This is a genomic window from Mycobacterium sp. ACS1612 (assembly GCF_001667505.1).
In the GTDB taxonomy this organism is placed as follows: Bacteria; Actinomycetota; Actinomycetes; order Mycobacteriales; family Mycobacteriaceae; genus Mycobacterium.
Genome location: NZ_LZHZ01000048.1, coordinates 1 through 55,499, shown reverse-complemented (window position 1 = coordinate 55,499; position 55,499 = coordinate 1). Strand labels below are relative to the sequence as shown.

Annotated in this window: 59 protein-coding genes and 1 riboswitch (1 of these 60 running past the window's edge); of the genes, 19 read left to right on the top strand and 40 right to left on the bottom strand. The window is 67.6% G+C overall.

The genetic code is table 11. From position 1 onward, the window contains the following. From A5724_RS18895 to thiO, 3 genes are all read right to left on the bottom strand, one after another. Positions 1-640, bottom strand: the 5' portion of a protein-coding gene (locus A5724_RS18895) for a thiazole synthase (RefSeq protein ID WP_067805278.1). 119 nt of this gene lie to the left of the window's left edge; the window shows 640 of its 759 coding nt (coding positions 1-640); the start codon lies at positions 638-640; its stop codon lies beyond the left edge, outside the window. Further along, positions 633-830, bottom strand: coding sequence for a sulfur carrier protein ThiS (thiS, locus tag A5724_RS18890; RefSeq protein ID WP_067805274.1), 198 nt, complete (start codon positions 828-830; stop codon positions 633-635). The genes A5724_RS18895 and thiS overlap by 8 nt, the downstream gene beginning before the upstream one ends. Then, entirely contained in the window at positions 827-1,858 is a 1,032-nt protein-coding gene (gene thiO, locus A5724_RS18885) for a glycine oxidase ThiO (RefSeq protein ID WP_067805628.1), read from the bottom strand. The genes thiS and thiO overlap by 4 nt, the downstream gene beginning before the upstream one ends. Next, positions 1,849-1,957: riboswitch (TPP riboswitch) on the bottom strand. (Overlaps the previous gene by 10 nt.) A 138-nt stretch (positions 1,958-2,095) precedes the next feature. Between thiO and thiE the strand changes: the two genes are divergently transcribed. Continuing rightward, positions 2,096-2,758, top strand: coding sequence for a thiamine phosphate synthase (thiE, locus tag A5724_RS18880; RefSeq protein WP_067805624.1), 663 nt, complete (start codon positions 2,096-2,098; stop codon positions 2,756-2,758). Here the strand turns inward: thiE and A5724_RS18875 are convergent. Continuing rightward, positions 2,730-3,224: an NUDIX domain-containing protein gene (locus tag A5724_RS18875; RefSeq protein WP_067805271.1), complete on the bottom strand. Its 495-nt coding sequence runs from the start codon at positions 3,222-3,224 to the stop codon at positions 2,730-2,732. The genes thiE and A5724_RS18875 overlap by 29 nt on opposite strands. Before the next feature lie 145 nt (positions 3,225-3,369). Here A5724_RS18875 and glnX point away from each other — a divergent pair, with 145 nt between their 5' ends. The 4 genes from glnX (at position 3,370) to A5724_RS18855 (ending at position 8,548) form a co-directional block, all read left to right on the top strand. Beyond that, positions 3,370-4,689: a protein kinase G-activating protein GlnX gene (gene glnX / locus A5724_RS18870; RefSeq protein WP_067805267.1), complete on the top strand. Its 1,320-nt coding sequence runs from the start codon at positions 3,370-3,372 to the stop codon at positions 4,687-4,689. Further along, positions 4,689-5,663 carry a glutamate ABC transporter substrate-binding protein gene (locus A5724_RS18865; RefSeq protein ID WP_067805620.1) on the top strand — a complete coding sequence of 325 codons (975 nt, stop codon included), beginning with the start codon at positions 4,689-4,691 and terminating at the stop codon, positions 5,661-5,663. Before glnX ends, A5724_RS18865 begins: the two co-directional genes overlap by 1 nt. Further along, a complete protein-coding gene (locus A5724_RS18860; RefSeq protein WP_067805262.1) occupies positions 5,663-7,918 on the top strand; it encodes a serine/threonine-protein kinase PknG in 2,256 nt (751 codons plus the stop codon). The genes A5724_RS18865 and A5724_RS18860 overlap by 1 nt, the downstream gene beginning before the upstream one ends. A 237-nt stretch (positions 7,919-8,155) precedes the next feature. Continuing rightward, positions 8,156-8,548, top strand: a complete 393-nt coding sequence (locus A5724_RS18855) for an STAS domain-containing protein (protein ID WP_067805259.1) — start codon at positions 8,156-8,158, stop codon at positions 8,546-8,548. Between the two features lie 77 nt (positions 8,549-8,625). Here the strand turns inward: A5724_RS18855 and A5724_RS18850 are convergent, their stop codons facing one another. The 4 genes from A5724_RS18850 to fgd are packed head-to-tail and all read right to left on the bottom strand — an operon-like array spanning position 8,626 to position 13,828. Next, positions 8,626-9,747 (bottom strand): acetate kinase, encoded by a 1,122-nt coding sequence (locus A5724_RS18850; protein ID WP_067805256.1) that lies wholly within the window; start codon positions 9,745-9,747, stop codon positions 8,626-8,628. Further along, on the bottom strand, positions 9,744-11,807 hold the full coding sequence (gene pta, locus A5724_RS18845; RefSeq protein ID WP_197518720.1) for a phosphate acetyltransferase: 2,064 nt from the start codon (positions 11,805-11,807) through the stop codon (positions 9,744-9,746). The genes A5724_RS18850 and pta overlap by 4 nt, the downstream gene beginning before the upstream one ends. A 21-nt stretch (positions 11,808-11,828) precedes the next feature. Further along, positions 11,829-12,779: an endonuclease/exonuclease/phosphatase family protein gene (locus A5724_RS18840; protein WP_082965146.1), complete on the bottom strand. Its 951-nt coding sequence runs from the start codon at positions 12,777-12,779 to the stop codon at positions 11,829-11,831. Positions 12,780-12,817: 38 nt separating this feature from the next. Next, complete coding sequence (fgd, locus tag A5724_RS18835; RefSeq protein WP_067805250.1) at positions 12,818-13,828, bottom strand: glucose-6-phosphate dehydrogenase (coenzyme-F420); 1,011 nt, start codon at positions 13,826-13,828, stop codon at positions 12,818-12,820. Positions 13,829-13,851: 23 nt separating this feature from the next. On the opposite strand from fgd, the gene A5724_RS18830 reads away from it, so the two are divergent. Next, positions 13,852-14,583 carry an MBL fold metallo-hydrolase gene (locus tag A5724_RS18830; RefSeq protein ID WP_067805247.1) on the top strand — a complete coding sequence of 244 codons (732 nt, stop codon included), beginning with the start codon at positions 13,852-13,854 and terminating at the stop codon, positions 14,581-14,583. Here A5724_RS18830 and A5724_RS18825 read toward each other — a convergent pair. Genes A5724_RS18825 through A5724_RS18805 form a run of 5 tightly spaced genes read right to left on the bottom strand, consistent with a single transcriptional unit; the run spans position 14,580 to position 18,913 of the window. Then, a complete protein-coding gene (locus A5724_RS18825; protein ID WP_067805244.1) occupies positions 14,580-14,870 on the bottom strand; it encodes a hypothetical protein in 291 nt (96 codons plus the stop codon). The two genes, A5724_RS18830 and A5724_RS18825, sit on opposite strands and share 4 nt — an antisense overlap. A 41-nt stretch (positions 14,871-14,911) precedes the next feature. Beyond that, on the bottom strand, positions 14,912-16,246 hold the full coding sequence (locus A5724_RS18820) for an NtaA/DmoA family FMN-dependent monooxygenase (protein WP_067805242.1): 1,335 nt from the start codon (positions 16,244-16,246) through the stop codon (positions 14,912-14,914). Next, complete coding sequence (locus tag A5724_RS18815; RefSeq protein WP_067805240.1) at positions 16,243-17,352, bottom strand: LLM class flavin-dependent oxidoreductase; 1,110 nt, start codon at positions 17,350-17,352, stop codon at positions 16,243-16,245. The genes A5724_RS18820 and A5724_RS18815 overlap by 4 nt, the downstream gene beginning before the upstream one ends. Continuing rightward, positions 17,349-18,413 carry an LLM class flavin-dependent oxidoreductase gene (locus A5724_RS18810; RefSeq protein WP_067805237.1) on the bottom strand — a complete coding sequence of 355 codons (1,065 nt, stop codon included), beginning with the start codon at positions 18,411-18,413 and terminating at the stop codon, positions 17,349-17,351. The genes A5724_RS18815 and A5724_RS18810 overlap by 4 nt, the downstream gene beginning before the upstream one ends. After that, on the bottom strand, positions 18,410-18,913 hold the full coding sequence (locus A5724_RS18805; RefSeq protein WP_067805234.1) for a GNAT family N-acetyltransferase: 504 nt from the start codon (positions 18,911-18,913) through the stop codon (positions 18,410-18,412). Before A5724_RS18805 ends, A5724_RS18810 begins: the two co-directional genes overlap by 4 nt. A gap of 116 nt (positions 18,914-19,029) precedes the next feature. Between A5724_RS18805 and A5724_RS18800 the strand changes: the two genes are divergently transcribed. After that, positions 19,030-19,893 (top strand): SDR family oxidoreductase, encoded by an 864-nt coding sequence (locus A5724_RS18800; RefSeq protein WP_067805231.1) that lies wholly within the window; start codon positions 19,030-19,032, stop codon positions 19,891-19,893. A 357-nt stretch (positions 19,894-20,250) separates the two neighbouring features. Here the strand turns inward: A5724_RS18800 and A5724_RS18795 are convergent, their stop codons facing one another. From A5724_RS18795 to A5724_RS33210, 6 genes are read right to left on the bottom strand one after another with little or no spacing between them, the layout of a single operon-like run. Further along, positions 20,251-20,667 (bottom strand): hypothetical protein, encoded by a 417-nt coding sequence (locus A5724_RS18795; protein ID WP_067805229.1) that lies wholly within the window; start codon positions 20,665-20,667, stop codon positions 20,251-20,253. A gap of 2 nt (positions 20,668-20,669) precedes the next feature. Continuing rightward, positions 20,670-21,884, bottom strand: a complete 1,215-nt coding sequence (locus A5724_RS18790) for an O-succinylhomoserine sulfhydrylase (RefSeq protein ID WP_067805226.1) — start codon at positions 21,882-21,884, stop codon at positions 20,670-20,672. Next, positions 21,881-22,294 carry a rhodanese-like domain-containing protein gene (locus A5724_RS18785; RefSeq protein ID WP_067805223.1) on the bottom strand — a complete coding sequence of 138 codons (414 nt, stop codon included), beginning with the start codon at positions 22,292-22,294 and terminating at the stop codon, positions 21,881-21,883. The genes A5724_RS18790 and A5724_RS18785 overlap by 4 nt, the downstream gene beginning before the upstream one ends. Positions 22,295-22,313: 19 nt before the next feature. Further along, complete coding sequence (locus A5724_RS18780; protein WP_067805613.1) at positions 22,314-22,721, bottom strand: lumazine-binding protein; 408 nt, start codon at positions 22,719-22,721, stop codon at positions 22,314-22,316. Between the two features lie 23 nt (positions 22,722-22,744). After that, positions 22,745-23,950 (bottom strand): formate-dependent phosphoribosylglycinamide formyltransferase, encoded by a 1,206-nt coding sequence (purT, locus tag A5724_RS18775; protein WP_156752358.1) that lies wholly within the window; start codon positions 23,948-23,950, stop codon positions 22,745-22,747. Positions 23,951-23,974: 24 nt separating this feature from the next. Next, positions 23,975-24,292 carry a UBP-type zinc finger domain-containing protein gene (locus A5724_RS33210; protein WP_082965145.1) on the bottom strand — a complete coding sequence of 106 codons (318 nt, stop codon included), beginning with the start codon at positions 24,290-24,292 and terminating at the stop codon, positions 23,975-23,977. A gap of 60 nt (positions 24,293-24,352) precedes the next feature. Here A5724_RS33210 and A5724_RS18770 point away from each other — a divergent pair, with 60 nt between their 5' ends. After that, entirely contained in the window at positions 24,353-25,942 is a 1,590-nt protein-coding gene (locus A5724_RS18770) for a Na+/H+ antiporter (protein WP_067805218.1), read from the top strand. On the opposite strand, the gene A5724_RS18765 is transcribed toward A5724_RS18770, so the two are convergent. Then, positions 25,929-26,411 (bottom strand): MarR family winged helix-turn-helix transcriptional regulator, encoded by a 483-nt coding sequence (locus A5724_RS18765; RefSeq protein ID WP_067805215.1) that lies wholly within the window; start codon positions 26,409-26,411, stop codon positions 25,929-25,931. The genes A5724_RS18770 and A5724_RS18765 overlap by 14 nt on opposite strands. Positions 26,412-26,480: 69 nt before the next feature. Here A5724_RS18765 and A5724_RS18760 point away from each other — a divergent pair, with 69 nt between their 5' ends. The 4 genes from A5724_RS18760 to A5724_RS18745 are packed head-to-tail and all read left to right on the top strand — an operon-like array spanning position 26,481 to position 30,704. After that, a complete protein-coding gene (locus A5724_RS18760) occupies positions 26,481-28,532 on the top strand; it encodes an MMPL family transporter (RefSeq protein WP_067805610.1) in 2,052 nt (683 codons plus the stop codon). After that, entirely contained in the window at positions 28,468-29,274 is an 807-nt protein-coding gene (locus A5724_RS18755; RefSeq protein WP_067805212.1) for an alpha/beta fold hydrolase, read from the top strand. Before A5724_RS18760 ends, A5724_RS18755 begins: the two co-directional genes overlap by 65 nt. 9 nt (positions 29,275-29,283) lie before the next feature. Then, entirely contained in the window at positions 29,284-30,516 is a 1,233-nt protein-coding gene (locus A5724_RS18750) for a cytochrome P450 (RefSeq protein WP_067805210.1), read from the top strand. Then, a complete protein-coding gene (locus tag A5724_RS18745) occupies positions 30,513-30,704 on the top strand; it encodes a ferredoxin (protein WP_067805607.1) in 192 nt (63 codons plus the stop codon). Before A5724_RS18750 ends, A5724_RS18745 begins: the two co-directional genes overlap by 4 nt. On the opposite strand, the gene A5724_RS18740 is transcribed toward A5724_RS18745, so the two are convergent. Genes A5724_RS18740 through A5724_RS18730 form a run of 3 tightly spaced genes read right to left on the bottom strand, consistent with a single transcriptional unit; the run spans position 30,701 to position 33,275 of the window. After that, positions 30,701-31,345, bottom strand: a complete 645-nt coding sequence (locus A5724_RS18740; protein ID WP_197518719.1) for a hypothetical protein — start codon at positions 31,343-31,345, stop codon at positions 30,701-30,703. The two genes, A5724_RS18745 and A5724_RS18740, sit on opposite strands and share 4 nt — an antisense overlap. Continuing rightward, positions 31,342-31,983, bottom strand: a complete 642-nt coding sequence (locus tag A5724_RS18735; RefSeq protein WP_067805207.1) for a PaaI family thioesterase — start codon at positions 31,981-31,983, stop codon at positions 31,342-31,344. The genes A5724_RS18740 and A5724_RS18735 overlap by 4 nt, the downstream gene beginning before the upstream one ends. After that, positions 31,980-33,275: an adenylosuccinate synthase gene (locus A5724_RS18730; protein ID WP_067805204.1), complete on the bottom strand. Its 1,296-nt coding sequence runs from the start codon at positions 33,273-33,275 to the stop codon at positions 31,980-31,982. Before A5724_RS18730 ends, A5724_RS18735 begins: the two co-directional genes overlap by 4 nt. Positions 33,276-33,356: 81 nt before the next feature. On the opposite strand from A5724_RS18730, the gene A5724_RS18725 reads away from it, so the two are divergent. The 4 genes from A5724_RS18725 to A5724_RS18710 are packed head-to-tail and all read left to right on the top strand — an operon-like array spanning position 33,357 to position 36,642. Continuing rightward, entirely contained in the window at positions 33,357-33,935 is a 579-nt protein-coding gene (locus tag A5724_RS18725; RefSeq protein WP_067805602.1) for a peptidase M50, read from the top strand. 58 nt (positions 33,936-33,993) lie between these two features. Further along, entirely contained in the window at positions 33,994-34,923 is a 930-nt protein-coding gene (locus A5724_RS18720) for an LLM class flavin-dependent oxidoreductase (protein ID WP_067805201.1), read from the top strand. Between the two features lies 1 nt (position 34,924). After that, complete coding sequence (locus A5724_RS18715) at positions 34,925-35,704, top strand: site-2 protease family protein (protein WP_067805198.1); 780 nt, start codon at positions 34,925-34,927, stop codon at positions 35,702-35,704. A 44-nt stretch (positions 35,705-35,748) separates the two neighbouring features. Further along, on the top strand, positions 35,749-36,642 hold the full coding sequence (locus tag A5724_RS18710) for a cation diffusion facilitator family transporter (RefSeq protein WP_067805195.1): 894 nt from the start codon (positions 35,749-35,751) through the stop codon (positions 36,640-36,642). Between the two features lie 52 nt (positions 36,643-36,694). Here A5724_RS18710 and A5724_RS18705 read toward each other — a convergent pair whose 3' ends face one another. Beyond that, complete coding sequence (locus A5724_RS18705) at positions 36,695-37,111, bottom strand: DUF3151 domain-containing protein (protein WP_067805193.1); 417 nt, start codon at positions 37,109-37,111, stop codon at positions 36,695-36,697. Positions 37,112-37,170: 59 nt separating this feature from the next. Here A5724_RS18705 and A5724_RS18700 point away from each other — a divergent pair, with 59 nt between their 5' ends. After that, the gene (locus A5724_RS18700; protein WP_067805190.1) at positions 37,171-37,962 is read left to right on the top strand and encodes a DUF4878 domain-containing protein; all 792 of its coding nucleotides are present in this window, start codon (positions 37,171-37,173) and stop codon (positions 37,960-37,962) included. Here the strand turns inward: A5724_RS18700 and A5724_RS18695 are convergent. The 3 genes from A5724_RS18695 to A5724_RS18685 are packed head-to-tail and all read right to left on the bottom strand — an operon-like array spanning position 37,959 to position 40,360. Then, positions 37,959-38,243 (bottom strand): hypothetical protein, encoded by a 285-nt coding sequence (locus A5724_RS18695; protein WP_232004894.1) that lies wholly within the window; start codon positions 38,241-38,243, stop codon positions 37,959-37,961. The two genes, A5724_RS18700 and A5724_RS18695, sit on opposite strands and share 4 nt — an antisense overlap. 9 nt (positions 38,244-38,252) lie before the next feature. After that, positions 38,253-39,290, bottom strand: a complete 1,038-nt coding sequence (gene fbaA, locus A5724_RS18690) for a class II fructose-bisphosphate aldolase (protein WP_067805187.1) — start codon at positions 39,288-39,290, stop codon at positions 38,253-38,255. Positions 39,291-39,346: 56 nt separating this feature from the next. Next, complete coding sequence (locus A5724_RS18685) at positions 39,347-40,360, bottom strand: alcohol dehydrogenase catalytic domain-containing protein (RefSeq protein ID WP_067805185.1); 1,014 nt, start codon at positions 40,358-40,360, stop codon at positions 39,347-39,349. A gap of 60 nt (positions 40,361-40,420) precedes the next feature. Here A5724_RS18685 and A5724_RS18680 point away from each other — a divergent pair, with 60 nt between their 5' ends. Next, positions 40,421-41,107: a VTT domain-containing protein gene (locus A5724_RS18680; RefSeq protein ID WP_067805182.1), complete on the top strand. Its 687-nt coding sequence runs from the start codon at positions 40,421-40,423 to the stop codon at positions 41,105-41,107. Here the strand turns inward: A5724_RS18680 and A5724_RS18675 are convergent. From A5724_RS18675 to A5724_RS18640, 8 genes are read right to left on the bottom strand one after another with little or no spacing between them, the layout of a single operon-like run. After that, on the bottom strand, positions 41,104-42,291 hold the full coding sequence (locus A5724_RS18675; RefSeq protein ID WP_067805178.1) for a VWA domain-containing protein: 1,188 nt from the start codon (positions 42,289-42,291) through the stop codon (positions 41,104-41,106). The two genes, A5724_RS18680 and A5724_RS18675, sit on opposite strands and share 4 nt — an antisense overlap. Next, on the bottom strand, positions 42,288-42,923 hold the full coding sequence (locus tag A5724_RS18670; protein ID WP_067805174.1) for an SRPBCC family protein: 636 nt from the start codon (positions 42,921-42,923) through the stop codon (positions 42,288-42,290). Before A5724_RS18670 ends, A5724_RS18675 begins: the two co-directional genes overlap by 4 nt. 13 nt (positions 42,924-42,936) lie before the next feature. After that, positions 42,937-43,818, bottom strand: a complete 882-nt coding sequence (locus A5724_RS18665) for a MoxR family ATPase (RefSeq protein ID WP_067805597.1) — start codon at positions 43,816-43,818, stop codon at positions 42,937-42,939. Next, positions 43,815-44,408 carry an NTP transferase domain-containing protein gene (locus A5724_RS18660; protein WP_067805171.1) on the bottom strand — a complete coding sequence of 198 codons (594 nt, stop codon included), beginning with the start codon at positions 44,406-44,408 and terminating at the stop codon, positions 43,815-43,817. The genes A5724_RS18665 and A5724_RS18660 overlap by 4 nt, the downstream gene beginning before the upstream one ends. Continuing rightward, a complete protein-coding gene (locus A5724_RS18655) occupies positions 44,390-45,163 on the bottom strand; it encodes an XdhC family protein (protein ID WP_067805169.1) in 774 nt (257 codons plus the stop codon). The genes A5724_RS18660 and A5724_RS18655 overlap by 19 nt, the downstream gene beginning before the upstream one ends. Positions 45,164-45,173: 10 nt before the next feature. Beyond that, on the bottom strand, positions 45,174-47,564 hold the full coding sequence (locus tag A5724_RS18650; RefSeq protein WP_067805166.1) for an aerobic carbon-monoxide dehydrogenase large subunit: 2,391 nt from the start codon (positions 47,562-47,564) through the stop codon (positions 45,174-45,176). Beyond that, positions 47,561-48,037, bottom strand: a complete 477-nt coding sequence (locus tag A5724_RS18645) for a (2Fe-2S)-binding protein (RefSeq protein ID WP_067805164.1) — start codon at positions 48,035-48,037, stop codon at positions 47,561-47,563. The genes A5724_RS18650 and A5724_RS18645 overlap by 4 nt, the downstream gene beginning before the upstream one ends. Before the next feature lie 2 nt (positions 48,038-48,039). Continuing rightward, complete coding sequence (locus A5724_RS18640) at positions 48,040-49,020, bottom strand: xanthine dehydrogenase family protein subunit M (protein ID WP_067805161.1); 981 nt, start codon at positions 49,018-49,020, stop codon at positions 48,040-48,042. Between the two features lie 76 nt (positions 49,021-49,096). On the opposite strand from A5724_RS18640, the gene A5724_RS18635 reads away from it, so the two are divergent. Continuing rightward, positions 49,097-50,065 carry a LysR family transcriptional regulator gene (locus A5724_RS18635; RefSeq protein ID WP_067805158.1) on the top strand — a complete coding sequence of 323 codons (969 nt, stop codon included), beginning with the start codon at positions 49,097-49,099 and terminating at the stop codon, positions 50,063-50,065. On the opposite strand, the gene nhaA is transcribed toward A5724_RS18635, so the two are convergent. The 5 genes from nhaA to A5724_RS18610 are packed head-to-tail and all read right to left on the bottom strand — an operon-like array spanning position 50,062 to position 55,364. Next, complete coding sequence (gene nhaA, locus A5724_RS18630; RefSeq protein WP_067805156.1) at positions 50,062-51,900, bottom strand: Na+/H+ antiporter NhaA; 1,839 nt, start codon at positions 51,898-51,900, stop codon at positions 50,062-50,064. The genes A5724_RS18635 and nhaA overlap by 4 nt on opposite strands. Further along, a complete protein-coding gene (locus A5724_RS18625; protein WP_067805153.1) occupies positions 51,897-53,006 on the bottom strand; it encodes a glycoside hydrolase family 76 protein in 1,110 nt (369 codons plus the stop codon). The genes nhaA and A5724_RS18625 overlap by 4 nt, the downstream gene beginning before the upstream one ends. Positions 53,007-53,021: 15 nt before the next feature. Further along, a complete protein-coding gene (locus A5724_RS18620) occupies positions 53,022-53,693 on the bottom strand; it encodes an RNA methyltransferase (protein WP_067805595.1) in 672 nt (223 codons plus the stop codon). Next, entirely contained in the window at positions 53,690-54,583 is an 894-nt protein-coding gene (locus A5724_RS18615; protein ID WP_067805150.1) for a hypothetical protein, read from the bottom strand. The genes A5724_RS18620 and A5724_RS18615 overlap by 4 nt, the downstream gene beginning before the upstream one ends. Positions 54,584-54,587: 4 nt before the next feature. Continuing rightward, the gene (locus A5724_RS18610; RefSeq protein WP_067805147.1) at positions 54,588-55,364 is read right to left on the bottom strand and encodes an SDR family oxidoreductase; all 777 of its coding nucleotides are present in this window, start codon (positions 55,362-55,364) and stop codon (positions 54,588-54,590) included. Between the last annotated feature and the right edge of the window lie 135 nt (positions 55,365-55,499).

The window sequence follows — 55,499 nt, the reverse complement described above, 5'->3', positions numbered from 1 at the left end:
CGGCCCGGGTTACCGCGGTGGCCAAAAGCACCGCGTCGCAACCCAATTCCATAGCCAGCGTGGCGTCGCTCGCAGTGCCGATGCCTGCGTCGAGGATCACCGGAACCCCGGCGCGCTCGACGATCATCTCGATGTTGTGCGGGTTGGCGATGCCCAACCCGGTGCCGATCGGCGAACCCAGCGGCATCACCGCCGCACACCCGGTGTCCTCCAGCCTGCGGGCCAGCACCGGATCGTCGTTGGTGTACGGCAGCACGGTGAACCCGTCGTCGACCAATTGCTCTGCCGCCCTGACCAATTCGACGGCGTCTGGCAACAGGGTCCGCTCGTCGGCGATGACCTCCAGCTTCACCCAGTCCGTGCCGAGCGCCTCACGCGCCAGTTGCGCGGTCAGCACCGCCTCCGCGGCGCCGCGGCAGCCCGCCGTGTTGGGCAGCGGGGTGATGCCGAGCCGGGTCAGCAGATCGAGCACGCCGGTGCCGCTTTCTGCGTCGACGCGCCGCATTGCGACGGTGGTCAGTTCGGTGCCCGACGCGATCAGCGCCTCCTCGAGCACCGCCAGGTTCGCGGCGCCGCCGGTGCCCATGATCAGCCGGGAGCCGAACTCGCGTCCCGCGATCGTCAACTTAGATTCAGCCACCCTGCACCGCCGTCACCACTTCCACCCGCGCCCCGTCGGTCAGCGCGGTCTCCCATTCCGACCGTGGCAGCACCGACCAGTCGACAGCGACCGCGATGCCCTTCTCTGGGAAGCCGAGGCTTTCCAGCAGTGCCGCGACGGTCGTCTGTTCGTCGATCTCGACCGCTTCGTCATTGACGGTCACCTTCATCTGCTTGCTCCCACAGAGGCGTTCAGTTCGGCCGCGATCCGCTCGGCGGTCCACGGCGCGAGTAGGAATCCGTTGCGGCCGTGTCCGGCCGCCACCAGTGTGCGATCGTCGAGCCGTTCGACGATCGGCAGCCCGTCGGGCGTCATCGGCCGCAGTCCCGCGGCGCATTCGGCGAGTTCGTACTCGCCAAGCGCGGGCATCACCGCGCAGGCATCGTCGAGCAGCTCGCGCACACCGGTCACGGCGGGAGCGGTGTCCCTGCCGTGCTCGTACTGGGTGGCGCCCACCACCACGCCGTCGGCGCGCGGCACCAGGTACACCTGGCGGCCGTGCACGCGGGCGCGGATCACTCGCTGCGGCACCGGCATGCAGCCGCGCCGCCAGCGCAACCGCAGCACTTCGCCCTTCACCGGCCGGATCGGCAGCTCCGGCCACAGCGTCGGCGCGTCGATACCGTTGGCGATCACCACGGTGTCGGCCCGCACATCGGACAGCGCCGTCACCGGGGGCGCCCACTGCACGCCGATCCGTTCACAGTGCGCCTCCAGCGCCGCCACGACGGCCCTATTGTCGACCGCAAGCTCGGTTTCGGCGACGAAGCCATGCCGAATGCCTTGTGCCAGAAGTGGTTCAATGTCACGTGCCGCCGATGTCGGGGTGACCGGGTGTCCCTGTGCCGCCAGCCACTCGCCGACCGTCTTCAGGTCGGTGGCGTCGGCGCGATCGACGGCGACCACGAGCGATTCGCGGGCGGTGACCACGTCGGGCGGCAGTCCGTCGAGGAACCCGTCATTCCACAAAGCCAGTGACGCCAAACCCACCTGCAGCAGGCGGTCCTCGCCGGGCCAGCCTTCGCTGTGCGGGGCGAGCATGCCGCCCGCCACCCAGGAAGCGCCGCGTTGGTCGGTGCGGTGCACCCGCACGGCCCAACCGTCGAGCGCAGCGCGCCGTGCGACGGACAGCCCGATGACGCCGCCGCCGATGACCGCAAGCGATCGCGCCGGCGAGCCGGCAATTGAGTCCTGCATTTCCTCCTCCCTTCGCCGGCATGACCCGGATCAGGTGTGACGGTAAGGGCGGCGTGCCCACTCTCAGTCCTCGGTCCAGGGACTCCCGTGTCGGATGCCAAGCGTACTCGACTCTGCTTTCCCGCCAGGTTCGAGCCAGCACAGCCGGGCTCGCCGCGGCCCCGGCGAAGCGCACAGCGTAGGCACCTACTCGAACTCGGCGACTAGGGTCGCGGTGTGCACAACCCTGGTGAGCGACTGCGCTCTCGTCTGACTGAAGCGCAGCTGTATCTCTGCACCGACGCCCGGCGGGAACGTGGCGACCTGGCCGAATTCGCCGATGCCGCGCTGGCGGGCGGTGTCGACATCCTCCAGTTGCGGGACAAGGGTTCCCCAGGCGAGCAGCAGTTCGGTCCGCTCGAGGCGCGCCACGAGTTGGCGGCGCTGGAGGTGCTGGCCGACGCGGCCCGGCGCCACGGCGCGCTGCTGGCGGTCAACGACCGCGCCGATATCGCGCTGGCCGCAGGCGCCGATGTGCTGCACCTCGGCCAGGACGACCTGCCGTTGCCGGTTGCGCGCGGCATCATCGGGTCCCGACCGGTGGTCGGCCGATCCACGCACGACGCGTCGCAGGCGGCCGCGGCGGCCAAGGAGGACGTCGATTATTTCTGCGTCGGCCCCTGCTGGCCGACGCCGACCAAACCGGGCCGCCCGTCGCCGGGCCTGGACCTGGTGCGCGCGACGGCCGAAATGGGCTCGGACAAACCGTGGTTCGCGATCGGCGGCATCGACGAGCAGCGACTGCCAGAGGTGCTGGCCGCAGGCGCCCGCCGAATCGTCGTGGTGCGCGCGATCACCGGCGCCGACGACCCGACGGCCGCGGCGCGACGGCTCAAGGCTCGGCTTGCAGAGGCGGGATAGCCGCGGCCACTTCCCGCAGCCGCTCCCAACTGGCGGCGAAGCCGGGATGCAACGGCAACTCGGCGACCTCGTCGACGGCCACCCAGCGCAGTTCGGAGCTCTCCCGGTTGGGCACGGTGTCCAGTTGTTCGGCGGCGTCGGCGATCACGGTGGTGTAGGTCCAATGACCGCCTGCCGCGGTGGCGGTCACGACGGTGGTGCGCACCGTCAGCCGTTGAGAGGGCAGGCCCGCTTCTTCCTCGGCTTCACGGAACGCGGCCTGCTCGGCCGTCTCATGGCTGTCGCGCGCGCCGCCGGGAAGTCCCCAGGTGCCCCCCTGATGACTCCACGGCGCCCGGTGTTGCAACAGCACCGCGGGCGAGCCGTCGGGGCCGGGGGCTCGTAACAGCAGACCGGCCGCGCCGTGCTTGCCCCAATAGGCGGCGCCGCTGTCCGACAACACCCAGCCGTCTCCGTCGCCACGCACGATTTCAGCTTAAAGAACGCCGCGCGAAGACGTGCCGCTCGAATGCCCGCACGTCTGAGCACCAACTCTTAGAATTCTTTTATAGTGTGGTGAGTCGGTCGGGACGATAGCCGGAGAGCAGCGAAAAGATGAGGTCCGCGCGCACGTGACTGTGGAGTTGGCGCACCCTTCGACCGAACCGCTGGCGTCGCGGTCGCCGACAACTCCCGCGCACCAGCGTTGGTGGTTCCTGTGGACCACGCCGGGTCGGATCCTGACCATCGGCGTGGTGTTGTCAGCGCTTGTTGTCGGCAGCGCGTTTGCCACGTCGACCACGATCAACGACCGGCAACAGGCGCTCACCACGGTGCTCAACCACACCGAGCCGCTGTCGTTCGCCGCCGGCCAGCTCTACACCACACTGTCGGTGGCCGATGCGGCCGCGGCGACCGCTTTCATCGCGGGCTCTGAACCGCGCGACGTCCGTCAGCGCTACGAGCAGGCCATCACCGACGCGTCGGTGGCGGTTACGCGGGCGTCGAGCGGGCTGACCGACGAGCCGATGGTGCAACTGCTGGGCCGGGTCAACGCCCAGCTGTCGGTGTACACCGGGCTGGTCGAAACCGCGCGCACCAACAACCGCGCTGGCAATCCGGTCGGTTCCTCCTATCTATCTGAGGCGTCGTCGTTGATGCAGACGCAGATGCTGCCTGACGCTCAGCGGCTCTATGAACAGACCTCGGCGCGGGTGGACGCGGAGACAACGGCGTCGACGCGGATTCCAGGGCCGGTGATCCTGGTCGTGCTCGCCACGTTGCTGTTCGGCGCGTTCGCCAACCGCTGGCTCGCCCGCAGGACCCGCCGCAGGGTCAACATCGGCTTCGTCGCCGGCGGCCTTGCCGTGCTGATTATGTTGATATGGGTGGGCACCGTCCTCGTCATCTCGACGGCGGACAGCCGCAGCGCGAAAGACACTGCGGCAGAGTCACTCAAGACCGTCACGAGCCTCGCCATCACCGCGCAGCAGGCGCGGGCCGACGAGACGCTGTCGCTGATCCGGCGCGGCGACGAGGACGTGCGCAAGCAGTCCTACTACCAACGCATCGATTCCATGCAGCAGCAGTTGTCCGATTACCTGTCCCGCGGCGACGCGGTCGACAAGACCGACCTGGCCGACGCCGAACAACTTCTGAAGCGGTGGCGGGCCGCCGACGACCGGATCAACGCCTACATCGGGGTCGGCAACTACCAGGCCGCGACTCAGGTGGCACTGGGCACTGGCGAGGACGACTCGACACCCGCGTTCGACAAGCTGGATTCGGCGCTGACCAAAGGCATCGAGGAGAGCCGCGGCCAGTTGCGCAACGACATCGTCAACGCCCGCAGGGTGCTCTCCGGCGCGACGGTCGGTGCGGCGGTGCTGTCCGTCGTCGCGGCGCTGGCGGTGGCGTTGGGGCTGTGGCCGAGGCTGAGCGAGTACCGGTGATGCGCCTGAAGTTCGCCGAACGGGGAGCGGGGGTCCTGCTCGCCGCAGCCCTGCTGCTCAGCGGGTGCGCCCAGGGCGCCGCGGTGATCCCGACGCCCGGCGTCACGCTCGCCCCGCCGATGCCGGCCGGAATGCAGGAACTGCCACCGGAACCCGCGCGGCCGCCGGCGGACGAGGCCGATTGCAATCGCACCGCGAGCCTGCGTCCGTTCAACACCAAGGCCGAAGCCGACGCCGCCGTCGCGACCATCCGCAACCGCGGCAGGCTGATCGTCGGACTCGACATCGGCAGCAACCTGTTCTCCTTCCGGGATCCGATCACCGGCGAGATCACCGGCTTCGACGTCGACATCGCAGGCGAGATCGCGCGCGACATCTTCGGCAGCCCGTCGCAGGTCGAATACCGCATCCTGTCGTCGGCGGACCGCATCGCCGCGCTGCAGAACAACCAGGTCGACGTCGTCGTGAAGACCATGACCATCACCTGTGAGCGCAAGAAGCAGGTGGGCTTCTCGACGGTGTACCTGAACGCCAACCAGCGGATCCTGGCAGCGCGAGACTCGTCGATCTCGCGGCCGTCGGACTTGTCGGGCAAGCGGGTGTGCGTGGCGAAGGGCACGACGTCGCTGGACCGGATCCAGCAGATCACCCCGCCGCCGATCATCGTCGGGGTGGTGACGTGGGCCGACTGCCTGGTCGCGCTGCAGCAGCGCCAGGTCGACGCGGTCAGCACCGACGATTCGATACTGGCCGGCCTGGTGAGCCAGGATCCGTACCTGCACATCGTCGGACCCAGCCTCAACGAGGAGCCTTACGGCATCGGGGTGAACCTGCAGAACACCGGGCTGGTTCGATTCGTCAACGGCACCCTGGAGCGGATCCGCCGCGACGGCACCTGGTACACGCTGTACCGCAAGTGGCTGACGGTGCTCGGGCCCGCGCCGGCGCCCCCGGTCGCGAGGTATGTGGACTGATGGCTGAGCCGCAGGACTACGAGGAAGGCCCGGGCACCCAACCGGCCAGCTTCGACGACCTCGGCATGGACTCCATGTCGACGATGCGGCCGATGGCGACGCAGGCGATCTTCCGTCCGCACTTCGACGACGACGTCGACAGCACCTCGGTCGGTACCGAAGACACCGAACCGTACGAACACCTGACGACGGTGACACGGGCGCTGTCGCCGACCCGGCGCCTCGGCGGCGGTTTGGTGGAGATCCCACGGGTGCGCGCCAAGGATCCGCTCGAAGCGCTGATGACCAATCCCGTTGTCGCCGAATCGAAGCGGTTCTGCTGGAACTGCGGGCGCCCGGTCGGCCGGTCGACGCCCGACGGTAAGGCGCTGTCCGAAGGTTGGTGCCCGCACTGCGGCAGCCCGTATTCGTTCCTGCCGCAACTGTCCCCCGGTGACGAGGTGGCCGAGCAGTACGTGATCAAGGGCTGCATCGCGCACGGCGGGCTGGGCTGGGTGTACCTGGCGTTCGACAAGAACGTCAACGACCGGCCCGTCGTGCTGAAAGGTCTGGTGCACTCCGGCGACGCCGAGGCGCAGACCATCGCAATGGCCGAACGCCAGTTCCTGGCTGAGGTGACCCATCCCGGGATCGTGAAGATCTACAACTTCGTCGAGCACGAGGACAAGCACGGCAACCCGGTCGGCTACATCGTGATGGAGTACGTCGGCGGGACGTCGCTCAAACAGGCCAAGGGCGACCGGCTGCCGGTGGCCGAGGCCATCGGCTTCATGCTGGAAATCCTTCCCGCACTTGGGTATCTGCATTCGATCGGCTTGGTGTACAACGACCTCAAGCCGGAAAACATCATGGTGACCGAGGATCAGCTCAAACTGATCGACCTCGGCGCAGTGTCGACCATCAACTCGTTCGGATACCTTTACGGCACACCGGGTTACCAGGCGCCGGAAATCGTCCGCACCGGGCCGACCGTGCAGACCGACATCTACACGGTAGGCCGCACGCTGGCGGCGCTGACGCTGAATCTGCGCACACGCAAAGGCCGTTACGTCGACGGCCTGCCGGAAGACGACCCCGTGCTGCGCGAGTACGACTCGTTCGGCAGGCTGCTGCGGCGGGCCATCGACCCCGACCCCAGACGCCGATTCGGCAGCGCCGAGGAGATGTCGAGCCAGCTGCTCGGTGTGCTGCGCGAAGTGGTGGCCCAAGACACCGGGGTGCCCCGACCGGGCCTGTCGACGGTGTTCTCACCTTCGCGGTCGACCTTCGGCGTGGACCTGCTGGTCGCGCACACCGACGTCTATCTGGACGGGCAGGTGCACTCGGAAAAGCTGACCGCACAGGAGATCGTCAAGGCGCTGCCGGTGCCGTTGATGGATCCCGCCGACGTCGGTGCGCCGGTGTTGTCGGCCAGCGTGCTGAGTCAGCCGGTGCACACGTTGGACCAACTGCGAGCAGCCAGGCACGGCGCGCTGGACTCCGAGGGCATCGACCTGTCGGAGTCGGTCGAGCTGCCGCTGATGGAAGTGCGGGCCCTGCTGGATCTCGGCGACGTCGCCAAGGCCACCCGCAAGCTCGATGATCTGGCAGGCCGCGTCGGTTGGCGCTGGCGACTGGTCTGGTTCCGCGCAGTCGCCGAGTTGCTGTCGGCCGACTATGACTCGGCGACAAAGCATTTCAACGAGGTGCTGGACACGCTGCCCGGTGAACTGGCGCCGAAGCTGGCGCTGGCCGCGACGGCCGAACTCGCGGGGAACTCCGACGAACGCAAGTTCTACAACACCGTGTGGAGCACCGACAACGGCGTCATCTCGGCCGGGTTCGGGCTTGCCCGCGCGCAGTCCGCGGAAGGGGACAGGGACGCGGCAGTCCGCACGTTGGACGAAGTACCGCCCACTTCAAGGCATTTCACGACGGCACGGCTGACCAGTGCGGTGACACTGCTGTCGGGTAGGTCGATGAGCGAAGTCACCGAGCAGCACATCCGCGACGCCGCCCGCCGGGTGGAGGCGCTGCCGGACACCGAACCTCGCGTGCTGCAGATCCGGGCGCTGGTGCTTGGCACCGCGATGGACTGGCTGGCCGACAACACCGCGACCACCAACCACATCCTGGGCTTCCCGTTCACCGAGCACGGGCTGCAACTCGGCGTCGAGGCATCGCTGCGGAGCCTGGCCCGGGTGGCGCCGACGCAGGCGCACCGCTACGCCCTGGTGGACCTGGCCAACAGTGTGCGGCCGACGAGCACATTCTGATCTTGAACCGCAACGGATCTCGTGGTCCGTTTCCGCTGGCTATCCGCTTGTCATCGGCAAACGCCATGGTCAAGTCACGGTTTCCGTAGTACTCTGCGCACAGGTTGAGTTAACAGCCGAATTGGTGACGTCATCGACGCATAGGGCTGACTCCCGAGTGCGCGGCTTTAAGACGTAGGGCCCCATCCCTGACGGCACCCCAGTACGAATATTGCTTTTCGACTGAGGGAGGCCACCTTGTCTGCAATCGGTACCAGTCGCGTGCTTCGACCCGACCCCGCGTCGCTCGACAGACGCGAAGAGCACCACCGCGCGATTTTCTCTGCATGCCACCTGTCGGACACCACGGTGCTGGTCACGATCAGGGGTGAAGTGGACGCGACCAACAGTCGCGCGCTCGCCGGCTACGTCGAACGCCAGATCGCCGGGTGGGGACGGCTCGTCCTGGACCTGTCGACCGTCGAATTCTTCGGCACGGCGGGTTTCGCCGCGCTGCACAACGTGAACGTGACGTGCGCCCGCTACGGCGTCGGTTGGGTGCTGATGGTCGGGCCCCAGCTGAGCCGATTCCTGCAGATCTGCGATCCCGACCATCTTCTTCCCGCGGAGGATTCGACCGCGGGACATTAGGTCGATGTTCGTCGCAGTAGCGGAGGCATCGGCGGCAACGGCGGCGCGCTGGGCAAGCACGGAGTCGACGTTTAAAGTCAGATCACCTGGACGCAGGCTCTCGCGATAGCGAGTTCCTCGTTCGTCGGGACGACGAGCACCGTCGTCGGCGAGCCTTCCGCCGAGATGCGGCGGGCGCCCTTCGGGAGCCCGGCATTGAGGTGTTCGTCGACCTCGATGCCCAACGCCGCCATGCCGGACAAGGCGTCGCGACGCACCTGCGCGTCGTTCTCACCCACACCGGCGGTGAACGTGATGACGTCCACCGAACCGAGCAACGCCAGATACGCGCCGATGTACTTGCGCAGCCGGTGAATGTACACGTCATACGCCAATTGTGCTGTCGCGTCGCCGGATTCGATGCGCTGGTGGAGCACCCGGAAGTCGATCTCGCCGCCAAGGCCGCGGACACCGGAGCGGCGGTTCAACATCTCCTCGATGTCCTCGACGCTCATCTTCGCGGTGCGCCACAGATACGTCAGCACGCCCGGATCGATGTCACCCGAGCGGGTGCCCATCACCAGGCCCTCCATCGGCGTCAACCCCATCGACGTGTCCACTGGCCTGCCTCCGCGGATCGCCGACGCGGACGCGCCGTTGCCGAGGTGCAGCACGATCTGTCTCAGGTCGGTCAGTGGTGTGCCGAGGAACTCCGCGACCTGTTCGCTGACGTATTGGTGTGACGTGCCGTGAAATCCGTAGCGGCGGATGTGCCATTGCTCAGCCACGTCACGGTCGATGGCGTAGGTCGCGGCCGCGGGCGGCAGGTCGTGGAAGAACGCGGTGTCGAACACCGCGACGTGCGGTAGATCCGATAATGCTTTGCGCGCCACCTGGAGACCCAGCACAGCGGGCGGATTATGCAGTGGCGCAAGCGGAGCCAGCTCGTCAAGCTTGGCGATCAGGGCATCGTCGACAAGCGTCGGCTCGTACAGATCCGGACCACCGTGCACCACGCGATGGCCGACCGCCAGCAGGCCGTCCAGATGGTCGGCCAACTCGTCGAACACCACCCGCATGGCCGCCGCGTGGTCGGCGACCTCCGAGTCGCCAATGCGCTCGACGATTCCGTCGACCGTCTGCGCGCCGGAATCCACGTCGACCACAGCGTATTTCAGCGAGGAGGAACCGGAGTTGAGCACCAGGACGTTTTGACTCATCGGCTTTGCGCCTGAATCGCCGTGATGGCCACCGTGTTGACGATGTCCTCGACCAGCGCACCGCGGGACAGATCGTTGACCGGCTTGTTCAACCCCTGCAGCACCGGACCGATCGCGATCGCGCCAGCGCTGCGCTGCACCGCCTTGTAGGTGTTGTTGCCGGTGTTGAGGTCGGGAAAGATCAGCACCGTCGCGCGGCCCGCCACCTCGGACTCGGGCATCTTCGCCTTCGCGACCGTCGCGTCGACGGCGGCGTCGTACTGGATGGGTCCCTCCACCAGCAGGTCTGGTGCCCGCGTCCGGACCAATTCCGTTGCCGCCCTGACCTTGTCGACGTCGGCACCGGTGCCGCTGGTACCGGTCGAGTACGACAGCATGGCGACCCGGGGGTCGATGCCGAACTGCGCGGCGGTGCGGGCCGACGAGATCGCGATGTCGGCGAGTTGCTCGGAGGTCGGGTCCGGCACGATCGCGCAGTCGCCGTAGGCCAGTACCCGGTCCTCGAGGCACATCAAGAAGATGCTCGACACCGTCGACACGTCGGGCAGCGTCTTGATGATCTCGAACGCGGGCCGCACCGTGTGGGCGGTGGTGTGCATGGCGCCAGAAACCATGCCGTCGACCATGTCGTTGTGCACCAGCATGGTGCCGAAATAAGAGACGTCGTGGATGATCTCGCGAGCCTGCTCGACGGTGATGCCCTTGTGTTTACGAAGTTCGGCGTATTGTTCGGCGAACTTGTCGCACAGCTCGCTGGTGCGCGGGTTGAGCACGGCGGCGGCGGACAGGTTGACACCGAGTTCTGCTGCGCGGGCGCGGATCTTCGGCTCGTCGCCGAGGATGGTCAGGTCGGCCACACCGCGGGAGAGCAGTCTGCCTGCCGCAGTGAGGATGCGGTCGTCCTCACCCTCTGGCAGCACGATGTGCTTGCGGTCCGAACGCGCCTGGTCCAGCAGCTGGTAGGTGAACATCTGCGGCGTGACGACCGTCGGGATGGGAAGGGCCAACTGCGCCAGCAGATCCGCGGTGTCCACGTGGTCGTCCATCAGCGCGATCGCGGTGTCGATCTTACGCTGCGACTCTGCGGTGACGCGGCCGCGCGCCGATGCGACCCGACTGGCGGTCTCGAAGGTGCCGAACCTGGTGGTGATGATCGGCAGTCGCAACCCGAGTCCCGACACCAGCGACGCGATCGACGGATGAAGCTCGAGGCCGCCGTTGAGGACCACGCACGACAACGACGGAAACCCTTCGGCCTCATGTGCGGCCACCACCGCGAGCACGACGTCTGAGCGGTCGCCGGGGGTGATGACGGCGACGCCCTCGGTCAACCGCTCCACCACGTGTTCGGCCGTCATGCCCGCCACCAGGACGTCCATCACCTCGCGGGTCAACAACGCCGGATCACCGCGCAGCAGGCTGCCCTCGACCGCTTCGCCGAGCTCGGCTACCGACGGTGCCACCAGCAGCGGTTCCTCGGGCAGCACATAGGCCTTGGGGCCCAACGGTTTCAACGCCTCGGCGACCGCAGCCATCTGCGCCGGGTCGCACCGGTTGGCCACCACCGCCGCGGTGTGCGCGTGCTGGGCGTCGATCTCGACCAGGCACACGTCGACGACCTGGGCGACCTGCTCGGGCGTCCGGCCCTTCGCCTTGACCGCGAGCACCACCGGCGCACCGAGGTTGACGGCGATGCGTGCGTTGGTCGACAACTCGCTTGGCGTGGCGACGTCGGTGTAGTCGCTGCCGACGATCAACACCGCGTCGCATTGGTCGGCCACATGGTGATAGCGATCGACGATTTCGGCGATCGCCGCGTCGGGATCCTCGTGCAGCTGTTGGTAGCCGACGCCGACGCACTCTTCATAGGGCAGGCCGGCGGTGCTGCCCGCAAGCAGCAGCTCCAGGATGTAGTCGCGGTTCTCGTTGAGTCGGGTGATCGGACGGAATACGCCGACCCTGGCGGTGGTGGCGGCAAGCCGGTGCAGGATGCCAAGCGCGATCGTCGATTTGCCTGTGTCGCCTTCTGGTGAGGCTACATAGATCGCTCTGGTCGGCACGCGTGCCAGCCTAGGGCAATGTCAGCTGGCGGTTGGGTCCACCGGAATCTCGATGACGGTGGACAGGCCGTGGTGGTCGGATCCGGGTACCGGAACCGTCTGCGCGGAGGTGGCCGCGGCGTTGCGGACCAGCACATGGTCGATGCCGAACAAGGCGGTGGACGGGAAGCTGCGCGTCAGGCCCGCGCCTGCCTGTTCGGCGGCGTCGCGGTAGCCCTCGTCGAGCAGTTGCCGGAACGGCCGCATGTCGTAGGTCGAGTTCAGATCGCCTGCCACGATCACCGCTCCTGACCCGGCATTGCGCGCCGCCGCCTGCAGTGTCGTCGGGAACCGGGCGATGTCGGCGCGGAAGTACTGCAGCGGCTGCACCCACGGCGCGGCCAGGTGCACGGCCAGCACCGTCGGGGCGAACCGCACGGACGGCACGCCGATCCTGGCGATCCGCATGGCCAGCTGATAGCCGGTGACCGCCTGCGCATCGAAGATCGGGTAGCGACTCCAGATTCCGATTCCTTCCGCGTTCTTGCGAGGATCGATGGACCGATACGCCATGACGGTATCCAGCCCCGCCGTCGACAGCGCCACAGCAAGCCCAGGTGTCAACTCCTGCACGACCAACACGTCGGCTGAATCGCGCGCCAACGCGACCATGGCTTTCGGATCGGCTTCTCCCAGACCGAGATTGGCGGTCAGCACCCGCACGGGCACCGACGGCACGGCACCGCGTTCAGGGCCCAGGTAGCGCGGCAGCAACACCAGCAGCATCACCACACAGAGCAACGCGGACACGATCGTCGGCACCCACCGTCTGACGACCGCGAACAGCACCATCGCCACCAGGCCCGCGACGATCAAGTACGGCGAAAGGGCCGCCAGCGCAAGCACGACCTCGTTGGTGATCGGCAGGTAACGCGCCACCAGCCCCGCTGCGGCCAGCACCAGCGCCAGCGCGCCGACAACCGTCGCCAGCACCCGGACCTTGTTGTGCTGGTGGAGCTTACGAAGCTCGATCAACCGAGGCGGCGAAGGCGCGGCTCGAGGTCCCGCTGGAACAACTCGAGGAAACGCCGCTGATCGTGGCCCGGCGCGTGGAACACCAGGTGGTTCAGTCCCCAGTCGACATAGTCCTTGACCTTGGCGACGGCCTCGTCGGGATCCGACGCCACGATCCAGCGCTTGGCCACCTGCTCGATGGGCAGCGCGTCGGCGGCCTTCTCCATTTCGATCGGATCGTCGATGGAGTGCTTCTGCTCGGCAGTCAGCGACAGCGGCGCCCAGAACCGGGTGTTCTCCAACGCCAGCTCTGGATCGGTGTCGTAGGAGATCTTGATCTCGATCATCGCATCGACGTCGTCGGGGTTCTTACCCGCGGCCTCGGCGCCCTCGCGCATCGCGGGAATCAGCTTGTCCTTGTACAGCTCTTCGCCCTTACCGCTGGTGCAGATGAAGCCGTCGCCCGCGCGGCCCGCGTACTTGGCCACCTGCGGGCCGCCCGCGGCGATGTAGATCGGGATGCCGCCCTCGGGCACGTCGTAAATGGAGGCGCCCTTGGTGCGGTAGTACTCGCCGTCGAAATCGACACGGTCACCGAGCCACAGCTCGCGCATCAACTTGACCGACTCACGAAGTCGGGCGTAGCGCTCCTTGAACTCCGGCCACTCGCCCTCGTAGCCGGTGGCGATCTCGTTGAGCGCCTCACCGGTGCCGACCCCGAGGAAGATCCGGTCCGGATACAGGCAACCCATGGTGGCAAACGCCTGCGCGATGACAGCGGGGTTGTAGCGGAAGGTCGGTGTCAGCACCGAGGTGCCGAGAATCAGCCGCTTGGTGCGTTCTCCCACCGCCGCCATCCAGGCCAGCGACCACGGCGCGTGGCCGCCCTCGTGGCGCCATGGCTGGAAGTGGTCGCTGACCGTCGCGCTGTCCATGCCGTGTTCTTCGGCCGCCACGGCCAGCTCGACGAGTTCCCGCGGCGCAAACTGCTCCGCCGACGCCTTGTATCCGAGTTTCAGTTCAGCCACGAAGCCCAGCCTAGACTCGCCCCATGCCAGCAGCCCTGACAGCCGTCACCGACCGCGTGCACTTCGCCGAGACCGACCTGGTCAATTGGACGCTCGTCGTCGACGACACCGGCGTGATGCTGATCGACGCCGGCTACCCCGGCCAGCGTGACGACGTGCTCGATTCGCTGCGACAGCTGGGATTCGGTGTCGAGGACCTGCGCGCCATTCTGTTGACGCATGCGCACGTCGACCATTTCGGCACCGCCATCTGGTTCGCCAAAACCTATGGCACGCAGGTGTATTGCCACGCCGCCGAGGTCGGGCACGCCAAGCGGGAGTATTTGGAACAGGCGGGGCCCGGCGACATCATCCCGCATCTGTGGCAACCCCGATTCCTCAAATGGACGCTGACGATTTCGCGTAAGGGCGCGCTGTTGCGCGACGGCATTCCGAGTGCGCAGGCGCTCACCGAGGAAGTCGCCGCCGGACTGCCCGGCCAGCCGATGACGATCCCGACTCCCGGGCACACCGGCGGACACTGCTCATACGTAGTCGACGGTGTGCTGGTCGCGGGCGACGCTCTGGTGACCGGCCATCCGCTGTTGCCGAAAACCGGGCCGCAACTGCTGCCCGGACTGTTCAACCACGATCAGGACGGCTGCGTGCGCAGCCTCGGTGCGCTGGGTCTGCTGGACACCGACGTGCTGCTCCCCGGCCACGGCCCGGTGTGGCGGGGCGCGATCCGCGATGCCGCCGCGGCGGCCGCGCGCTAGTTCAACGCTTCGTAGCCGAGCAGGAAGATCGCGGTCAGGCACAGCCCACAGCCGACGACGACGGTCGGCATCAGGATCATGCTGTCGAGTTCCTCATCGTCGAGCACATCGTCCTCGAACCGGCCGAACAGCACGCGCGCCACGCCGGTTCTGCGGAAGCCGTGCACGAGCTTTCGCACCGCCTTGGTGTCCCGCCTGCGGCCGATGAGGGTGCGCGACGCGAAGCCCAGTACCAATGTCAGCGCGGCGGCACCGAGTATCAGCCAACCCACCGCGGTCTGCGACATAGACACACCCCACCCCGGTGTCCACGACACCAGGGGCCAGCCTATAGGCCGAGGTGATCCCGCAGGGTGTGCCCGGTGTATTCGGTGCGGAAGCTGCCGCGCTCCTGGAGCAGCGGCACCACGCGGTCGACGAACTGGTCGAGGCCGCGCGGGGTCAGATGCGGGACGAGGATGAAACCGTCGCACGCGTCGGCCTGCACATGCAGATCGATCTCGTCGGCCACCTGCGCGGGTGTGCCGACGAACTGCTGGCGGCTGGTGACAGCGATGATCAGTTCGCGAATGCTGAGCTTCTCGGCCTCCGCGCGCTCGCGCCACGCTGCGGCAAGCGCCTTCGGATCGCCGTGCCGGACGCGACCCTGCGTGACGGTGGGATCGTCGGCGGGTTCGACGTCGGGCAGTGGACCGTCGGGGTCGTAACCCGACAGGTCGCGTTGCCACACCTGCTCGAGCATCGTGATCGCGGTCTGCGGGCCGACCTGCTGGCGCCGGATGTGGTGGGCCTTCTCGGCCGCCTCCTGCTCGGTGTCGCCGAGCACGAACGTCGCCGCCGGGAAAACCTTGAGCTGGTTGGGATCCCGGCCGTACGACGCCGCAAGGCCTTTGACGTCGGAGTAGTAGGCCTGGCCGGCCTCCAGGGTCGAGTGCAGGGTGAACGCCGCGTCGGCGTATTTGGCGAGAAAGGCCCGCCCGTCGGCGGAATCGCCTGCCTGCAGCAGAACGGGATGGCCCTGCGGCGCGCGGGGCAGGGTACTCACCCCGCGAACGTCGAACTGCGGGCCGCGGTGTTCGACCACGCGGATGCGGGCGGGGTCGACGTAGACGCCGTTGTCCCGGTCGGCGAGCACCGCGTCGGGTGCCCAGCTGTCCCAGAACTCGCGCGCCACGGTGACGAACTCCTCGGCACGCTTGTACCGGTCGGAATGATCCAGGAACCCCCCGCGGCGGAAGTTCTCACCGGTGAACGCGTCGGACGAGGTGACGATGTTCCATCCGGCGCGGCCGTCGGACAGATGGTCGAGGGTGGCGAATTGCCTTGCCACCTCGAAAGGTTCGTTGAATGTGGTGTTGATCGTGCCGGTCAGCCCGAGCCGGTCGGTGACAGCGGCCAGCGCCGCCAGCACGGTGAACGTGTCGGGCCGGCCGACGACGTCGAGGTCGTGGATGCGGCCACGGTGCTCGCGCAACCGCAGACCTTCGGCGAGGAAGAAGAAGTCGAACAGTCCCCGCTCGGCGGTCTGCGCGAGGTGCACGAAGGACTCGAATTCGATCTGGCTGCCCGACTGCGGATCCGACCACACGGTGGTGTTGTTGACCCCGGGGAAGTGCGCAGCAAGGTGAATTCGCTTGCGCTCGTTACCTTCTCGTACTCTCATAAACCCCACCTCTTGGCGATCAGTTGATGTGAGCGCAGCCGGTCGGCGTGGCAGTGCGTGACGGAGGTGATGACCAACTCGTCGGCGGCGGTGACCCGCTGCAGGGTCGCCAACTTGTCGGCCACTTCGTCGGGATCGCCGACGAATTGCGTTGCGGTGCGGTCCTTCACCAACGCGGCCTGCTCTTCGGTCAGCGGGTCGACGGTGTCGGGGTCCGGGTACGGCACCGCGCCGCCGCCTGCGCGGATCGAGTACACCCAGTGGCCGTAACTCGACGCCAGGTGTCTGGCGGTGGCGGAGTCGTCGGCAACCACTACGTCGGCCGACACCACCACGTACGGTTCACCCAGCGCCGCAGAGGGTTTGAACGCGTCGCGATAGGCGTCGATCGCGTCCAGCGCCGTCGCAGGCGTGATGTGGTAGCTGGCGACGAACGGCAGTCCGCGCGCACCGGCCACCTGCGCGCTCTGGCCCTTGCTGCTGCCGAACACCCACGGCACCAGGCCGCTGCCCTCGCCGGGAACCGCGTGCGCGTCGATACCGTCGATCACGTAGCTGCCGTCGAGCATCGCCAGGATCTCGCCGACCTGTTCGTCGAAATCGGGTGCGACGGCGCCTGGTTGCTGCAGGACCGACATGGTGGCCCGCAGCCGCGGGCTGCGCATCAACACGCTCATGTCGAACGGGGGTGGCACGACGACACCGCCGACGTCGCGCCATTCGGTTCGCGGTGGCTTCCTGGGAGTGCGTTCCTGCTCGGCTTCCCGGCGCCGCTGCCCCGACCGCCCGACACCGAGGTCGATGCGGCCGGGATAGAAGGCGTCGAGCATGCCGAAGCTCTCGACGACCGCGACGGCCGTGGTTTGGCCGAGTTGCACGGCGGCCGCACCGACCCGGATCCTCTCGGTGGCGGCGGCGATCTGACCGATCAGCACCGCAGGCGATGAACTGGCCACCGCGACGAAGTGATGCTCGGCGATCCAGTAGCGCTTGAATCCCCACTGTTCGGCGTACCGAGCGAGGTCGACCGTGTTGCGCAGAGCGGTGGCCGCGTCGCTACCTGCGCTGATCGGCGCGAGGTCGAGAATTGACAACGGTACCGTCACGAATTCGCCTGTGCGTAGCGGTTTTCTGCGATCGGCAACCCGAGCCGGTGGCGCAGCGTCTCACCGTCTTGGTAGGAGGTGCGGAAGCGGCCCGCCCGTTGCAGCAGCGGCACCACGTCGTCGACGATCACCGGCAGGTCGGTGGCGTTGACGGCGGGCCTCAGCCGGACGCCGTCGACACCGCTGTCATGCCAATGCAGCAGCAGATCGACGAGTTCGGTTGCGGTGCCGTCGAATACCAGCGCATCGGAGCGAGCGTCGGTGGTCCCGTCGAACGTCACGTAGAGATCGGAGTACACCTTGATGCCTGCGACTTCGGCCTGGATGGACCGCAGCGACTCGTCGTCCTTGGGCGTGATGAACACCAGATCGGTGCTGCGCTTGGCGAATTCGTAGATCGGCCTGTCGTGGGCAAGCGCGGCGACGACGGGCTGCCCCTGCGGCGAACGCGGGGTGATCGAGGGCCCCTTGACGGAGAAGTATTTGCCGACGAAGTCGATGTAGTGCAATTTGTCGCGGTCGATGAAACGGCCGGTGGAGGAATCGCGGATGATGGCGTCGTCCTCCCAGCTGTCCCACAATCTGCGGGCCACCTCGACGGCGTCGGATGCCTCGTCGAACAGGTCGACGCCGCTGACGTCGCGGCGGCCGAACAACTCCGCCTCGTGCGAGGTGCTGCTGACGCGGACCTGCCAGCCGGCTCGGCCATGGGAGACGAAGTCAAGCGTGGCAATGGCTTTCGACACGTGAAACGGTTCGGTGTGGGTCACCGTCGCGACGGGGACGAGCCCGATGTGCGTGGTCGAAGGCGCCACTCTGGACGCGACCAGCACGGCGTCAAGCCTGCCTGCGAGCCACCGCGGTTCGATGTCGGGACGACGGCGCCGCTGCGGGGTCAGCGCGTCGTCGAAGGTCAGAAAGTCGAGCAGGCCGCGCTCGGCGGTGGCGGCCAGACCCGCCCAGTACCGCCCACTCGTGACCGGCGACAGATCCGGCGTGTGCCGCCAGGCCTCGGGGTGCCAGCCATAGCCGTCGAGGGCGACGGCGAGGTGCAGAGTCATGAGAGTTCCTTCCGGAACGCAACCGGGAACACATCCCCCTCGGCGGCCAGCGGTTCGGCCAGCCGGACGTAGCCGGAGGACAGATAGAGCGCTTCGGCCTCGGGCTGGCGATCGCCCGTCGTCAGGTAGATGGAGCGGTAGCCGCGGGCGACGATCTCGGCCTCGAGAGCGGCCAGCAGCGCAGTGGCGTGGCCTCGGCGACGGTGGCGGCTGTCGGTCCAGATGCGCTTGAGTTCGGCGGTGGACTCGTCGAAGCGACAGAATGCGCCGCCGGTGACCGGCTCGTCATCGAGCAGGCCGATCAGCAGCCCGCCGTGGGGTGGGGCGAACTCGTCGGCGGGGTAGCCGCGCAGCCAGTCGGACACGGCCTGTTCGGTGGCGCCGTAGCGCGTCGAGTATTCGACGGTGAGTTCGGCCAGCAGCGGCTCGGCCAGCGGGTCGTCCTGGCCGACCGCGACGAAGCGGAGCGGGTTCAGAGCTGCGCGCCCGGCTTGAGTCATCACCTCAATGTCTAACGTCAGCCGTCGAGCCGCATTCCGTACCGGGATATTCGCTCACGTTGATCGCAAATATCCGCACTTCCACCCCAAACTTGACATGTGTAAAGTTTGGCGGCATGGACAACATCGCAGGCAGAACCATCGCGATCACCGGCGCCGCCCGCGGCATCGGCTATGCCACCGCCAAGGCGCTGCTCGCCAGGGGTGCCCGGGTCGTGATCGGCGACCGTGACGTCGCGTTGCAGGAGTCGGCCGTGGCCGACCTCACGAAGCTGGGACCGGTGTCGGGCTATCCGCTCGACGTCACCGACCGCGACTCCTTCGCATCGTTCCTCGACAAGGCGCGCACGGATGGCGGCGGCCACATCGATGTGTTGATCAACAACGCGGGCGTGATGCCGATCGGGCCGTTCCTGGAAGAGTCCGAGTCGGCGATCCGGTCGTCCATCGAGGTGAATCTGTACGGCGTGCTGACCGGCTGCCAACTGGCGCTGCCCGATATGGTCGCCCGCCGCCGCGGCCACGTCATCAACATCGCGTCGCTGTCCGGGTTGATCCCGGTTCCCGGGCAGGTGGTCTACGTCGGCGCCAAGTTCGGTGTGGTCGGGTTGTCCGCCGCGCTGGCCGACGAGATGGCGCCGTACGGGGTCGACGTGTCGGTGGTGATGCCACCGTTCACCAACACCGAGCTGATCTCGGGCACCAAGAGCGGCGGCGCGATCAAGCCGGTGGAACCGGAGGAGATCGCGGCGGCGGTGATCAAGACGCTGGAGAAGCCGAAGACGCACGTATCGGTGCCCGCGGCGCTGCGGTTCACCGCGCAGACCGCCCAGATGCTGGGGCCGCGGGGCCGACGTTGGATGAACAAGCGGTTGGGGCTCGACAGGGTCTTCCTCGATTTCGACCGCACGGCGCGCCAGGGCTACGAGCAGCGGGCGCGCGCGGCACAGGGCGTCGTCGAGGGCTCGGACAATGGTTAGCGGCGTCGCCTACGTCCGCGAAATGCACGTTTTGTAGAGACCTCCCGCAATTCCTCTACAAAACGTGCGTTTCGGCGAAGTGTGCCGGAGCTGGGCACTACGGAATGTCGGACGTTCCTTCCGAGGTCTCCTCGAGCTCAAGTCCGAGCATCGCGGCCAGACAGCCGTGATCCGCGCAGTCGTGAGTCGTCGGGGTGATGTTGTCAGTCATCTCAATTCTCCTGTTTGCGTAGCCATTTGGGACGACAACAAGCTATGTGCTTGCACTCGCCATGGCTCGCTTGTGCGCACAAACCGCACAACACGCGATTCACCGCGTTTTGCGCATTGCGTTCAGAAAGCGTTGGGGCTCGGGAATCAGTTGAACTGCGGCGGCGGATCGCCCGCCCGATATGCCTCGATCGCGTCGAGTTGCTCGAACAGCGAATCCGGGGTGAACTCGGCCGTTTTCGACGTCGCGGCCAACATCACGTGGACGATCTCGGCGTCCTCGACCGCCGACATCCACACGGTCGTCACCGGCGCGAGTTTGTCGCCTTCGACGTCGGCGGCCGACGGCGGATAGAACCAGAACACGAAGTCCTCGTCCGACTCTTCCTCGTCGAATTCCCAACCGCGCTCGGTGATTCGCGCGTCGAATGCCTCCAGGTCGGTGGCGATCGCGGCCTGGGTTGTCACCAGGTCCGCCATCACGGCGTCAGGAACCCAGGTCGCATCCTTGGCCGCCTGCCGCTTCTTGCGGCGGGCCTTCTTCGCATCCGATCGCCGCGACACCCTCAGCCCAGCGCCTGCTCGAGATCGTTGATCAGATCCTCGGTTCCTTCCAGCCCCACCGAGATTCGCACCACGCCGTCGCCGAGTCCGATCGCGGCGCGGCCCTCCGGGCCCATCGCCCGGTGTGTGGTGGTGGCGGGATGGGTGATCAGCGACTTGGAGTCGCCGAGGTTGTTCGAGATGTCGACGATGCGCAGCTTGTCCAGCACCTCGAACGCGCGCTCCTTGGTGCCGCCCTTCAGCTCGAACGTGACAACCGTTCCGCCGCCGGTCATTTGACGCTTGGCGAGGTCGTACTGCGGATGTGACTCCAGGAACGGATATTTCACCCAGCTGACCGCCGGATGCTTCTTCAGGAACTCGGCGATCCGCTGCGCCGAGGCGTTCTGGTGCTCGACGCGCACCGCCAGCGTTTCCAACCCCTTCAACAACGTCCATGCGTTGAACGGGCTCAGCGCAGGGCCGGTGTGGCGCATCAACTTCTGCACCGGTTCGTCGATGTATTCCTTCGAGCCGAGGATCGCGCCGCCGAGCACCCGGCCCTGGCCGTCGATGTGCTTGGTGCCCGAATACACCACCACGTCGACACCGAGCGGGAAACCCTGCTGCAGGATCGGCGTAGCGAAAACGTTGTCCAACACCACTTTTGCGCCCACCGTGTGCGCCATCTCGCTGACCGCGGCGATGTCCACCAGCGACTGCATCGGATTCGAGGGTGTCTCGAAGAACACCGCCTGCGTCGGGACCGACAGCGCCTCTTCCCACTGCGACAGGTCGTCGCCGTCGACGAACACCGTCTCGACGCCCCAGCGCGGCAGGATCTCACTGCACACCACGAAGCACGATCCGAACAGCGACCTTGCTGCCACCAACCGGTCGCCAGCACCCAACAACGCGCCGAGCGAGGTGAACACCGCGGCCATGCCCGTCGCCGTCGCGAAGCACGCGGGCGCGCCCTCGATCAGCCGCAACCGCTCCTCGAACATCGAGATCGTCGGGTTGCCGTAGCGCGAGTACACGTAGCGGTCGATGTCGCCGGTGAACGCCTTCTCGGCCTCCGCGGCCGACGAGTAGACGTAACCCGACGTCAGGAACAGCCCCTCGGCGGTCTCCTCGAAGCCCGACCGCAGCAGCCCGCCGCGCACGCCGATGGTGGCCTGACTGACGCCGTCGGGCAGTTCAGCAGGGGTACGAACAGAGGGAATTTCTGGGCTCATGATTGTTTCCAAGGCAATCCGACGGATTTCCATCCACTTCCGCCGCGATGTCCCTGTTCGTCGAGGTTGCCCTCGAACCCGTCGAGCACGTTGTAGGACGGGGCGATACCGGCCTCGGTCGCGGCCTCGGCGGCGCCGATCGACCGGTTGCCGGACCGACACAGGAACACCACCGGACGGTCCCCCGGGGTCACACCCGCGGCCTTCAGATCCTCGACGAAGTTGTCGTTGTGCTTGCCGTCGGTGCGGTTCCACTCGACGTAGACGACGTCGCGGCCCAGTGTGGACAGATCCGCCACCCCGACGAAGCGCCACTCGGCGTCCGTGCGGCAGTCGACCAGCACCGCCTCCGGATTGTCGGCCAGCAGCTTCCACGCCTGTTCAGGCGTGATGTCTCCGGCATAGGTCATCTTCGGAAGTCTTCCACAGCTAGCTGGGACCGGTTGAACAGACCTTCCATGCTCCGTCCTCGCGCGCGAACGTCATCTCGACACCGGTTTTCGCATCCGGGGCCTTGTCGAAATGATAGGTCACCCGCGCGGTCGCGCGGTCGCCGTCGACCTTGACCTCGGCGACGTCGTCGACGAACCTTTCGCCCCGCTTGGCCACCGAATCCCGTTGTCGGGCAAGAATATCGGCTTCGGCACCCTGGTGTTCCCGGCAGGTGTAGGCGCGGAAGTCGGCGTAGTTCTGCCGCTGCAGCGCGTCGTTCTGGCCGACCGCGGCGCGGCCGACGAGCTGATCGGGGGGCGGATCGTTGGCGCCGAAGAGGTTGAACAGCCAGATTGCGCTCACCACGAGCACAATGACAGCCAACGCGCCAAGGAACGGCGCCATCGTGGGGCGGTCTTCTGGTTCGGTCACCAGAGTTTGCGCAGGGCCGCCGACACCCGGCGGGCCCGGTCCCGCGCGACGATCGGATCCGGTGCGGTAGCCAGCGCCACCCCCAACCGGCGGCGCCCGTCGGTTTCATCGGGCCGGTCGAACAACCGCACGTCGCTCTCCGCGACCGCCAACGCCTCGGCGACAACGTGCATGTCCACCCCGGCCGAAACGGTCGACTCCGCACCCGCGTAGCTAACCTCCGCCGCGGCGGGCGAGATCATGATCGTGTCCACGGAAAGCCCGAGGATCGCGCGCGCGTGCAACTCGAACTGCGAAAGTCGTTGTGAGCGAAGGGTCACCAGACCGCTGTCGTAGGGCCGCGGCCGGACGTCGGCGAAATACACCTCGTCGCCGCGCACGAGCAGTTCCACCCCGAACACGCCGCGGCCGCCAAGGGAGTTGACGATGCGGGCGGCGACCGACTTCGCCGCGTCGAGCGCCGCCGGGGACATCTGCTGCGGCTGCCAGGACTCCAGCACGTCGCCCTCAGCCTGGTGGTGACCGATCGGCTCGCAGAAGTACACCGCAGGCCCCGCGGGCCCGTAGGTGCGGACCGTCAGCAGCGTGACCTCGAAGTCGACCTCGACCACCGTCTCGGCCATCACCCGGTTGTGGGGGATGTGCCCTGCGGCGATGGCCCGGTGCCATGCGGCCGCCACGTCCTCGGTGCGCACCAGCACCGACTGACCCTCACCCGGCGGCGCGGCGATCGGCTTGACCACCAACGGGAACCCCGCGTGCTCGGCGACCGCGGTCAACTCCTCGACCGAACCGGCGAACCAGAACGGCGCGGTGGGCAGGCCGAGTTCGTCGGCGGCCAGCCTGCGCAGGCCCTCCCGATCCATCGACAGCCGTGTGCTGCGCGGCGTCGGGAAGACCTCGATACCATCGCCCTCGGCGACGGCGATCAACGCGTCGGCGGCGATCAACCCCGACTCGGCCACGATGTAGCGGGGCTTCTCCTTCTCGATGAGCGCGGTCAGCGCCTCGGCGTCGGTCATCTTCACCACGGCGGCGCGGTCGGCGACGCCGTGCGCGGGAGCGTCGGCGTACCGGTCGACTGCGATGACGTCGGCGCCCAGCCGCTGAAAGGCGAGCGCCAACTCCCGGCTCAGCTCCCCGGACCCCAGCAGCATCACGGTGGATCCTGCCGGCCGGGCCTCTCCCGTTGTTTCACTCATCGCGGGTCCCAGCCTGCCAGATGCTCAGCCCAGCCGGACGTCGATGTGACACCACCGCCAGTCCTCGCCCGGCTCGGCGGAGCGCATCACCGGATGGCCGGTGGCGCGGAAGTGTTCGCTCGCATGCTGATGTGGGCTCGAGTCGCAGCAGCCGACGTGACCGCATGTCAGGCACATACGCAGGTGCGCCCATGTGTTCTCTCCGAGCCGTTCGCAGTCTTGGCATTTGCCGGGAGTGAGCGGTTCCGGGTCGGCCGGGGATTGCGCGCTGGCAGCCAGGTGTTCGCATGTATCGGGGACCGTCGTCGAGCCGGTATCGCTCCGGCGTGATCTCCTCAGCATGTTGACCAAGAATACGGAGCCGCAGCCGCGGCGGCTTCGGACGCAAGGGAGGTTGGGCAGGTGGGTGCCTCACTGCTGGCGGTCCTCGTCGTGTCCGTCCTGTTGTCAGCGGTGGCCAGGCGCTACGACGTGTCTGCGCCGCTGGCGCTGGTGGTGGCCGGACTGCTGGCAGGCCTGATTCCCGGTTTCAAACAGATCGAACTCGACCCCGAACTTGTGCTTTATGTGCTGCTGCCGCCGCTGCTGTGGTCGGCCGGGCTGGAAAGCAGCTACCACGCGCTGCGCCGCAACATCGGGCCGATCGGGCTGCTCGCCGTCGGGTTGCCACTGGCGACGACGCTCGCGGTGGGCGTCGTGGCCTACCACGTCGCGCCGGAGCTGACGGTCGCCGCCGCGTTGACGCTGGGGGCGATCGTGGCGCCGCCCGATGCGGTGTCCGCGACGGCGGTCGGCCGCAGGCTCGGGCTGCCGCGGCAGGTGATGACGCTGCTGGGCGGCGAGAGCCTGCTCAACGATGCGACGGCGTTGACCGCCTACAAGGTGTCGTTGGCCGCGGCGATCGGCACCGCGGCGACGTGGCGAAGCGGGTTGACGACGTTCGCGCTGGCGGCCGCGGGCGGCGTCGTGGTCGGCGTGGCGTTGGGCGCGATCACCTCGTTCGTCCGGTGGCGGCTCGACGATCCGCTGGTGGAAAGCGCCATCGGGCTGGTGGCGCCGTTCGTCATCTATCTGACCGCCGAGGAGATTCACGGCTCGGGCGTGCTGGCGGTCGTGGTGGCCGCGTTGATGCTGGGCCAGAAATCCACCAGGGCCGGTTACGCCACCCGACTTCAGGACCAAGCGGTGTGGCGGGCGCTGACATTGATCCTGGAATCGTTCGCATTCCTGCTGATCGGTCTGCAGTTGCCCACCGTGGTCGGTGAGCTGAAGGGCATCACCGCATCGGTCATCGCGATCTCGTCGATCGCGGTGCTGGCGACGGTGATCGGAGTCCGTATCGCGTGGGTGTTCGTCTTCGCGTACCTGCCCCGGCTGCTTTCGCCCCGTGCCCGCGAGCGCGGGCCCGCACCGACCCCCGCGCAGGTGTTCGTCGTCGCGTGGGCGGGCATGCGCGGGGTGGTGTCGCTGGCCGCCGCGTTCGGCGTGCCGCTGATGACACTGTCGGGCGACCCGTTCCCGGGCAGGCCGCAACTGGTGTTCCTGACCTTCGTCGTGGTGATCGGCACCTTGCTGCTGCACGGGCTGACGCTGCCGTGGCTGATCCGCCGGCTCGGCGTGCAGGGTGACGACGCCCGCGCCGATGCGATCGCCACCGCAGGTGCACAGGACAAGGCGGCGCGGGCGGCCGAGGAGCGACTCGATCAGCTGCTGGCCGAAGAGGAGGTCACGGATGTCCATCAGCGGGCCGCAGAAGTGTTGCGCAGCTGGAACACTCGCAGACGCAACTCGGCTTGGGAGCGGTTGGGCCGCGACGCCGACGAGATCGGCGAGAGCCCCGCGGCGGCGTTCCGTCGGCTGCGCTTGGAGATGTTGGCGGCCGAACGCGCGACCTTCATCGCCGAACGGGACAGCGGACGCATCGACGACGAAGTGTTGCGGGAAGTGTTGCGCGGGTTGGACCTCGAGGAGGCGACGCTCAACCGGGGCTAGCGTCGAGTTCGGTGCGGAAGGCCCGCATCGCGTCGATCACCGCGGTGAAGGTGCGGTGCGCCGCCGCGAGGTCAGCGTCGGGAATGTCGGCCAGCGCGCGCCGGGTGTGCTCGCCGAGCGGAGTGAAGAAACCGCGCGCGACGTCCATGCCGTGGTCGGCCACCCGCAGGAGCACCTTGCGCCTGTCGGCCGGATCGGAGTCGCGGCGGACGTGACCGGACGCGATCATCCGCTCCACGAGATACGTGATGGCGGCGCCCGACACCCCCATCTGCTGCCTCAGCTCACCCGCGGTCAGCGGCGTTCCGGCGTTCTCCGCCACCACGATGTGCAGCAGCGCGCGAAAGTCGTTGGCCGCCACCTGATGTCGGCCTGCGAAGTGCTTGCCGATTCGATCCGACTCGGCCGTCATCGCCCGGACGTCCGCGGCGATCACCGATTCCAGGGCGCTGCGGGCGGGGTTCGGCATGGCCCCAGCATAGCCGCATTCAGTTAATTTGCTTAATTATTAAGTTTCTGAGATATTGGGGGCGTGTCCCTGTCGCACCGCTTGTCCTGGATATGGGCGCTTCTCGTGGTGGCGGTGTCCGGCGTCCTGATGGCCCTGCTCGGCGGAGGCGACTCCAACCAGCAATCACCGGTAGGAGTACCGGCCAGCGCCGAGTCCACACGCGCCGATGCGCAGCGTGCTCAATTCCCCGGCGGCGACAAGGCACCTGCGATCGTCGTCGTCAGCCGTCGCGACGGCGCGCCGCTGACCGAGGCGGACCTGGCGGCGGTCAAGCAGGGCCCGCTTCAGGTGTCCGAGGACCGCATGGCCGCGCTGACCGCCATTCCGATGGACGCCAAACTGTCCGGGTTCGCGCTCAACGACGCGGTGGAGTCGGTGCGGGACAAGGTGTCTCGTGATGTGCCCGCCGATCTGCGCGTCGAGGTGACGGGCGGACCGGCGTTCGGCGCGGACATCGCGAATTCGTTCTCGGGCGCCAACGTCACGCTGCTGGCGGTGACGGCGGCGGTGGTCGCGCTGTTGCTGATCGTCACCTACCGCTCGCCGGTGTTGTGGTTGGTGCCGCTTGCGGTGATCGGCCTGGCCGATCGCGTCGCTGCGGTGGTGGGCACCGCGATCGCCGACGCGGTGGGCATGCAGCCCGACGGGTCGACGTCCGGCATCACCAGTGTGCTGGTGTTCGGCGCGGGAACCAATTACGCGCTGCTGCTCATTTCACGCTATCGAGAAGAGCTGGGGCGCACCGACAATCACCGCTCAGCACTCTCGGTGGCGGTGCGCAGGGCCGGACCCGCGATCATCGCGAGCAACGCGACGGTGGTCCTCGCTCTGCTCACGTTGTTGTTCGCCTCGTCGCCGAGCACCCGCAGCCTCGGTGTGCAGGCGGCGGCGGGCCTGGTGGTCGCCGCCGTGTACGTGCTGGTGGTGCTGCCGCCGCTGCTCGGCGTGTTCGGTAAGAGGTTGTTCTGGCCGTTCATTCCGCGCGTGGGTTCGGAGGCGCTCACCGAAACCGGCGTCTGGCACCGCATTGCGGATGCGGTGGCGCGTCGGCCCGCCGTCGTCGCGACGGTGGCGATCGCGGCGCTCGCCCTGTTGTGTACCGGTCTGCTTTCCACGCCGACGGGCTTGTCGCAGACCGAACAGTTCCGGGTGAAGGCCGAATCGGTCAGCGGCTACCAGACCTTGGCGGCGCACTTCCCGAGCGGGCTGACCGACCCCACCCGTGTCATCGGGCCGACCGCCCGCGCGGCCGAAATCCAGCGCGCGATCACCGACACGCCGGGGGTCGTGTCCGCTACGCAGGCGGGCCAGTCACCGGGCGGGCTGACCCAATGGTCTGTGGTGCTGGATGCCGATCCCGCGTCGGGCGAGGCGTTCAAAACCATTGATGCGCTGCGTGATTCGACGCATACGGTCGACGACGACGTGCTTGTCGGCGGATCCGACGCGCAGGCCAGAGACGCAAGCGCCACTGCCGCGCGGGACAGGATGGTGATCATCCCGATGATCCTGGCGGTGGTGCTGATCGTGCTCTACGTGCTTCTGCGCTCAGCGTTGGCGCCCATGGTTCTGGTCGCGGTGACCGTGTTGAGCGCGCTGGCGGCCCTCGGTCTCGGCGGCTGGGCCAGCGTGCACGTGTTCGGCTTCCCGGCGTTGGACAACACCGCGCCGCTGTTCGCGTTCCTGTTCCTGGTGGCACTTGGCGTGGACTACACGATCTTCTTGATCACCAGGGCGCGCGAGGAGACGCCGGAACACGGCACGCGCGGTGGCATCGTGCGCGCGGTGTCGGCGACCGGCGCTGTCATCACCAGTGCAGGCATCGTGCTCGCCGCGGTGTTCTGCGTGCTCGGTGTGCTACCGCTGATCGTGCTGACACAGATCGGCATCATCGTTGGACTGGGCATCCTGTTGGACACGTTCGTCGTTCGCACGGTGATCATTCCCGCGCTGTTCACATTGATCGGGCCCCGCATCTGGTGGCCGGCGCTGCGCGGGGACTACGGTGCGACGAATGGAGAGACGCGAGGTCGACACCGTGCTGGGGAAGGTGCACGTCCGCACCAGCGGCAGCGGTGAGCCGATGCTGTTCTGGCCCAGTCTGCTGATGACGGGCGACATGTGGGCGGCCCAAGCGGAGCACTTCGAAGCCGACCATCAGGTGATCCTCGTCGATCCGCCGGGCTTCGGCGAGAGCGAGAAGCTCACGGCGACATTCACTTTCGATGAATGTGCGCGCTGTATCGCCGACATCCTCGACGACCTGGGAGTCAAGCGCACACATTTCGTCGGAAATTCCTGGGGCGGCATGATCGGCGGCACGTTCGCGGCCAACTATCCCGATCGCATCGGCAACGCGGTGCTGATGAACTGCACGGCATCGCCCGCGGGCATCATGCAGAAGATCGAATACAACTTCCTGCTGGGGATGGCGGGCCTGCTCGGCGGCATCCGCCCGCCTCTGACCGCTTCGGTGCTCAAGGCGTTCCTCGGCCCGACGACGTTTCGCACCCGTCCCGATGTCGTGGCGTCCGTGCGCGAAACGGTGCAGCGGGTCGACCTCCGGTCGGGTAGCTGGGCGGTTCGCAGCGTGGTGCCGTTGCGACCGGATCAGCGCGCACTGCTGGGAAAGGTGAAGACGCCCGTGCTCGTGGTCGCGGGCGCCGAGGATGCGACGTTTCCCGTGCAGGAGACAACGGCGATGGCCGAGGCGATCCCAGGCGCGGCGGCTGAGGTGCTGGACGGGGTGGCACACCTGGCCGCGATGGAGGACCCGGCCGCCGTCAACAAGCTGATCGAGGAGTTTGTCACCGGCGGGTAGCGTCGTTACATGGCTTCCTCCGATGCCGCGCTCCGCGACGGCGAAGCAACCCAACTGCCTCCGCTGCACATGCGGCGGGTCGGCTTCGATCCGACGCCCGCCCTGCGGGAGATCCGCGAGAGCACCGGTGTGCGCACGGCCACCAACTCGTTCGGCATGACCGTTTACCTGGTCACCCGGCACGAAGACATCAAGGCGGTGCTGTCGGATCACGAGCGGTTCTCCAACGGTCGGCCGCCGGGTTTCGTCATCCCCGGCGCGCCACCGGTGTCGGAGGAGGAGCAGGCCAGCTCACGCGCGGGCAACCTGCTGGGCCTCGACCCGCCAGAACACCAGCGGCTGCGCCGCATGCTCACCTCCGAATTCACCATCCGCCGGATGAAGCGGCTGGAACCGCGCATCGTCGAGATCGTCGAAGCGCAGCTCGACTCGATGGAGAAAGCCGAACCGCCAACGGATTTGGTGGCCAACTTCGCGTTGCCGATCCCCTCTCTGGTGATCTGTGAGCTGCTCGGCGTGCCCTACGACGACCGCGACGACTTCCAACGCCGCAGCGCGCGCCAGTTGGATCTCTCGATTCCCATCGCCGAGCGCCTCGAGCTGGTGCGGCGCGGCCGCGAGTACATGGGGTCACTGGTCCAGCGGGCGCGGCGAGCACCCGGCGACGACATCCTCGGCATGCTGGCGCGCGAGCACGGCGACGAGTTGACCGACGACGAACTCATCGGCATCGCAAGCCTGTTGCTGCTCGCCGGGCACGAGACGACGTCGAACATGCTCGGTCTCGGCACACTGGCGCTGCTGCGGCATCCCGAGCAATTGGCCGCCGTCCGCGACGACCCCGATGCGGTCGGACCCGCGATCGAGGAACTGCTGCGCTGGCTGTCGATTGTGCACAGCGCGATCCCGAGGATCACCACCACCGACGTCGAGATAGCGGGTGTGCCCATTCCGGCGGGCGAATTGGTGTTCGTGTCGCTGCCGTCGGGCAACCGCGATCCGGACTTCATCGATGCGCCGGAGGTGCTCGACATCGCCCGCGGCGCACCGGGGCACCTGGCGTTCGGCCACGGTGTGCACCACTGCCTCGGCGCCCCGCTTGCGCGGATGGAGATGCGGATCGCGTTTCCCGCGCTGCTGCGCCGGTTCCCGTCGCTGGCGCTGGCCGAAGACTTCGCCGAGGTGCCGTTCCGGTCGTTTCACTTCATCTACGGTCTGAAATCACTGGAGGTGACGTGGTGAGAGTGCTGGCTGATCGAGACGTGTGCATCAGCGCCGGAAACTGTGTGATGGCCGCGGGCACCGTCTTCGATCAGGATGACGACGGCATCGTGGTGGTGCTGGTCGACGAGGTACCCGATGGCGACGAAGACAACGTCCGCGAGGCGGTACGACTCTGTCCGTCGCAGGCTTTGCAGGTGGCGGGCTAGCCGTCACCGTCCAAGGCGATCACCCCGGCGCGCGCCAGTAGCAGCAGGCTGACCACCAGCACCCACACCGGGAACGCCAGCACCAGCCACATCGTGACGTCGCTGGCGATCAAAAGGCCAACGGCGGCAAGGTAACTCGTGAGGACCAGCCAGCGCGGCATCAGCCCGGTCCTGAGCCAGATGGTGGCCAGCGAGATCATGAACACCGCCGCCATCCGCAGCGCGTAGGTCTTCGTCACCGTCAACAACATCATCTGGCCGAACGCGGCGACGCCCGGGTCGCCGGACGCGTGGCTGCGCTCGAGGCCCGCACCCACCCCGGCGGCGACGAACATCATCGCGATGAACAACAGCCCACTGCCGATGAACACGGTCGAGAAGAACTTGTCTTCGTAACGGCCGAGCCCGTCGCGCACCACGCCCATGAACCACAGGAATGCGATGGCCGCGAACGGCATGATCGTCGCCGCGATCTTCAAATTCGTGCTGCCGGCCCGCAGCCACTGCGCACCGGGTTGCTCACCCTCCGGTAGCGCAAGCCGGATCAGCACCAGCGAGGTGGCGAACAGCAGCGCGAACAACACACCGGCGACCGCCGCTGTCCGTGGGGTGGACAGCCTGCGCACGCCGGTCGGGTTCATGGCTGTCCGGGCAGCAATCTGACCATCAACCCGTTCGCCTCGGCGAGCAGGTTCTGTTCGGAGTCGTACAGCGCCGCGTTGACGAATGCCTTGCGGCCCTCGGTTTCTCGGACCCAGCCGCGTGCGGTCAGCGGGGTGTCTATCGGCGTCACCTTGCGGTAGTCGACGTGCAGGAACGCGGTGCGGCTGATCGGTCGGCCCGCCGCGTGAATCACCATGCCGAACACCGAATCGAACAGCAGCGGCAGCACGCCGCCGTGCACCGCGTAGTTCCCGCCGACCGAGAACCTGCTGAACTGCACGCTCAGTTCGACGCCGTCGGGTTCGAACTTCGTCACCCGGTACGGCGGCATCAGCAGACTGCCCGCGCCCGGTAGCGACGGCACCCGGTTGGCCGGGCCGACGCCCTCGGGCGCCTCGAACGGGTCGAGCAGCTTCACCAGTTCCTCGGCGCGGTCGGCGGCCAACTCCCACGTGTCACTGTCGGGATCCGCCGACACCGCGAGATCCTGCGCCCTGCGCATCGCGGCGAGAAACCGCCCGAACCCGAAACCCGGCTGCGCCGCTTCGAAATTCGGGAACCCACCGTGCTTGTCGTAGTCGGGGTCGGCCAGATGTGGGTCGTCCGCGGAACTCACCTTGCCGCCAGGATGTCGCGCCGCACGATGGTCTGCTCACGCCCCGGCCCGACGCCGATGCACGAAACATGCGCTCCGGCAAGTTCTTCCAGCCGCAGCACATAGTCGCGGGCCTTCGCAGGGAGATCGTCGAACTCGCGGGCGTGGGAGATGTCCTCCCACCAGCCCGGCAACTCCTCGTAAACCGGTTCGGCGCGGGCGATGTCGCTCTGCGTCATCGGCATCTCGTCGGTGCGCTTGCCGTCCACGGTGTAGCCGACGCAGATCGGCACCGTCTCCAGGCTGGACAACACGTCGAGCTTGGTCAGGAAGTAGTCGGTGATGCCGTTCACCCGGGTGGCGTAGCGGGCGATGACAGCGTCGAACCATCCGCAGCGACGACGCCTGCCTGTCGTCACGCCGAATTCGCCGCCCGTCTTCGACAGATACTCGCCCTTTTCGTCGAACAACTCCGTCGGGAACGGACCGGACCCCACCCGCGTGGTGTACGCCTTCAGGATGCCGAGCACCGTGGTGATGCGTGTCGGGCCGATACCCGAACCCACCGCTGCACCGCCTGCCGTCGGATTCGACGACGTGACAAAGGGATACGTGCCGTGATCGACGTCGAGCAGCGTGCCCTGCGACCCTTCCAGCAGCACCGTCTCGCCGTTTTCGAGTGCGGTGTTCAGCAGGAAGCGGGCGTCGGCGATGCGGTGCTTGAACCCCTCGGCCTGACCCAGCAGGCTCTCGACCACCTCGGCGGCCACCAGCGCCTTGCGGTTGTAGATCTTGACCAGCACCTGATTCTTGAATTCCAGTGCGGCCTCGATCTTTTCGGCCAGCTGCGCCTCGTCGAGGACGTCGGCGACACGAATGCCGATGCGCGCGATCTTGTCCTGATAGCACGGCCCGATACCGCGGCCGGTGGTGCCGATCTTCTTGCTGCCCGCGTACCGCTCGACCACCTTGTCGATCGCGACGTGGTACGGCATCAGCAGGTGGGCGTCGGCCGAGATCAGCAGTCGCTCGGTGTCGACGCCGCGATCCTCGAGGCCCTTGAGCTCGTCGAGCAGCACACCCGGGTCGACGACCACACCGTTGCCGATGACGTTGGTGACGCCCGGCGTGAGGATCCCCGACGGAATCAGGTGAAGGGCGAAGTTCTCTCCGGTCGGCAGCACCACGGTGTGGCCCGCGTTGTTACCGCCCTGGTAACGAACGACCCATTGGACGCGGCCACCGAGCAGATCGGTCGCCTTTCCTTTGCCCTCGTCACCCCATTGGGCGCCAATGAGCACGATTGCCGGCATGGCATAGTCTCCCGCTTTATCTGCCTCAAAACTGTGGCAGCCGGTGACACACCTTATCCCAGCCGACTTCGAGGAGTGCCGTTGACCACAACCGATGTTGTGGTGTTGCGGGCCGACCGCCGACTTCCGCGCGCGCTGCGCGGCCTTCCCGAGGTCGGCATCGACGAGGTCGCCGACTGCCGCAGGGTGATCGTCATCGGCCCGCATGCCGACGTCGCGGCCGTCCTGACGCGCCTACTCAAGGCCGATCGGCTCGAAGTTGAGGTGGGCCACGTCCGCAGGCCGTGGCAGGCGCGCCGGATACGTGACGGTCAGGCGCAGCGGGTGCCGCTGATCCGCGACGACACCGGCACCGTCATCGTCGGCGCGGCCGAATGGCGCGGCGATCCAGCCGGAAAAACCCTGCACGGCGAAGCCGTCGTCGACGACACCGTGCTGTTCGACGGCCAGGTCAGCGGTGTGCGCATCGAGCCGACCCTGTCGATGCCCGGCCTGCGGGCGGCCGTCGTTGGCGGAGGCAGGCGCCGATGGGTCAGCGGCCGCGCCGCCCAACTCGGCAGCCACGGGGCGACGGTGATCCGCGACGGCGTGCCCACCGCGAAACCGGTCAGGCGCTCGACGTTCTACCGGCACACCGAAGGCTGGCTACGGGTCGGCTGACCTGGGCATTTCACGTCCTTCCAACACCTACCGAAGGCCACGGCGGCAGTGTGGGCGCATGACAGATCTTCGAGTCGGCGTTTTCGCCCCGGTCGGGCAATTCGCGGCGCCTGCCGAACAGCGCGAGGCCATGCTGGCCAGGATCGCCTCGGCCGGTGTCGACCACGTGTGCGTCAACGACCACGTCAGCTTCCTCGTCGGCGCGGGCGCGGACGCGCTGATCGACGCCGCCGCGGTGCTGACCCGCTACCCCGGCCTGCCCTGCTACATCGCGCTGTATCTGCTCCCGCTGCGCCATCCGGTGCTGGTCGCACGCCAACTGGCGAGCCTGGCCGAGCACGCACCCGGGAGGCTGACGTTCGGCGTCGGGATCGGCGGCGAGGACCCGCACGAGTACGAGGTCTGCGGGGTCGACCCAAGCACCCGCGGTCGCAGGATGGACGAGTCGCTCGAGTTGCTGCGCGCGCTGTCCGACGGCAAGCCGGTCAGCTTCGACGGAGAGTTCTTTCGTGTGCGCGACGCGCAGATCGTCCCCGCGCCCCCATCGCCGATCCCGATCACGATCGGCGGCCGGTCGGAGGCCGCGGTGCGCCGCGCAGGGCAGTACGGCGACGGCTGGCTGGGGATCTGGGTCTCCCCGCAGCGGTACCGCTCGGTGGTCGACCAGGTCGCCATGCATGCGGTGCACGCGGGCAGAAATCCGAACGGCTTCGAGCACGCGCTCAACGTGTGGTGCGGTTTCGGCCCTAACAAGCAGGACGCCCGAGGCCCACTCGCGATCGGAATGCGGACCTTCTACCAGATGCCGTTCGAGCCATTCGAACGCTATTCGCCGTACGGCACCCCGGCGGACGTCGCCGAATTCCTTGCCTCGTACGTCGAGGCAGGTTGCTCGGTGTTCAACGTGATCGCGTGCGCCGTAGATCATGAAACCGCGGTGTCCGGAGTTGCGGAGGTGCGCCGACTGCTGCGCGCGGTAGCTTCGTGACGTGACCATCCGCCCGCTGCATCAATCGGTGCGGCCAAGCCCGATCTTCCTGGCCATCGTGGCGCTCGCGGTCGTCGGCGCGGTGCTGGCCTGGGTGGCCGCCGACGCCCGGCGTCCGCTGGCGTACGTCGGCGTGTTCATCTTCGTGATCGCGGGCTTTCTGGTCACGCTGTGCGTACACGAATTCGCCCACGCCTACACCGCATGGCGGTTCGGTGATCGCGGTGTCGAGTCGCGCGGCTACCTGACGCTCAACCCGCTGAAGTACACCCACCCGCTGCTCTCGCTCGGTCTGCCCGCGCTGTTCATCGCGCTCGGCGGCATCGGCCTGCCCGGCGGTGCGGTGTACGTGCGCACGTCGTGGATGACCACCCGGCAGAAGACGCTCGTCAGCCTGGCCGGCCCGGCCACCAACCTGGCATTCGCGATCATGCTGCTGGTGATCACCCGCCTGATGTGGGATCCCGAGCACCTGGTGTTCTGGGCCGCCATGGCGTTCCAGGGCTTCCTGCAGGTGACCGCGTTCGTGCTGAACATCCTGCCGGTGCCCGGCCTGGACGGGTACAGCGCGCTCGAACCGCATCTGAGCCCGCAGACCCAGCGCATGATGGAGCCCGCGAAGGGCTGGGCGTTCTTCGTGCTGCTGCTGTTGCTGTTCACCCCGCAGGTCAACCGCTGGTTCTTCGGGATCGTGCTGTGGTTCTTCGACGCGTCCGGGGTGCCCCAGGGGTTGATCGGGTGGGGCATGGACCTGACGCGGTTCTGGTCGGCCTGGTTCTGAGCACCTCCTTGCGACATATGCGTGATTGCGCATAGATTGCTGGCATGGGCGCCGGACATGATCACAGCCACCCGGATGCCCGTGTCAGCAGGATGGTCATCGCCGCCGGCATCCTGACCGCCTTCTTCGTCCTCGAGTTGACCACGGCGCTGGTGATCAATTCGCTGGCCCTGCTCTCCGACGCAGGCCACATGCTGACCGACCTGGTCGCGATGTTCATGGGCCTGACCGCGGTGCTGCTCGCTCGCCATGGCAGCGCGTCGCCGGCCCGGACGTACGGGTGGCACCGCGCCGAGGTGTTCACAGCCGTCGCCAACGCGGTGTTGCTGCTCGGGGTTGCGACGTTCATCCTGGTCGAGGCCATCGAGCGACTCGGCGACGCGCCCGACGTCCCCGGCGTGCCGATGATCGTCGTCGCGCTGGCGGGGCTGGTGGCCAACGCGGCCGTGGTGCTGCTGCTGCGGTCGCACTCCAAGGACAGCCTCGCCGTCAGAGGCGCCTACATGGAGGTGGTGGCCGACACCGTCGGCAGCATCGGCGTGTTGATCGCGGGCATCGTCACCGTCACGACGGGCTGGCCGTACGCCGACGTGGTGGTCGCGGTGTTGGTCGCGCTGTGGGTGCTGCCGCGCGCCATCTCGCTCGCCCGCGCCGCGCTGCGGATCCTTTCCGAGTCGTCACCGACCCACATCGACGTCGACGAACTGCGCAGCGCGCTGTGCGCCGTCGAGGGCGTAACCGAGGTGCACGACCTGCACGTGTGGACGCTGGTGCCGGGCAAGGACATGGTGACCGCGCACCTGACCAGCAGCCGCGACTCGGCGCTGGTGCTCGACGACGCCCGCGCGGTGCTCAGCGCACGCGGGCTGGACCACGCGACAGTCCAGGTGGAACCGCCCGATGCGGCCGCCGACTGTGAATGCGAAGCCGAGCGCTAGCCCACCGGCCGGGCTCCTCAACGCGGCCTTCCGCCGCTTGATCGTCGTCCGGCTAGCCGAGGCCCAGCTCGACCCGCGCCTCCGGGTCGCAGTCGTCGAGCAGATCGAGACAGCGCTGATATTCGTCGGTCTCACCGATCGAGTCGGCGGCCCGCGCCAGCGCCGCCACACAGCGCAGGAACCCGCGGTTGGGCTCGTGACGGTAAGGCACCGGGCCGAAACCCTTCCAGCCGTTGCGGCGCAACTGATCCAGGCCGCGGTGATACCCGGTGCGGGCGTACGCGTAGGCCGTGATGGCCTTGTCGTCGGCGAGCGCATCCTCCGCGAGCGCGGCCCACGCCACCGACGCGGACGGATGCGCGGCCGCGACGATCGCCGGATTCTCGGCGGCGGCCAGTTCGGCCTCCGCCGCAGGGTCACCGGGTAGCAGTACCGGATCAGGTCCGAGGAGATCTCCCATGCGCGTCATGGCCTCATTGTGCCGATAAGCTGCACCGGTAGTTCGCAGAGGGAGGGACCGCAGCAGGGATGTCGAACCCATCAGGGCCGCAGCAGCCGGATGACGCCGCGAACATCGAGGAGACCGCCGAGACAGAGCCCGCTGAGGCGGTGACCGATCCGCAGCACGAGCCCGCCACCGAGATCCTGTTGTCGCCGGAGGCCCAGGCTCAACTGCCCGCCGACGAGACGGACCAGCCCGCCGAGCGGCGGTTCACCGCGCCGTCAGGCTTCGACGGCTCGACGCAGCGCATCGACACCCCCGCCGACCCGGCCACCGAGGTGATGCCGCCGGTACAGGCGCAAGCCGTGGGTCAATCCAAACCCGTTACACCGCAACATATTCCGCCACGCGACGACGCGCCAAAGCCGGCACGCGTCCGGCGCAGCTGGGGCTGGGTGATCGCGCTGGTGTTGGTCATCGCGGCGTTGGTCGCCGTCGCCATCCTCGGCACGGTGCTGCTGACCAGGGACAAGACGCCGAAGGCATCCGAAGAGGACAAGGTTCGCAGCACCATCCAGAACTTCGACGCCGCGGTGCAGAGCGGTGACCTGGCCACGCTGCGCAGCATCACCTGCGGCAGCACCCGGGACAGCTACGTCAACTACAACGAGGCGGCGTGGAAGGAAACCCATTCCCGGGTGGCGGCGGCCAAGCAGTATCCGGTGGTCGCCAGCATCGACCAGGTGGTGGTCAACGGCGATCACGCCGAGGCCAACGTCACCACGTTCATGGCGTATGCGCCGCAGACCCGGTCGACGCGCAGCTTCGATCTACAGTTCCGCGACGACCAGTGGAAGATCTGTCAGACAGCCAGCTAGGGCTGCTGCGACATCGCATAACAGGTGGCGAAGTGCTCCTGCGTGCACGGGATTCCGTTCACCTGCGCGAACTGACCCGGCTGGCTGACGATGTCGGCGCCCTGCTGGGGAACGGTGACGCCCACGGGCGGGCCGCCACCCGACTGCCCCTGCGTGCACACCCCGTCGAAGCGAGGAACCGTGCCCCACGGGCAGGTGTTGGCCGATGCCGGCGCGGCCACCGCGATGGTTCCCATGGCGGTCGCGGCGGTGGCGCAGGCGATCAGGATTTTCCGCTTCACGGTCACAGCCTAACGCGCCGAAACCGACCGGCCGGCACTGTGAAGGTCATTGCACGCCTCCACCACCCGCTCACTCATCGACGCCTCGGCCTTCTTCAGGTAGCTGCGCGGATCGTAGACCTTCTTGTTGCCGACCTCGCCGTCGATCTTCAGCACACCGTCGTAGTTGCTGAACATGTGGCCTGCGAGCGGACGAGTGAACGCATATTGGGTGTCGGTGTCGACGTTCATCTTCACCACGCCATATTTGAGCGAGTCCTCGATCTCCGACTTCAGCGATCCGGATCCGCCGTGGAACACGAAGTCGAAAGGCTTTGCGCCCTCGGCCAATCCGAGCTTGGCCGCGGCGACCTGCTGGCCCTGCGCGAGGATGTCGGGCCGTAGTTTGACGTTGCCTGGTTTGTAGACACCGTGCACGTTGCCGAACGTGGCGGCCAGCAGGTACTTACCGTGCTCGCCGGCGCCCAGCGCGTCGATCGTTTTCTCGAAATCCTCGGGTGTGGTGTACAGCTTGTCGTTGATCTCGTGAGCGACGCCGTCCTCCTCGCCGCCGACGACACCGATCTCGATCTCGAGGATGATCCGCGCTGCCGCCGCCTCCTTGAGCAGTTCGCGGGCGATGTCGAGGTTCTCGTCGATCGGCACCGCCGACCCGTCCCACATATGTGACTGGAACAGCGGGTTTCGGCCCTCGGACACCCGCTGCTGCGAAATCGCCAGCAGCGGTCTGACGTAGCTGTCCAGCTTGTCCTTCGGGCAGTGGTCGGTGTGCAGTGCGACGGTGACCGGGTACTTGTCGGCAACGATGTGCGCGAACTCGGCAAGCGCGACGGCGCCGGTCACCATGTCCTTTACGCCCAGTCCGGAGCCGAATTCGGCTCCGCCAGTGGAGAATTGGATGATGCCGTCGCTGCCGGCATCGGCGAACCCCTTGAGGGCGGCGTTAATCGTCTCCGAGGACGTGCAGTTGATCGCCGGGAACGCGAACGAGTGCTCCTTAGCTCGACCCAGCATCTCCGCATATACCTCGGGCGTGGCGATGGGCATATCAGTTCCTCCCGGCTTCGACAGATTCGTTGAAGTATCTCAAGAACGAGGCCGACTCACATCGTCAGCACCATGCGGTAGCGCGCGCGACCCTCGTCCATCGCCGCGTACGCGTCGGCGGCCTCGGCCAGCGGCCGCTCCTCGCTCCACGCGCGCACACCGGTCAGCACCGCGAAAGCCATGGTCTCCTCGATATCGCGTGACGTGCCGGACGGATGCCCCTGCACCGAGGTGCCGGGGGCGATCAGCTGCATCGGGGAAATTGGCAGCGGGTCGGCGGTGACGCCGACGATCACGAGTTCACCCTCCGGCGCCAGTCCGCCGACCGTGTCGGCCATCGCTTGCGAGTTGGCCGCCGTCGCGAGCACCACCGAGGCGCCTCCGAGGGCCTGCAATGCGTCCGCGACGTCGACCGCGCGCGAATCGATGAAGTGATGCGCACCGAGTTCACGCGCGTTGGCCTCCTTGTCGGCGCCGCGGGCTATCGCGATCGTCTCGAACCCCATGACCCTGGCCCACTGCACACCGAGGTGACCAAGCCCGCCGACGCCGAGCACCGCCACGCGGTCGCCGGCCACCGCCTTGGTCCGCCGCAGCGCGTTGTAGGTGGTCACCCCCGCGCAGCCCATCGGCGCCGCCTCGGCGAAGGACAACTCGTCCGGGATGCGCGCGAGCGCCGTCGCGGGCGCGACCACCGACTCGGCGTAGCCGCCCGGATAGTGCCAACTCGGCACCTCCCCGTTCACGCACTGCATGAACTTGCCCTGCCGACAGGGGATGCAGCGGTTGCAGTTGCCGCCGAACCAGCCCACCGCCACCCGGTCGCCAACGGCGAATCCCTCGACACCCTCGCCCAACTCCGCGACGGTGCCCGCAATTTCGTGGCCAAGGGTCAACGGCCACGTCATATTCGGAAAGCCGCCTGCGACGAAACCGTGGTCGGTTCCGCAAACTCCACAGGCGGCGACCGTGATGCGGACCCGCCCTGGACCCGGCGCGGCGGTTTCGACGTCGACGAGGGTCAGCGGCCCGTTCGCGGACGCCACTTGGACAGCTTTGTGAGTGGCCATAGCCGACCCTAGCCCCGGCACAGCGTCCGGTCAGGGTGTCGCCGGTATCTTGGGGGGCCTATGAACTTTCACCTGGCGGCTGCGGACCAGCTGGCGCTCATGCCGGACTTCCTGGATCCGATCAAGCTCATCGGCTACTTCGGCACGTGGGCGCTGGTCGGCCTGCTGGTCGTCATCTTCGTCGAATCCGGCGTGCTGTTTCCGGTGTTGCCAGGCGACACGCTGCTGTTCGTCGCGGGCATGCTCGCCGCGGGCACGGCCGCCGCCGGTCAGGCCAACTTCACGCTGTGGCAGCTACTGGTTTTCATCCCGATTGCCGCCGTCCTCGGTGGGCAGGTCGGTTACTTCATCGGCCGGTACGTGGGCACTCACATGTTCAAGCCGAACGCGCGCATCCTCAAGCAGCGCTATCTGGACGAGGCGCATTCGTTCTTCGAACAGCGCGGGCCGTTCGCGATCGTGATCGCCAGGTTCGTGCCGATCGTGCGGACGCTGGCGCCCATCACCGCGGGCGCCGCCAAGATGGGGTACGCCACGTTCACGTTGTTCAACGTCATCGGCGCTGTGGTTTGGGGCATCGGCCTGACCCTGCTCGGATACGGCCTGGGTCAGTTCGACATCATCCAGAAGCTGCTGGAGCCGATCTTCATCCTGATCGCAGTCGCGTCCGTGACGCCGATGATCATCGAGTGGTACAAGCGGCGCCGGGCCGCCAAGCGGGCGGGCGAACCCGCGCCGGAAGGCTAGTCGGTCAACGCGGTGAACAGCTCACGCAGTCCGGTGACGGAATGCGCGGGCAGCAACAGGTCGCAGTACGGCAGCGCGGCGGCCATCGACGCGGCCAGCGGCCGGAACCCAGGTTGCGCGGCGCGCGGATTGAGCCACACCAGCTTGTGAGCGCGCCGACGCACCCGGGCCAGCGCGTGCGCCAGGATCTCCGGCGGGTCACTGTCCCAGCCGTCGGAGGCGATGATCACCACCGCGCCGCGCAGTGCGTTGCCGTGCGAGCCGCCAACCAGATCGGCGACACAGCGCCCCAGATGGGTGCCGCCGTAGCGGTCGGTGACCTTCGCATTGGCCTTGGCCAACGCCACCTCGGCCGACCGATTCGCCAGCGCGGCGGTCAACCGCGTCAGCGACGTCGAGAACGCGAAGACCTCCGGACGAATCCCCTTCTGCCGCAGCGCCGCTGCCCGCATCAGATGCAGATACACGGTGGCGTACTGTCGCATCGACTGGCTGACGTCACATGCCATCACGACTCGACGGGGGTGGCGGCGGGCGCGGGTACGGGCCAGCCGCACCGGCTCCCAGCCCGTGGTGCGTGAGGCTTTCATCGTCTCGCGCATGTCGATGCGCTTGCCGTGCTGATGCGGCTCGCGGCGAAGGCTGCGGCGCTGCGGCCAACTGTCCGCCGCCCGCTCCAGCCAGTCGCCGAGCTGACGGAGGTCGGCCGCGTCGAACCGGTCGAACGGTTCGTCGACCCGCGCGACGAAGCGGCTTGGCAGCGTGTCGGGGACGGCCACCTCGGTCTCATGGGTATCGGATGCCGTCACCGACGCGGGCAGCGTGCTCCACGGCAAGTTCCCTTCGGCGACCGGGTTCTCGCGACCGGGCACGCCGGCGTCGGCTGCGGCCGTGGTGCCGAGGCTGCGCTTGAGCCCAGGCGGATCGACACCGAACACCGCGTCGGCGAACACCGCCTCGAACACCGCGTCGAACGCGGTCAGGTCCTCGACGCGGTTCACCAGCGTCAATCGCGCGTGCCAGTACAGCTGTGTTCGGGTGCGCGGCCATTGCCGGCGCATTATGTCGACGAATGAGGTTGGGCCGCTTGGCGATACCGCTACTGAACCGCAGTGGAGCCGCTGCACGAGGGCGACGGCAAAGGCGGCGATGTCGACGCCCCGCAGCAGCAGCGGGGTGGTCATCGCTTGCGGCGCCTGCCGAGCACCAACACGATGACCGCCAACGCGAGGGCGGCCACCACCAGCGGCGTGTATCGCTTCAGCGCGTCGCCGCCCGCGAGCTGGATCAGGTCTATGGGCTCCGCGGCCGGCGGGCTCGCAGGCTGGGCCGGTGCGTTGCGGTCATCCTCGGGGGCGGCGGCGGGCGCCTTGTCGTCGGCCAGCTTCGCCTCCAGCGATTCGACGAACTGACGCAGCAGCTTCTCCGAAACCTGTTGCAACATACCGCTTCCGAATTGTGCGAGCTTGCCGACCACCTTGAGGTCGGTGTCGACGGTGACGCGGGTGTGGTCGCCCTCGTCGTGCAGTTGGGCCGTGACGCTCGCTGCCGCGTTGCCGGTGCCGCGCGCCTCCTTGCCCTTACCGTCGATGACCGCGCGGTGCTGCTCGCGGTCCTGCTCGACGAAGTGGACCTTACCGCTGAACTCGCTGGTCACCGGACCCACCTTGACCTTCACCTTGCCGAGCACATCGTCGCCGTCGCGGCCCGTCATCTGCGCGCCGGGCATCAGCGGGATCACTTGTTCGAGATCGGTGAGGACATCCCAAGCATCCTCGATGGGGACACTGACGGTGAACTCGTTTTCGATCTTCATCGAGCGATTCCTCTCATTGGCTGCCGTAGGTTGCGAACGCTTCGCTGATCAGCGCGTGGTCGTCGGGGGTCTTGGCCAGCGCGCCAAGGCTTGTCGATCCCAGGGCGATGTCGGTGGCGATCAGGTCGGTCACCCCGAGCGCCACCAGGGCGGCCACCCAGTCGATCGTCTCGGCCACCCCCGGCGGCTTGTCGAGGTCGAGAGTCCGTGTCTCGCCGACGAACTGGGCGGCGTGCTGGATCAGCGCAGCGGTCGCACCCGGCACCGTCCGGCGCACGATCGCGGCCGCCCTGGCAGGCTCCGGATACTCGATCCAGTGGTAGAGGCAGCGCCTCCGAAGCGCGTCGTGCAGATCGCGGCTGCGGTTGGAGGTGAGCACGACGATGGGAGGGCGCGCAGCGACGTAGGTACCGAGTTCGGGAACCGTCACCGCCGCCTCCCCGAGGAACTCCAGCAGCAGCGCCTCGAATTCGTCGTCAGCGCGGTCGATTTCGTCGATCAACAGCACCGGGACGCCGGGGCCGCGGTAACGCACGCACTGCAGGATCGGCCGGTCGACCAGATAGGCCTCGGTGTACAGGTCGCTTTCCTCGATCGCCGTATGACTCGCCTCGGCGAGGCGGATGCTGAGCAGTTGACGTTGATAGTTCCAGTCGTATATCGCTTCGCTGGCCGTCAACCCCTCGTAGCACTGCAACCGGAGAAACGGGGCATCCAGCACGGCGGCAAGGGTTTTGGCGGCGGTGGTCTTGCCGACTCCCGGCTCGCCCTCCAACAGCAGCGGTCGACCGAGGATGACTGCGAGGTAGATCGCCGAGGCGGTGCCGGTGTCGAGCAGGAAGTCGTGGACATCGAATCGGCCGATCACCTCGTCGACATCGCGGAACAGCGTCATCGCGCCAGCGATTCGCATAGCCGGCGGTAGTCGTCCCAGGTGTCCACGTCGAGCGGGACCGCGTCGTCGATCGGCACGCGTCGCACTCCGTAGCGGCCGGATTCCATCAGCCGCCACACACCCTTGTCGCCATGCAGTTTCTCCAACTCGCCGAACACTCTGCGCCCCAGCCAGAACGGATGGCCGACACCGTCAAGGTATTCGCACACCGCCAGTGCGTCCTCACGCGACGAGGCAATCAACTTCGTCACCGTCGAGCATGTCACGCCCGGCTGATCGCCCAGCATCAGCACCACACCGTCGGCGCGTTGGTCGACCCACCCCAACGCCGTTTGCAGGGACGAGGAGCAGCCCGAACCCGGATCGTCGGCGAGCACGATGTCCAGCCCGTCCAACGCCACGGCCTGCCTCACCTCGTCGGCCACCGCACCGAGGGTGACGATGAGTTGGTCGAACGGGCAGTTGCGGGCCATCTCCAACGTGGCGCCGAGCAACGTCGTATTGCCAAGCGGCAGCAACTGTTTTGGTGTGCCCAACCGGCGTGAGCCGCCCGCCGCCAGCACCACACCGGTCACCCGTGACCGTGGCATGCTTCTTCCCTCGGGGCGGGCGCGGCGGCCGTGCACCCTGGTGCGCTCACACCGTCCACGCGTATCGCACGGATCACCTCGGCCAGGATCGACACGGCGATCTCGGCGGGGGTCTTCCCGCCGATCGGCAGCCCGACCGGGGTGTGCACGCGGCGCCGTTCGGCGTCGGTCAGCTCAAGGCCCGCCAGGATCGACCGGCCGCGAACCGCGCTGGCAACCAGGCCGATGTAGCCGACGCCCGCGTCGAGTGCCGCCCGGATGGTCTCGGCTTCCGGGCCGCCATGGGTGGCGATGACGACGGCGGTGGCCTGGCCGGTGTCGCCGTCACCGTCGCGGTGCACGTCGTAACCCAGCGCCGCGGTGGCCGCGGCGAGCGCCCGCGCTATCGGGGTGGCACCGCAGATCCGCAGCAGCGGCGCGGGTACCTGCGGGTCGAGGAAGATCTCCAGCGCACCGCCGGACAGGCACGGGTTGACGACGACGCATGCCCCCGGCGCTTCGGGGAACTGCACGTCGCCGTCCGGCAACACCCGCAGCAGTACGCTTTCCCCGGCCTGCAACGCCCCGAGCGCCGCCTTACGCACCGAGTTCTGCGTGCACTGACCGCCGACGAATCCTTCGATTGTGCCGTCGGACAACAGGATCGCCTGATCGCCCGCATGCGCGGAGGCCGGTTGCTGCGCGCGCACCACCGTGGCGTGGACGAACGGCATCCGCGCGCGGCGCAGTTGCTGGGCCCGATCACTGACTGTCATGAAGGCTCCTCTAGATCGGCGGAGTGGCTCTGCCCTGCATGGCTTCCCACACCCGCGACGGCGTCAGCGGCATGTCGGCGTGCCGGACCCCGAACGGCGCCAACGCATCCACCACGGCGTTGACCACCGCGGGCGGGGATCCGACCGTGGCCGATTCGCCGATACCTTTGGCCCCGATCGGGTGATGCGGTGACGGTGTGATGGTGAAACCGGTCTCCAGGTTCGGCACCTCGACGGCGGTCGGGATCAGATAGTCCATCAGCGAACCGCCGAGGCAGTTGCCTTCCTCGTCGAACGCGATCATCTCCATCAGCGCCATGCCGATGCCGTCGACGATGCCACCGTGCACCTGACCCTCGATGATCATCGGGTTGATCCTGGTGCCGCAGTCGTCGACCGCGAGGAACCGGCGCACCTTCACCACAGCCGTTCCCGGGTCGATGTCGACCACGCAGAAGTACGCGCCGTACGGATAGGTGAGATTCTCGGGGTTGTAACAGATTTGCGCATCGAGACCACCTTCGATCCCGTCCGGTAGATCGCCTGCGCCGTGTGCGCGCATCGCGATGTCCTGGATGGTCACCGAGGCCGACGGGTCACCTTTGACACCGAAGCTGCCCTTGCCCCACTCCAGGTCGGCGACCGAGGCTTCGAGCATGCCGGAGGCGATGATCTTGGCCTTGTCGCGGACCTTGCGCGCCACCAGCGCAGCGGCGGCACCGGAAACCGGCGTCGACCGACTGCCGTACGTTCCGAGTCCGAACGGCGTCTGGTCGGTGTCGCCGTGCACCACTTCGATATCGTCGGGCGGGATGCCGAGTTCTTCGGCGACGATCTGGGCGAACGTGGTCTCGTGACCCTGGCCCTGGGTTTGAACTGACAGCCGCACAACGGCTTTGCCGGTCGGATGCACCCGCAGTTCGCAGCCGTCGGCCATGCCGAGCCCGAGGATGTCCATGTCCTTGCGTGGGCCCGCGCCGACGGCCTCGGTGAAGAACGCCATGCCGATGCCCATCAGTTCGCCGCGCTCACGCCGCTGGAGCTGCTCGGCGCGCAGTGCGTCGTAGCCGATCATGTCCATCGCCAGCCGCATGGTCTTCTCGTAGTCACCCGAGTCGTACACCCAGCCGGTCTTCGACTTGTACGGGAACTGCTCGGGTTTCAGCAGATTCGCCAGTCGCAGCTGCGCCGGGTCCATCTGCAGTTCGTGTGCGAGGCAGTCCACCAGTCGCTCGACGAAGTACACGGCTTCGGTGATGCGGAACGAGCACGCGTAGGCCACGCCGCCCGGCGCCTTGTTGGTGTAGACGGCGGTCATGTGGCAGTACGCGGCTTCGATGTCGTAGCTGCCGGTGAACACCCCGAAGAAGCCGGCCGGATACTTCACCGGTGCGGCGGTGCCGTTGAATGCGCCGTGATCGGCCAGCACATTCGACCGAATCGCGAGAATCTTGCCGTCTTTGGTGGCGGCGATCTCGCCTACCATGATGTAGTCGCGGGCGAACCCGGTGCTGGTCAGGTTCTCGCTGCGGTCCTCCATCCATTTCACCGGCTTGCCGAGCAGCAGCGAGGCCACGATGGCGCAGACGTAGCCCGGATAGATCGGCACCTTGTTGCCGAATCCGCCGCCGATGTCGGGCGAGATGACCCTGATCTTGTGTTCGGGCAGGCCTGCCACCAACGCGTACAGCGTGCGGTGGGCGTGCGGCGCCTGGCTGGTCGACCACAGTGTCAGCTTGCCGGTCACCGGGTCGAGGTCGGCCACCGCGCCGCACGTTTCCATCGGCGCGGGATGCACTCGGGGATAGACGATTTCCTGTTTGACCACGACATCGGCCTTGGCGAACGCCGCCTCGGTGGCGGCGGCGTCGCCGGTCTCCCAGTCGAAGCAGTGGTTGTCCGTCTTGCCGTCGAGGTCGGTGCGGATCACCGGGGCGTCGGGGTCGAGCGCCTTGCGGGCGTCGATCACCGGGTCGAGCGGATCGTATTCGACGTCGATGAGTTCCAGTGCGTCCCTGGCGGCGTACCGGTCGGTGGCGACGACGAACGCCACCTCCTGACCTTGGAACCGCACCTTGTCGGTGGCCAGCACCGCCTGGACGTCGTTGGACAGTGTCGGCATCCACGCCAGGCCCTTCTCGGCGAGGTCGGCACCCGTGACCACCGCCTTGACCTTCGGATGTGCCTGTGCCGCAGTGGTGTCGATGCCGACGATGCGGGCGTGCGCGTACGGCGACCGCAGGATCGCCAGATGCAGCATGCCGGGCAGCGTGACGTCGTCGACGTAATTGCCGCGTCCCCTGATGAACCGCGGATCCTCCTTGCGCAGCATCCGGCCGTGTCCGCAGGGCTTCTGGTCGTTGTCGGCGGTATCTTCTGGCCGGATTTCGGTGGTGGTCATGCCTTCGCCTCCACGTCGGCGTGTTCGGCGGCCCACTGGATGGACCGCACGATCGTGGTGTAGCCCGTGCAGCGGCAGATCTGCCCGGAGATGGCCTCGCGGATGGTCTTCTCGTCGGGATCCGGTACGCGGTCGAGAAGTGCGCGCGCGGTGATCATCATGCCCGACGTGCAGAACCCGCACTGCAGTCCGTGGCACCGCATGAAGCCCTCCTGCACAGGATCGAGGTGGCCGTCGGTTTCGAGGCCTTCCACGGTGCGGATGCTGTGTCCGCCCGCCATCGCCGCGAGCACAGTGCACGACTTGACTGGTTCGCCGTCCATCTCGACGACGCAGGTGCCGCAGTTGCTGGTGTCGCAGCCCCAGTGAGTTCCTGTGAGCCGCAACTGGTCCCGCAGGAAGTGGACGAGCAGTGTGCGCGGCTCGACCTCGGCGGTGACCGGTTCACCGTTGACCGTCATGGTGACCTGCATGGCTAATTCCCTTCCACGGCTGGGGCGTTGCGTATCCGCTGCACCGCGCTGCGCAGTGTTCGGACGGTGAGTTCGTTGGCAAGGTGGCGCTTGTACTCCGCGCTGCCCCGCATGTCGGTGACCGGACTGCAGGCCTGCTCGGCATCGCGCCCTGCGTCGGCGAAGGTTTCCTCGGTGGCGGGCCGGCCCGCCAGGCCCGCGCCGACGGCGGCCAGTGCGTCGCCGTCGGTGTTGACCGCCGTCAGCCCCAACCTGGCCGTGACGATGGTGTCGCCGTCGAGTGTCACCGCGGCGCCCGCCGCGGCCACCGCCCAGTCGCCGACTCGGCGTTCGACCTTCGCATAGGCATTCGAGCTGTTGTGCCGCAACGGAATCCGAATTTCGATGAGCATCTCGTTGTGGGCCAGCGACGTCTCGTACGGACCGGCGAGGAAGTCGTCGATCGGGATCTCGCGCTCACCGGACGGGCCGCGGGCCAGGCAGACCGCGTTCAGCACGGTGCACACCGTGGTGAGGTCCTCGGCCGGGTCGGCCTGACACAGCGAACCTCCGACCGTGCCACGGTTGCGCACCACGGGATCGGCGATCACGCGTTCGGCGTCGCGGAAGATGGGGCACACCGCGGCCAGCTCGTCCGACTCCAGGGCCTCCCGGTGACGCGTCATCGCACCGATGCGCACCAACGTCGGATCGATGCCTGATGTCGCCGGCCTTCCGGCTCCGATGCCTGATGTCGCCGGCCTTCCGGCTCCGATGCCTGATGTCGCCGGCCTTCCGGCTCCGACCACGATGTAGCCGAGTTCGGGTATCAGGTCGTTGATGTCGACCAGGTATTCCGGGTTGGCGATGCGCAGTTTCATCATCGGCAACAGGCTGTGCCCACCTGCGACGAGCATTGCTCCGTCTCCGAGTCGGTCGAGTAACCCGATGGCGTGATCGACGCTGGTGGCACGTTCGTATTCGAAGGGTCCTGGAACCTGCATGTGGCGAGTGTTCGCCCGGCTGTAGGCGGCGTCAATAACGGGTTAAGCGATCGCTTAAGTCACTAGTCTTGCAAGCGTGACACCGGCTCAACTTCGGGCGTTTTCAGCTGTCGTGCGCCACGGTTCGGTCCACGCGGCGGCGGACGAACTGGGTATGTCCGATGCAGGCATCTCCATGCACGTCGCGCAGTTACGCAAGGAACTCGACGACCCGTTGTTCTCGCGCACGTCGGCAGGCTTGGCGTTCACCCCGGGCGGGTTGCGGCTCGCCAGCCGCGCGGTGGAGATCCTCGGGCTGCAGCAGCAGACCGCGATCGAGGTGACGGAGGCCGCGCACGGGCGGCGGCTGCTGCGGGTCGCGGCGTCCAGCGCATTCGCCGAACACGCTGCGCCGGGGCTGATCGAGTTGTTCTCGTCGCGCGCCAAGGATCTCGCGGTGGAGCTCAGTGTTCACCCGACCGGAATGTTCCGCGAACTGGTCACCTCCCGCGCGGTCGACGTCGCGCTAGGCCAGGTGCGCGCACAGGAGCGCGCCGACCACGATGCCGCGATCGTCGTGCGGCCGTTTCTGAACTACCAGATCCTCACCGTGACGGCACCGGGCAGCCCGCTGGCCACCCGGACCCCGACACCGGCGTTGCTGCGCGAACAGCAGTGGATGCTCGGACCGTCGGCGGGCAGCCAGGACGGTGAGATCGCCACCGCACTGCGGAGCTTGGCGATTCCGGAAGCGCAGCAACGTATCTTCCAAAGCGATGCGGCGGCGCTGGAGGAACTCCAGCGGGTCGGCGGTGTCAGCCTGGCCATCGGCTTCACAGTCGGCAAGGACATCGCGGCGGGCCGGCTGATCCACGTCAAGGGGCCGGACCTTCAGATCTCCGGCGAGTGGTGCGCGACGACGCTGTCGCCCGCCGCCCGTCAGCCTGCGGCTGCCGAGTTGGTGCGGTTCATCACCACCCCCAGGTGCACTCAGGCCATGCTGCGCGGCACCGGGGTGGGGGTCACCCGCTTCCGGCCCAAGATCCATGTCACCCTTTGGAGTTAACTCTCCAGCGCGCGGATCAGGCTCGCGGCGTCCCAGGGGCCCTTGTGCCGCTTGCCGTTGACGAAGAACGTCGGCGTGGACTTGAGGTCCATCAGTTCGGCGTCCTGCGCATCGTCCTGGACACGGTGCAGCACCTTGGTCGGGTGCACACGCACGTCCTGGTCGAACCGTTCCAGGTCGAGACCGAGCGTGTTGGCGTAGCGGTAGATGTCCGACCACTCCAGGTCGTCCTGGTTGGCGAACAGCATCTTGCCCATCTCGAAGTACTTGCCCTGCAACCCCGCCGCCTCCGCGGCCCGCGCGGCGTCGAACGCACGCGGATGCACCCGCTCCAGCGGCAGATGACGCCACACATAGCGCAGTCGTCCGCCGAAGTGCTCGGCCACCTCGTCGATCGCTCCGGTCGCCCGGCTGCAGAACGGGCATTCGTAGTCGCCGTACTCGACCAGCGTCAGCGCCGCCTGCGGGTCGCCGCGAATGTGGTCGCGCTCGGGGTCGACGGGCCGGATCAGCTTGAGCCCCACCGGTTCCGGCGGACTGACCTTGTCGGTGATCCGGAAGATCGCCCAGCCGAGCGCGAACGCGGCCGCGGAGGCCAGCAGCACGCCGACGCGCGCCTGGTCCTGGCGCGCCGGTTCGGAGATCGCGATGTCGACGATGAACAGCGAGATGGTGAAACCGATTCCGGACAGCGCCGCACCACCGGCCACCCGCCGCAACTGCCCGCCGGGGGCAAGCTGGCCGAGACCCGTGCGCTGCATGAACCACGTCGCGCCGGTGATGCCGATGAATTTGCCGATCACCAGACCCGCGACGATGCCCCAGGTCAGCGTCGACGCCATCGCGGCCGTCACGCTGGCCGAGTCCAACCGGACCCCGGCGTTGGCCAGCGCGAACAACGGCAGCACCACGAACGACACGTACGGCCCGACGTCGGTCTGCAGTCGTTCGTTGATAGAGATCGAGTCCCGCAGACCGCGAGTGGCGGCCCTGGCGTACCGCGAGTTGGGCGACTGCCGGAAGGCGCGGATCATCTCGACCGTCGACTCCACCTGCTGGCGGTCGGGGGTGAAGACGGGGATCAGCAACGCGACCGCGACGCCCGCGAGGGTGGGGTGAATGCCCGCCGCGGACAACGCCACCCACAGCGCGAAGCCGAGCACCGCGTAGGCGGGGCCTCGGGCGGCGGGTAGGAACCGGACCAACGCCAGCGCGGCGAGCAGCACGACGGAGACCACGAGCGGGACCACCGCGATGTGGTCGGAGTAGAACAGGGCGATCACGGCGAGCGCGCCGATGTCGTCGACAACGGCCAAGGTGAGCAGGAAGATTCGCAGCCGGGACGGATATTTGGGTTTGATGATGGCCAGCGCGCCGATCAGGAACGCGGTGTCGGTGGAGATCACCACCCCCCAGGCCTGGGCGTTCTCCCCCGACGGATTCAACAGCAGGAAGATGACGGCGGGCAGGGTGAGCCCGGCGATCGCGGCGACGACGGGGACCGCGGCGCGCGCCCGATCGGTGAGTTCTCCGATCGTGAACTCGCTGGTGACTTCGAGTCCGACGATGAAGAAGAAGAACGTCATCAGGCCGTCGTTGATCAGATGCTTGACGGTCATCTCGAACGTGTGATCACCGAAGGTGAAGCCCACGTGGGTGTCCAGTAACGTCCAATAGGTTTGCGCCAACGGCGAATTGGCCCACAGGATGGCCGCGGCGGTGAAAAGAAGCAAAAGCGCGGCGGCGGTGTTCTCCTTGGTGCCGGGCGCTTTGGGGTCGCGGCTGAAACGGCCGGGCAGCAGGCGAACGATTCGCGGCAGCGTCTCGGCGGTCACTCGTCGCTCACCGCGGCCATCGCGTGGGCCGCCTCCATCAGCATCCAGCCCGACAACTGCACCGACAGGTCCCGTTCGGGAACCTCGGAGGCGTTGACCGCGCCCTCGACGAACTGCGCTTCCGCGCCTGCGGCGCTTGGCATTTCGGCGGTGCGGTCCCAGAACGCGGCGAACAGCGGCAGGCCGTCGACGGTCTGCCGGTTCTCCCATGCCGATTCGGCCGAGGTGAGCACCAGCGTGCGCGCGATGTCGCGGGCCTCGGCATCCGCGGGCCCGTTCTGCGGCAGGGTGGTGACCACCAGCGCGAGGTAGCGGGCCAGGACGCCGTTGAACAGTCCACCGTCACCGCCGCCCGCGCCCTTGATGATGCCGCCGGGCGCCATGTGCTCGCGCACGGCCTTGACGAGCCTGTGCACCCGCTCGGCGTTCTGCGGGTCCTTGGTCCGCGCGGCGAGTTCGGTGTCAAGGCCGATCACCACGCCCTGGCAGTAGGTGTACTGCGCGCGCACCAGGGATCCGGCCTTGATGCCGTCGAACACCAGATGGGTTTCCGGGTCGATCAACGTCTCGTCGATCCAGTCCGACATCTGCTGCGCGCGCCGCAGTCGGTCGTCGTAGCGGGACAGGAAGATGGCCGCCGGCCCGTTGGCCGGGGCGTTGAAGAACTGGTCCTGCTTGCGCCACGGGATGCCGCCGCCGTCCTCGGGCACCCAGGCGTTGAGGAACTGCTCGGAGAGCCTCTTCAGTGCGCCCGGTTTCTCGACACCGGCCAACCGGCCTGCCCGCTCCAGCGCCAACGCAAGCCACGCCATGTCGTCGTAGTAGTCGTTGGTCCATCCGGTGTTGCGTAACCGGTGCGCGCGGATCTGACGCTCGATCTTCGTCTTGCGCTCCGGTTGCGGGTCGCGCACCTGCGCGTCGACGAGGTTGTCCAGCAGGTGCGCCTGCCACCAGTAGTGCCAGATGCCGAAGTTGCGGTGCCTGCGCGACGCCGGCCACGCGACGACGCCGAGTTGGGTGCCCGGCAGTCCCCACAGCGTTTTCAGGTGTCGCTTGGCAATCGCCGTCTCCGCGCTCGCCGCGCGGTTAGCCCATACCTGATCCATGTGACCGATCCTGCCCTACCAGGCGTTCGAAATGTCCCCATGTTGAGTGATCCAGGTGTGCATCGCGATCCCCGCAGCAACACCGGCGTTGATGCTGCGGGTCGAACCGAATTGGGCGATCGACACGGTCATGGCGGCGCCCGCCTTGGCGTCGTGGGTGATGCCGGGACCTTCCTGCCCGAAGATCAACAGGCAGTCCCGCGGCAGCGCGGTGTGCTCGATGCGGACCGAGCCTGCGACGTTGTCGACGGCGACGACGGTCAGGCCTGCGTCGGCGGCGAAGGCCAGCAGTTCGGCCGTGCTGTCGTGGTGGCGCAGCCGCTGATATCGGTCGGTGACCATGGCGCCGCGGCGGTTCCACCGGCGCCTGCCGACGATGTGCACGGTGTGCACGGCGAACGCGTTGGCGGTGCGGACCACCGCGCCGATGTTCGCGTCGCTGCCGAAGTTCTCGATCGCGATGTGCAGCGGGTGCCTGCGCCGGTCGATGTCGGCGACGATGGCTTCCCTCGTCCAGTACCGGTACGCGTCGACGACGTTGCGGGAGTCGCCGTCGCGCAGCAACGCCTTGTCGTAGCGAGGATCGTCGGGAAGCGGCCCCTGCCAAGGGCCGACGCCCGGCCCCTTACCCCATTCGGTGGGTCCCGGAGCCGCTTCGGCGGCGACATCAGGCCTGGGCTCCGTCATTTCGACGTCCACAGCGCGGCGTGGGTGCCCGCCACCGACACCGTCGCGTACAGCAGCGCCCTGTTGATCTCGCCCTGGGTGCACAACGACACGCGGACCTGGACCGCCTCCCGCGTCGAGTCGGGCAGCACCAGCACCGACGCGCCGTAGATGTCGCAGGCGTGGCTCAACCCAGGTGGCGGCAGAGTCGGTGCGACGAACACCATCAGCGGACCGCCGCGGCGGGCCGAGTCGTCACGGTATCGCGTTGCCAGCCCGTCGATTTCGAGCCCGAGTAACATGTAGCCGTTGCCCGAGAACGCGTTTGGATCACCCACCGCCGCGGGATCGAGTTGAGCTCCGTCGGCGCGGAACGCGTCGACGCTCGTCGTTTTCAACACCAGCCCGGTGTCGTTCTCGTTGGTGGGCAGCAACCCGACCGGAAACGCCGCCGGGTAGGCCGCGACGGTGTCGGGGATGCGCTCGCGCGGTGAGTACGCGTAGACACCGCGCACCTGGGACTGGTCACGCTGCGGTCCGAGGCACGCCGTGCCGGTGATTCGGTCCGGGCTTGGCGCCGAGACCGGTTGCAGCCCAAGGTTTGTCACGTCCCGACAGCCGCCGATGGCGTTGGCCTCGATCGGGTGCGTCAGTGCGCCGTACAGCCCGAACCGGATGTCCTCTGCTTTGGCGTGCGGCGTGTCCTGCTCCGCCACCGAACCGTCGACGTCCACGAGCACGTGGTCGGCGTCGAATCGCAGATTCTTCAGGGTGAGGTTCCAGCCGAGGATCGACTGGGTCTGGCCGATGGCAGCGGCCTGCGTCGAATACGGATGGGGGCGCGCGTCGCTGCCGGAGCACCCGGATACCACCATGACGACCGCCGCGACGACGGCGATGAGCGCACGCACCGGCTCAGGTTCTGTTTCGGCCGCGACCTACAACCTTCGTCATGGCGCGCAACACATTTCGCGGCACCACTCGGCCCCCGGTGGTGAGCGCCTTGTACTGCAGGCCCGGCACGATCACCACCTTGTTCTTGGCGACGTCGACCATGCAGTCGCGCACGACGTCGTCGACCTCGAGCCACAGGAACGACGGTGTTCCGCTCATCTCGATGCCTGCGCGCGCATGGAATTCGGTGTGCACGAAGCCGGGGCACAGCGCATGCACCCCCACCCCGGTGTCGGTCAGGCCATTGGCCAGCCCTTCAGAGAACGCGATCACCCACGCCTTGGACGCCGAATAGGTGGAACCGCGGCCGGGCAGCAGGCCTGCGACGCTGGCGACGTTGATCACGGTGCCCTCGTCGGCGGCCAGCATCGGCGGCAGCGCGGCGTGCGTCAACTGCATCACCGCGGTCACGTTGACGTCTAGTTGGTTTTGCAGCAGCGCATAGTCGGCGGTCCAGAATTCACCCGACGTGCCGAATCCCGCGTTGTTGACCAGCACCCGCACACCCGCGGCCAGTCGATCCACGACCTTCGCGCGGTCGGCTTCCTGGCCGAGGTCGGCGACCAGGACTTCCACGTCCGCGCCCGCCTCGTCATGCAGTTCGGCGGCGAGGCACTCCAACCGATCGGCGTCGCGGGCGACCAGCACCAGGTCGTAGCCGTCGATCGCATAGCGGCGGGCGAACCCCGCGCCGAGCCCGGACGTCGGTCCAGTGATCAGCGCGACGGGGCGAGACATGCGTATGAGAGTAACTACCGCTGGTAGTGCGGAGACTGCCGCCCATTGCGTGACGGCGGCGGCGGCGCACGGCGCACCCCTTCGGCGCGGCCGGCCTCAGGCCGCGGGGCGTAGCGGCCGACTTCGGGGCGGGAG

Bases quoted from the DNA above. Each gene is read 5' to 3' on its own strand.
- thiS (WP_067805274.1), bottom strand. From the start codon at position 830: ATGAAGGTGACCGTCAATGACGAAGCGGTCGAGATCGACGAACAGACG.
- thiO (WP_067805628.1), bottom strand. From the start codon at position 1,858: ATGCAGGACTCAATTGCCGGCTCGCCGGCGCGATCGCTTGCGGTCATC.
- A5724_RS18865 (WP_067805620.1), top strand. From the start codon at position 4,689: ATGCGCCTGAAGTTCGCCGAACGGGGAGCGGGGGTCCTGCTCGCCGCA.
- A5724_RS18860 (WP_067805262.1), top strand. From the start codon at position 5,663: ATGGCTGAGCCGCAGGACTACGAGGAAGGCCCGGGCACCCAACCGGCC.
- A5724_RS18850 (WP_067805256.1), bottom strand. From the start codon at position 9,747: ATGAGTCAAAACGTCCTGGTGCTCAACTCCGGTTCCTCCTCGCTGAAA.
- A5724_RS18830 (WP_067805247.1), top strand. From the start codon at position 13,852: ATGCCAGCAGCCCTGACAGCCGTCACCGACCGCGTGCACTTCGCCGAG.
- A5724_RS18825 (WP_067805244.1), bottom strand. From the start codon at position 14,870: ATGTCGCAGACCGCGGTGGGTTGGCTGATACTCGGTGCCGCCGCGCTG.
- A5724_RS18820 (WP_067805242.1), bottom strand. From the start codon at position 16,246: ATGAGAGTACGAGAAGGTAACGAGCGCAAGCGAATTCACCTTGCTGCG.
- A5724_RS18810 (WP_067805237.1), bottom strand. From the start codon at position 18,413: ATGACTCTGCACCTCGCCGTCGCCCTCGACGGCTATGGCTGGCACCCC.
- A5724_RS18805 (WP_067805234.1), bottom strand. From the start codon at position 18,913: ATGACTCAAGCCGGGCGCGCAGCTCTGAACCCGCTCCGCTTCGTCGCG.
- A5724_RS18800 (WP_067805231.1), top strand. From the start codon at position 19,030: ATGGACAACATCGCAGGCAGAACCATCGCGATCACCGGCGCCGCCCGC.
- A5724_RS18790 (WP_067805226.1), bottom strand. From the start codon at position 21,884: ATGAGCCCAGAAATTCCCTCTGTTCGTACCCCTGCTGAACTGCCCGAC.
- A5724_RS18785 (WP_067805223.1), bottom strand. From the start codon at position 22,294: ATGACCTATGCCGGAGACATCACGCCTGAACAGGCGTGGAAGCTGCTG.
- A5724_RS18780 (WP_067805613.1), bottom strand. From the start codon at position 22,721: ATGGCGCCGTTCCTTGGCGCGTTGGCTGTCATTGTGCTCGTGGTGAGC.
- purT (WP_156752358.1), bottom strand. From the start codon at position 23,950: ATGAGTGAAACAACGGGAGAGGCCCGGCCGGCAGGATCCACCGTGATG.
- A5724_RS33210 (WP_082965145.1), bottom strand. From the start codon at position 24,292: ATGCTGAGGAGATCACGCCGGAGCGATACCGGCTCGACGACGGTCCCC.
- A5724_RS18765 (WP_067805215.1), bottom strand. From the start codon at position 26,411: ATGCCGAACCCCGCCCGCAGCGCCCTGGAATCGGTGATCGCCGCGGAC.
- A5724_RS18755 (WP_067805212.1), top strand. From the start codon at position 28,468: ATGGAGAGACGCGAGGTCGACACCGTGCTGGGGAAGGTGCACGTCCGC.
- A5724_RS18750 (WP_067805210.1), top strand. From the start codon at position 29,284: ATGGCTTCCTCCGATGCCGCGCTCCGCGACGGCGAAGCAACCCAACTG.
- A5724_RS18740 (WP_197518719.1), bottom strand. From the start codon at position 31,345: ATGAACCCGACCGGCGTGCGCAGGCTGTCCACCCCACGGACAGCGGCG.
- A5724_RS18730 (WP_067805204.1), bottom strand. From the start codon at position 33,275: ATGCCGGCAATCGTGCTCATTGGCGCCCAATGGGGTGACGAGGGCAAA.
- A5724_RS18720 (WP_067805201.1), top strand. From the start codon at position 33,994: ATGACAGATCTTCGAGTCGGCGTTTTCGCCCCGGTCGGGCAATTCGCG.
- A5724_RS18710 (WP_067805195.1), top strand. From the start codon at position 35,749: ATGGGCGCCGGACATGATCACAGCCACCCGGATGCCCGTGTCAGCAGG.
- A5724_RS18705 (WP_067805193.1), bottom strand. From the start codon at position 37,111: ATGACGCGCATGGGAGATCTCCTCGGACCTGATCCGGTACTGCTACCC.
- A5724_RS18700 (WP_067805190.1), top strand. From the start codon at position 37,171: ATGTCGAACCCATCAGGGCCGCAGCAGCCGGATGACGCCGCGAACATC.
- fbaA (WP_067805187.1), bottom strand. From the start codon at position 39,290: ATGCCCATCGCCACGCCCGAGGTATATGCGGAGATGCTGGGTCGAGCT.
- A5724_RS18685 (WP_067805185.1), bottom strand. From the start codon at position 40,360: ATGGCCACTCACAAAGCTGTCCAAGTGGCGTCCGCGAACGGGCCGCTG.
- A5724_RS18680 (WP_067805182.1), top strand. From the start codon at position 40,421: ATGAACTTTCACCTGGCGGCTGCGGACCAGCTGGCGCTCATGCCGGAC.
- A5724_RS18675 (WP_067805178.1), bottom strand. From the start codon at position 42,291: ATGACCACCCCGCTGCTGCTGCGGGGCGTCGACATCGCCGCCTTTGCC.
- A5724_RS18670 (WP_067805174.1), bottom strand. From the start codon at position 42,923: ATGAAGATCGAAAACGAGTTCACCGTCAGTGTCCCCATCGAGGATGCT.
- A5724_RS18665 (WP_067805597.1), bottom strand. From the start codon at position 43,818: ATGACGCTGTTCCGCGATGTCGACGAGGTGATCGGCCGATTCGATGTC.
- A5724_RS18660 (WP_067805171.1), bottom strand. From the start codon at position 44,408: ATGCCACGGTCACGGGTGACCGGTGTGGTGCTGGCGGCGGGCGGCTCA.
- A5724_RS18655 (WP_067805169.1), bottom strand. From the start codon at position 45,163: ATGACAGTCAGTGATCGGGCCCAGCAACTGCGCCGCGCGCGGATGCCG.
- A5724_RS18650 (WP_067805166.1), bottom strand. From the start codon at position 47,564: ATGACCACCACCGAAATCCGGCCAGAAGATACCGCCGACAACGACCAG.
- A5724_RS18645 (WP_067805164.1), bottom strand. From the start codon at position 48,037: ATGCAGGTCACCATGACGGTCAACGGTGAACCGGTCACCGCCGAGGTC.
- A5724_RS18640 (WP_067805161.1), bottom strand. From the start codon at position 49,020: ATGCAGGTTCCAGGACCCTTCGAATACGAACGTGCCACCAGCGTCGAT.
- A5724_RS18625 (WP_067805153.1), bottom strand. From the start codon at position 53,006: ATGGATCAGGTATGGGCTAACCGCGCGGCGAGCGCGGAGACGGCGATT.
- A5724_RS18620 (WP_067805595.1), bottom strand. From the start codon at position 53,693: ATGACGGAGCCCAGGCCTGATGTCGCCGCCGAAGCGGCTCCGGGACCC.
- A5724_RS18610 (WP_067805147.1), bottom strand. From the start codon at position 55,364: ATGTCTCGCCCCGTCGCGCTGATCACTGGACCGACGTCCGGGCTCGGC.